Origin of the sequence: Thalassospira alkalitolerans, from assembly GCF_002115745.1 — a bacterium.
GTDB classification, from domain to species: domain Bacteria; phylum Pseudomonadota; class Alphaproteobacteria; order Rhodospirillales; family Thalassospiraceae; genus Thalassospira; species Thalassospira alkalitolerans.
Genome location: NZ_JFKB01000009.1, coordinates 57672 through 115342 on the forward strand (window position 1 = coordinate 57672; position 57671 = coordinate 115342).

The window sequence follows — 57671 nt, forward strand, 5'->3', positions numbered from 1 at the left end:
ATGCGTCTCTTCGCGTTTGTCTGCAACTGCTGCCAATTTGCTTTCAAGCTCTTCTAATGAAGCGCGATCTTTGTCATCGCTCATCGTCGTGAACTCCGCTCTGGCAGCCCTGCAAACGTTGCAAGGAAATGCGCGGGCAACATACTTAGCGCCCTATAGGCTGTCAAGCCGTAAAACCCCATTATGCCGGGGGGAACAAATCCCCATTAACTATTTGTTTTATAACAATTTTAACCCCAAAAAGTGCGTTCATTCACATTTGATGTTAGGCGATAGTAGCACCCTATTTTGCCATGCTCCCTATGGGGTTTCGGCCTGCAACCGGCGGTTTCCCTAGGTTCCTGCCCTGTTGAACCGCTAAATCGATGTTTTTACTAACAGGTGTGAATTCAATCGCTTTTTATCCATTTCCGCCCTCTGCCGCCCGGTTTGGTCGCAATATCGCACCAACCTGCGCAAACAGGATCGACAATCTACGATCTGCCATCGGACCGATTCATTACGAAGCCCCCCCGACGACTTCGACTTCGTGCTGTTGCGTGCAACTACTTTGGCGCAAGAACCGACAGGCGGCGCTCTACATCATGCTGTTGCCCACCACCTTCGAGGGATGATGCCAGCATCCAGTCAAACTTGTGGAACAGGGCCCAAACAGCCGCCAGCGTATTATCGGCAATCTGGTTCATATCAATTGGTTGTTTATGCAGGATTTCATCGCGCAACCGGATCGAAATATCACCAAAAGATGTTTTGCCATCAAACAGCGCAAGCAGCTTTGCCAAATCCGGCCCCCCGGTCAGATCAACCGCATTGCCAGTCCCATCGGCCAGAACAATCGGCTTTCCGGCATATTTCAATAGATCATCAAAGAAACTGTCAGACGGCGCCACAAAGAACCATGGACACAAATCACGATCAGGCATCACCGCAACTGACGGCACCTTATTCGGGCGGGTCAGATAAAATGCATGCAACGGCATCGCCGCACTATATCGCTCACAGAATGCCTGTTGATCACGCAGGGGCAAGGCCATCAGATCACGCAGTATTCTAGGGTCCGTGATGTGGTTTTCAATGCTGTAATGGGCCTTGCCCGTTCCGCCAAACCCAAAAAAACCGGTAAACGCAGCAACATCAAGCCCGGCAGACGCGGCAAAATCATAAACCCCATGAACGTCATAGGCACATTCAACAGGATGAAGCAGCAAATCAACGATTTCAGGATCGTTTTCAAGTAAGCCTTTGATGAACCCTGGGCCACCGCCCATTTTAAGCAGCATATTACCTTCCGGCAGGCTCGAAAGCAGACTGCGTGTCATCGCAAGTTGCTCATTCAGATCCTTGCCCGGCAGAAGTGGTGCCACCATTTTTCGCCATTCCGTAACCGCCAAACGCCCATGTTCACCATACAGCATCGCTCCGATACAACCATCATCGGCCAGAACCGATACCAGATCACGAAGACCTTCTTCCGGGTCCTCAAGATGATGCAGCACACCGGCGCAATTGATGTAATCGAATTTTTCGGGTGCCATTGCGGCAAATTCGCCAATGGTCGCGTTGACATAGGTAACATTAACAAGTCCGCGCGCCTCGGCACGCGCACGCGCCACCTGCGTGCTGGCTTGTGACGGTTCAAGATAGGTCACCTGACCACCACAATCGCGCAACTGTTCCGCCAGCCAGACCATACTATCGCCCGTACCGCCACCGGCAACGAGCGCACGGAAACCAGCATCGACGTTCTTGCGGCCAGCAAAACCATAATGATTAACCCGGGAAAGCGTATCCATCGGCGGCATCAGAAGCCGGTCCTTTTCCTCCTGCGGATCACGCAGCGGATAAGGAAACTGCTCGTAAAGCTCACGCACTTTTTTGGACATTTCCGTACTTTTCCCGTTTTGATTTTCTTGTGATGACTACTCTCTTAGCGAAAGTCCGTCACAAACGATACCCATCGAGGGAAAAATGATCAGTTCGTAAAGTCGAGCTCTTTCTGCTCTTTCTGGGAATAAACCTCTGCCTGGTGCAGATCGACCGACACCAGCGAGGAAACACCGCGTTCCGCCATGGTCACACCAAACAGGCGGTTCATACGGGCCATGGTCATACGGTGATGGGTAATCACCATGAACCGGGTATTGGCATGACGGCCAATGGCTTCAAGCAGCTTACAGAACCGGTCAACATTGGCGTCATCAAGCGGTGCATCAACTTCGTCAAGCACGCAAATCGGTGCCGGGTTGGTCATAAACACAGCAAACAGCAGGGCCATTGCCGTAAGCGCCTGTTCCCCACCTGACAGTAACGAAAGATGCTGTAATTTTTTGCCCGGTGGGGATGCCATGATTTCAAGACCGGCTTCCAATGGATCATCAGCATCGGTCAGCATTAGATGCGCGCCGCCCCCGCCAAACAGGCGGACGAATAATTGCTGGAAATGTTTATCGACTTCGTCAAATGCGGCCTTCAAGCGTGTTCGTGCTTCGCGGTTAAGCTGATTGATACCGTTGCGCAGCTTGTCTATGGCCGCGATCAAATCATCGCGCTCGGATACAAGCGTGTCTTTCTGTTCTTGCATTTCGGCCAGTTCAACTTCGGCACGCAGGTTGACCGCACCAAGGTTTTCACGTTCGCGCGATTGGCGTTGCAACCGGGCTTCGATATCGGCTTCTGACGGTAATTCGACGGTCTGATCAATTTCGGCCAATTCGGCCAATTGATCTGGCGTCGCGTTAACGCGTTCGCGGATACGTTCGATCAAATCGTGTCGATGCTGCTCGGCCTGTTCCAAAAGCGCCTCACAGCGCACACGACCTTCGCGGGCTTCTGCCAGTTTTTGTTCGGCTTCTTTCAGATTATGATCGGCTTCGCGCTGGGCATTCTCGCAACGCGCCAATTCATCAGCCGCATCCTTGCGGGCCTGATCGGCAATTTCAATCCGATCTGATAAAATCGCCCGGCGTTCTTCGATCTCGTCGGGCTTAAGTTCAAGCTCCTCGAGCTCCATCCGGGCTTCTTCCTGGCGTTCACGCAATTGGGAAACCCGTTCACCGGCCCCCGATGCGCGGTCATTCCAGGACGCAATTTCATTTTCAACAAATGCAAGGCGCTGGTGACGACCCGAAGAATCGCGTTGCATGCGTTCAAGCTGACTACGTGCTTCCATCTGATCGGCACGCGCATCCGAAAGATCGGCACGCTTCTCAATCAGCTCGGCCTTGATTTCCATCAGGCCTTCACTTGATTCCTCGGGTGTTGCCGCCAATTCTTCCTGTTCGGCAATCAGTTCGTCCAAGTCCTGCTTGGCACGTCTTTCGGCTTCTTCGGCATTTTGCAGGCGCCCTTCGATGGCACTGGCATCGCGTTTAATATTGGCAATTTCTTCGCGGGCACGTGACAAGGCCCCGTCAGCTTCACGAAGGGCGCGATGGGCTTCCTGTTCGCTGTTACGGGCGGCTTCAACGTTTTCTGCCAAATGTTCAACATTTTCGCGCGCGCTATCGGCCTTTTCCAAAGCCAGCTCGACGGCCTCGTCAACTTCTTCAAGCTCAAGGCGCAATTCTTCAAGTCTATTACGCTGCCGTAGCCGTATCGCGGCCGGAAGTTCCGCCCCAACCTTAATGCGATATCCATCCCAGCGCCAAAGCGCCCCTTCGCGTGACACCAACCGCTGCCCGGTTTTAAGCGTCTTGGCCAGCCAATTCCCGGTCGCCTCATCATCAACCACGCCGATCTGCCATAGGCGGCGGTTCAGAAGCGCCGGGCCATCAACAAATTTCACCAATGCCTGAACCCCATCGGGCAAGGCCGGATCATCCGTACCGGGATCAACCGCCGACCAATGCATCAGGGCGTCTTCGGCGTCAGATGCATCAAGGTCTTCGCCCAATGCCGCGGCCATCGCCATTTCAAGGCCACTTGTCACCGACAGTTTTTCAATCACCGCCGGGAATTGCTGATCGGCATTGCCTTTGGCCAGGCTTTCAAGTGCCTCGATCTCGGCAACCAGTCGTGCCTTGCGGCTTTCAACATCACGAAGCGCATCACGCGATGTGGTTTCCGCCGTTTTCAGACTGTCTTCGCGGTCGCGCAATTCGGCAAGCCGCATCTCGGCCTCTTCAATGGCAAGCTTGCGCTGTTCACAAAGTTCTTCGCATTCTTCAAGCGCCAGACCGGCTTCTTCAAGCACCTCGGTAAAATCGGCCTCGACCCGGATATCATCAAGACGGGCCACAGCCTCGTCATAACGATCGGTCAGGCGTGTCCGACGCGCAGAAAGTTCACTTAGGCGTTGCTGAACACTTTTAAGCCGGGCTTCTTCGGCAGCAGCCTTACCCGTCAGTTCTTCAACCTGCCCTTCAAGCGTTTCAACACGACCGGCCTTTTCGACGGCACGTTCTTTTGCTTCGTCGAGTTCATCACCTTCACCGCCTTGGGCTTCGCGCAATTCTTCGCGCTCATCCTTAAGCTTGTTCAACGCGCCTTCGGCGTCACTTGCCAATTCGGCTTCGCGCGAAAGATCAGCATCAATCTGCTGAATGCGGGCACGAAGCTGTGCCATCTGGGTTTCGATTTGCGCCTTGTCTTTGTCCAAGCCTTCGCGTTCGATGACCATGCGCTGAAGAGCAGCCGCCGCATCGCTTTCCTTTTTGCGAAGGTCGGGCATGCTGGCGGCAATATGGGCCTGAAGGGTGGTTGCCTCGGTCACCTGCGCGGTCAAATCACGCACAGCACTTTCACCCAGAACCAATAATTCACGGGCATCGGCTTTGCGTTTTTCGGCATCGGTCCACCGGATGTGGAACAACAAGGCTTCGGTCTGGCGAATACTACCGCTTAGCTTGCGATAACGCTCGGCCTGACGAGCCTGTTTTTGCAAGGACGCAATCTGGCTATCAAGGGTTACCAGAACGTCTTCAAGACGTTCCATATTCTGTTCGGCACTTTTAAGGCGAAGCTCAGCCTCATGCCTGCGCGAATGCAGACCGGTGATACCGGCCGCTTCTTCCAGAACCAATCGGCGCTGACTTGGTTTTGCCCCAATAAGCGCGCCAATTTTGCCTTGGGATACCATCGCATTTGATCGCGCACCGGTCGCCGCATCGGCAAACAGCAACTGAACATCGCGCGCACGAACATCCTTGCCATTGACCTTGTAATTCGACCCGCCACCGCGTTCGATCCGCCTTACGACCTCTAGCGTTTCAAAATCGTTGAACATGGCGGGCGCCTTGCGCTCTGCATTGTCCAAAACAACGGTCACTTCGGCAACGTTGCGCGCAGGACGGGACGATGTCCCGCCAAATATAACATCAGACATATCCGAGCCACGCATCTGCTTGGCCGAGGTTTCCCCCATGACCCAGCGCAATGCCTCGACAAGATTGGATTTGCCACAGCCATTCGGGCCGACAACACCTGTCAGCCCGTCTTCCACCAGTAATTCGGTTGAATCGACGAAGGACTTGAACCCCGTCAGCCGTAGCGATTTAAACTGGACCAATCATGCCCCCGGCCGCCCCATTCCCTGAATAATTGCCGGACACCCATCGCGCATCCGGCAACATAAATTTTATCAATCGGTCAGTTCTTCGACCTTGTCTTCGAAGAACTTCAATTCGCGTGAACCAGCAAAGGTTTCATCGCCAATAACAAAGCTCGGCGTTGAATTGACCTTGAATTCCTGTTCACCACGCATGCGCGACGCAACGATCCCGTTAATCAGGGCTTCATCCGCCATGCAGGCATCAACAGCCGCCCCGTCCATACCGGCAAAACGCACAACCTGTTTAATGCCTTCAATCGGGTCACTGGCACGTGCCCAGGTCAGCTGCGATTTGAACAACATGCCCAACACACCGAAATAACGATCATCACCAGCGCACTGCGCCACAGCGGCGGCACGCACAGCAACACCATCAAGCGGATAATCGCGGAAAATCATTTTTGCCTTCCCGGTATCAATCAACGACTTTTTGATTTCCGGAAAGGTTTCATTATGGAACGCGGCACAATGCGGGCAGGTCAGCGACGCATACTCAATGATCGTCACCGGCGCATCCGGATTGCCAAGCACATGTTCCTTGTATTCTACAGCCTTGGCTTGCTGCGCCCCGACAACACTGATCGCAAATGCGATTGCGACCGTAAAAAACTTAACTGCCTTCAGCAAGGAAACCTCCGTTAAAACAATAATTTATGATTACAAGCCTGTTGCAGCGCGGGAGTCAACACGCCCCCCAAAAGCGCTAATGAGCCAACGAGTCGCCAAGATCGTTCTGAAATGCGGCAACTCCATGATCACACATTATGTAAAAATGATTCGACCAATCCCACCCCGACATGACCAAAGGCACATATGCCATTCCGGCACACACCACCTGCTATTTCTTGCGCCCCGGTTGCCCGCGCGCATGCATATCACCGGAAATATGTCGCCCCAAACGGGTCAAAACTTCGCGCAGATGCGGGTCTTCAATTTTTTCGATATCGATGACGCTGGTTTCACGGATCGGGCCTTCGGGTACATTTTCCGGTCGTTTCACCGTGCGTTCCGGGCGGGAAATGTCCCCCTGCATCATTTTGATGCGCTCAACCGCGCGATATCCAAAATAAGTATTCACCCGATCAATGATTTGCGGCATGCGGTGTTGCAATTCAATCGCCACCGGCCCACTCACCCGAATAACAAGGGTTCCGCCCCCGGCATTTTCCCCACGCGGCGGGCTGTATTTGACGGGAATTGTATATTGTTCAAGGTCACGACCAACGATTTCTGCCCAATGCAGAATAATTTCCGCCTGAAAAAAACCGCGTTTGCGCACCAGCGGACGCGTCAGATTGCCGACCATCGCCGCGATATTACGCAGGCCCATGCGGCGTTCCGAACTCCCCATCGGGGTGATTTTCTGCTTTTTTTTGACCGAATTTTTGGCCGCAACCATATCCGCACGCTGATCTGGCGTGCTATGTGACGACGTATTGGTCATATCTTTTTGCTTGCTCACGCCGACTTCTTTCGTAGGGTCTGATCAATAATACCCGTTTTCATACCCGCAACATAACACGGGATCGCCGTGCATTTCACCACTGACGAAATTCATCATCTCGGCCGGACCATGCTGGACTGGTACGATCGCCATCATCGCACCCTGCCCTGGCGGGCGGAACCGGGCGAAACGCCCGATCCATATCGTGTCTGGCTTAGCGAAATCATGTTGCAACAAACCACCGTGATCACGGTTGGTCCCTATTTTGCAGCATTCCTGCAACGCTGGCCAACGGTAACCGCGCTTGCCAAGGCCGAACTCGACGATGTTCTGCATGCCTGGCAAGGCTTGGGATATTATGCCCGTGCGCGCAACCTGCATAAATGCGCCAAGGTCGTCGCCGCCGAATATAACGGTATTTTTCCCGACACCGAGGATGGCTTGTTAAAACTGCCCGGCATCGGCCCCTATACCGCCGCCGCCGTTGCCGCGATTGCCTTTAACCGGCATTCAAGCCCGGTCGATGGCAATATCGAACGGGTCATTTCGCGTCTGTTCGCGCTGGAAACGCCTTTGCCGGATGTAAAACCCGAAATCAAGCAAAAGTCCGCTGCCCTGACCCCGTCCGATCGGCCCGGCGATTATGCTCAGGCATTAATGGATTTGGGGGCCACCATATGCACCCCGCGCAATCCCGCCTGTGGTATTTGCCCCTGGCAAACGCCCTGTGACGGCCGCAAATCAGGACTTGCCCCGGACCTTCCGAAAAAACGCAAAAAACCCGCCAAACCGACGCGGGTTGGCTATGCCTTCTGGATCCGCCGCGATGACGGCAAGATCCTTGTGCGTCGTCGCCCGGAAAAAGGGTTACTCGGCGGATTATACGAAGTCCCCGGAAGCGACTGGCGCACGATTGATGCCCCGGATGATGTGATGCTGTCCGAGGCCCCGATCAAGGCGAAATGGACCGAACTTGACGGCACGGTCGGCCATACCTTTACGCATTTCCATCTCGATGTGACGGTACTGGCAACCGAACTTACCACCACGGAATGCGAAAAACTTGATGGCAGTTGGACAACAATTGACGGATTGTCGGATTTTGCCCTGCCGACCCTGATGAAAAAGATCGTCCGCCACGCATTGAAATATCGCTGATCTGGGATCCTGACATTTGCTCAGAAACACAAAAAAGGCCCGCTGCCAGTTTGGCGCGGGCCTTTTAAAAACTGTATTTCACCAAATCAGGCGTAGATATCAATAATCTGCCCGCGGCCTGAACCGCTCGGCGGGGATGCCGGTTGCGAGGTATCAGCACTCGCCGACTGCTCGACCCGCTGGGTCGGCGGCGATTGAAGATCGTTACCACCCGTTTCCGCGATCGGCGCAGCTGCCTGCTGGATCTGAAGCGGGTTCGGGGCATATGCGGCACTACCTGTTGCGCCTACCTGCATGGGACTCTCCATCTATCCTTATGGATAATAAACGATACATACATATAACAACAAACACGCAACAATGCAAAAGGCCGGAAGGTTTTGCAACCATCCCGGCCTTCAAAATCATGTTCACAAAAGTCCACACAGGCATATTTTACTGCGACAAATCAGGCAGGAACCTGTCCCAATTCCTTGCGCAACTGGCTGCGCAAATTGTCGATCACAACCAATCTCCCATCGCACTTGTAATGCCAATAAGTCCAGCCATTACAAGCCTGTGCGCCCTGAACATGGGCGCCGATCTGATGGATAGAACCGGCATTGTCCTTGTGACTGATCGACCCGTCGGCACGCACCATTGCGGCAACATTTCCACGGTTGTCATAAATCTTGTCACCCGGTGCCAGAAGACCACGTTCGATGACTGCCCCGAATGGAATACGCGGCAGTGAACGCTTCGACTCGGTCGTCTCAAGACTGTCACCGTCAAGCATCTGAACCTTGGAAATTCGGTCTTTGGCAGCCTTGGCGTAATCTTCTTCGCGCTCCAGCCCGATGAAGTGACGCCCCAAACGCCGCGCCGCAGCACCGGTTGTCCCTGTCCCAAAGAACGGATCAAGCACCACATCACCCTGACGGGTAGTTGCCAGCAATATCCGCTGCAAAAGGGCTTCGGGCTTCTGGGTCGGATGGACCTTTTTGCCCTTTTCATTCTTCAACCGTTCAGAACCCGAACAAATCGGCATCAACCAATCGGAACGCATCTGCAGCCCTTCGTTGAGCTGCTTCATCGCTTCGTAGTTGAAGGTTATGGCCTTTTGCTCGGAATTCTTTGAACACCACAGCAAGGTTTCATGCGCATTGCAGAAACGTTTGCCACGGAAATTCGGCATCGGGTTGGTCTTGCGCCAAACAATGTCGTTCAGGATCCAATACCCGATATCCTGCATCACCGTGCCGACACGGTAAATGTTGTGATACGATCCGATCACCCAAATCGCACCGGTATCCTTAAGGACGCGACGCGCGGCTGTCAGCCAGTCACGGGTAAAATCATCATAATGACGGAAACTGTCAAACTGGTCCCAGTGATCGTCAACTGCGTCGACCTTGGAATTATTAGGGCGCAGCAAATCACCACCCAGTTGCAGGTTATAGGGCGGATCGGCGAAAATCAGATCAACTGACTTTTCCGGCAAGCTGTTCATCAGTTCAATGCAGTCCCCGACCATAACCTGATCAAGCGGTAAGGATGTATTCTTTGTCATGATGCGTTCCAGGTTCCCCATATTTCTTGAGGAAAGCATCGCCGCAAAAGTTAATGAAAGGATTAACCGACTCCGAAATTTTCCTCGGAGTCGCAGCATTTTAAAAGTAGTTTCAGTTGTTTAGACAATCTTAACGGGTTGGCCTCAAAAACCGGAAGATTTTCGTCACCAAACCCGCCTGTCCAAAATCCTTGAACGCCCCTTTGGACTCGAGGATTTCAATCTGGTCAGACCGAGGTTTCCAAAAGGAATTTTTCAAAATCGCCACGAGACGTCGCCACCCACCTATCCGTATTCCCACGCAGTTTACGACATCCTAATGTGAATTTTATCACAACCATTTAACCGAAAACGGCAAATTGACCGTTTGGACAACTTCTGTATTTGCCCTTCTTCTGATCACGTATACAATCTGCACACCGAATACGCAGAAATTAGAAATTCAACGATTGATAATATCCTGCAGGGGGACATCATGAAGCTTGGTACTTTCCGTCTTTCCCGTCGCGCAATGCTGTCAGCAATGGCCGCAGCAGCCGCGGTGGTATCCTTTGGTCTTGGCGCACCGACGCTGGCAAAGGCAGACCCGATCAAAGTTTCGGCGATCTTTACCGTTCCGGTCGAACAGCAGTGGGTTTCGCGTATCCACAAAGCGCTGAATGCCGCCCAAGAACGTGGCGATATTGCTTATGAATTTTCCGAAAACGTCGCCAATACCGATTATGAACGCGTCATGCGTGAATATGCGGAAAATGGTTCCAACCTAATCGTCGGCGAAGTTTTCGGTGTCGAACGTGCGGCACGCAAAGTTGCCGCCCAATATCCGGAAACCGCGTTTCTGATGGGGTCAAGCTTCGGCCCGGAAAGCGACAATTTCTCGGTATTTGATAACTTCATTCATGAACCCAGCTACCTTGTCGGTATCGCTGCTGGCAAAGCCACCAAATCCAACAAGATCGGTATGGTTGGCGGTTTTGCCATCCCCGAAGTCAACCGTCTGATGAATGCCTTCATGGAAGGTGCCAAATCGGTTAATCCCGATGTGACCTTCACCGTGGCCTTCATCAACAGCTGGTATGATCCGCCCAAGGCCAAAGAATCTGCTTTTGCCATGATCGATAAGGGCGCTGATATCATGTATGCCGAACGTTTCGGCGTTTCGGATGCCGCCAAAGAACGCGGCGTTCTGGCCGTTGGCAACGTAATCGATACGGCTGCTGACTATCCGGGGACCATTCTGGGTTCGGCCCTGTGGCACATGGAACCAACCATTGATCACGCAATCGAAGCGGTCAAAGCCGGCACCTTCAAAGCCGAAGATTACGGCCAGTACAGCTATATGGCACCGGGTGGTGGTACCGTCGTTCTTGACGCCGCCCTTCTGCCAGAAGGCACCATTGCCGAGGTCGACGCAAAACAGGCTGAAATCCTTGATGGCAAATTCACCGTGACGGTGAATGACGAAGAACCGAAATCTTCTATGTAAGATTTCTTTCCAAATTAAAGGCAGTCCGGTTTAAACATCGGGCTGCCTTTCGTTTTTAGGGGGTAACCCCACCACTATCCACAGCGTGACGCATAAAAACTAACGGATTTGCCGGATGTCATCTGCTGCCACCCCATCTACGGAAACGTCCCCGCAATTGCTGCTTAAACTAGCCGCAATTACCAAAAGATTCGGCCCCCTGATTGCCAATGACGCCATCGACCTTGATGTCCACCGGGGTGAAATCGTCGCCCTGCTTGGCGAAAACGGTGCGGGCAAAACCACATTGATGAATATTCTGTTTGGCCATTATGTCGCCGACGAGGGGGCCGTGATGGTCGCGGGTGCGGATGATAACATCCTCGCCACGCTTGAACCCGGCGCGCCGCAGGCCGCCCTTGATGCCGGGATCGGCATGGTCCATCAGCATTTCACACTGGCTGAAAACCTGACCGGACTGGATAACATCGTCCTTGGCACCGAACCGATTTTCCGGCTGCGCCGCGACCGGACAAAGGCACGCGCCAAGCTTGATCATCTGATGTCGGGATCGGGGCTTAATGTCGATCTTAATCAGCCGGTTCATAAGCTGACTGTTGGCGAAAAACAGCGCGTTGAAATCCTCAAAGCCCTGTATCGTGATGCCCGTTTACTGGTTCTTGATGAACCAACGGCGGTTTTAACACCACAGGAAGCAGACAGCCTGTTTGCAATCCTTCGAAAGCTTGCCGCGACCGGTCTTGCGGTGATCATCATCGCCCACAAACTGGCTGAAGTCTTGGCCGTTTCGCATCGTATTGCCATCCTGCGCGGCGGCAAAAAAGTCGGTGAAATGACCACCGATCAAGCTGATCGACGGTCCATCGCCGAACTGATGGTTGGCCGCGACGTGCCGATTAGCAAGCGCCGTGAACGCACCCCCGGCGCAGAGGTCATTTCACTGCACAACATCACGATTGATCGCGGGGATGCACGCCGGTCACTGCATAATGTTAGCCTGCTGGCCCGTGAAGGCGAAATTCTGGGCATTGCCGGTGTATCAGGCAACGGGCAGGCTGCCTTGGCGCAATTAATCGCCGGGCTTGATCGCCCCGATAGCGGCACAGTCGAAATTTTCGGTGAACCCGTCACGAAATTCGATGCCCATCAATTCGCGCAAAACGGCATCGCCCGCATCCCCGAAGATCGCCATCACGATGGCATGATCGGATCAATGACCGTGGCGGAAAACATTGCCATCGAAGACGTCAGATCGCGCGACTATCAAAAATTTGGCTTCCTTGATTTCGACGCCATCCGCAAACGTGCCGAACATGCAATTGCCGATTACGATGTCCGTTGCCCCGGCCCAGATGCTCCGGCGCGCTTGCTGTCAGGTGGTAATATCCAGAAATTGATCCTTGCCCGTGTGCTGGAAAAATCACCCAAGCTGATCCTTGCCAATCAGCCGTCACGCGGCCTTGATGTTGGCGCACAATCCGAAGTTCACCGACGCTTGCTTGAAGCCCGCGAAGGCGGTGCGGCAGTGATCCTGATATCCGAGGATCTTGATGAATTGCTGACCCTGTCAGACCAGATCGCCGTAATCCATGCCGGTCATGTTTCACCCGTAATTGCAGCCGGTGATATTGATCGATCCGAACTGGGCCTGATGATGGCTGGTCAAAAAAAGAATGAACACAATGCGGATACCCGCGCTGCAGGAGGCCCGGCATGATCCGGTTTGAACCCCGCACCAACCCGTCTGCCTTTCTGGTCTATGGTGTCCCCGTCATGGCAGCGGCGTTTGCAATCATTCTGGCAGCCATCCCGCTGAGCCTTGCCGGGGCACCGATCCTTCCGGCCTATGGCCTTATGATCAGCGGTGCCTTTGGGTCGCTGTTTTCAATCTCGGAAATGCTGACCCGTGCCACGCCACTGATCCTGACCGGCCTGGCCGCTGCCATTGCCTTTCGGGCCAAACTTTGGAATATCGGCGCCGAGGGGCAGCTTTACATGGGGGCGATGGCCGCCGTTGCCGTTGGGTCCGGTGTGATTGACGCCCCCAGCTATATCATGATCCCGGTCATCATGCTTGCCGGGGCAGCCGCCGGGGCGATGATGCTGATCGGCCCGATAATAATGAAAACCCGGCTGGGCGTGGACGAAGTCGTCACCACCTTGTTGCTGAATTTCATCGTCCTGCTGTTTGTGCAGATGATGCTTGAAGGCGCACTTAAAGACCCGATGTCGATGGGCTGGCCACAATCCGAACCGATCATTGATAGTGCCATTTTGCCACCGCTTTTGGAACGGATGCGGGTTCATCTGGGGCTGATCATTGCCCTGATCAGCGCCTTTGCACTGGCGATTTTCGTCAAACGCACCGTCTGGGGATTTGAAATCCGTGCGGTAGGTGAAAATGCCGCCGCCGCAAAATTTTCCGGCATATCCGTAACCAAAACCATGGTTCTGGTGGCGATGTTATCAGGCGGCTTGGCCGGTCTTGCCGGTGTTTCCGAAGTGGCTGGAACACGAGGGTATCTGGCAACGGATCTGTCACCGGGATATGGGTATGCCGGGATTGTGGTTGCCATGCTGGCCCGGCTGTCACCGATTGGTGTTATTATATCAGCATTGTTCGTGGCATCGGTTTTTGTTGGCGCAGATTCCATGAGCCGCGCGATAGGCGTTTCAAACTATCTGGCCGATTTGATTGTTGCCATGTCGCTGCTGTGCGTTTTGATTGGCGGGTTCCTGACCCGGTTTAAAATTCATTTCGGCCGCCAGAAATCAGCCGGTTAAGGGAACAAACAATGGAAATTATCGATATCCTTTTAACCGCAAATTTCTGGGCCGCCGCCCTTCGCATCGCCACCCCGTTGATTTTTGGGGTGCTGGGTGCATTGATTTGTGAACGCGCCGGGGTGCTTAACCTTGGCATCGAAGGCATCTTTACCGCAGGTGCCATGGCCGGATGGATGGCAGTTTGGTTGGGTGCCGGTTTATGGGGGGGCGTTCTGGTTGCCGCCCTTGCCGGGGGATTTTTTGGCCTGATCCATGCAATCCTGACCGTGCCGCTTGGCCTGTCACAGCATGTATCGGGGATTGGCGTCACATTGCTGGCGACCAGCCTGTCCTATTTCACCTATCGCACGGCATTGCCCGATGTCACCTCGCCGCCGCGCATCATCCCGTTCCAGCCGCTGGATATTCCAATCCTGTCGGACTTGCCGTTTATTGGCCCGGCGCTGTTTTCACAAACGGCCCTGACCATGCTTGCCCTTGTCATGGTGTTTGTCACCGGCTGGGTTTTGTATCGCACGCCGCTTGGCCTTGCGATCCGGGCAGTTGGCGATAACCCATCTGCGGTCGAGGCACAGGGACTTTCAGTTTACGCCCTTCGCATTGGGGCCGTGGTTGCCGGTTCGGCTTTAATGGCAGTTGGCGGGGCGTTCCTGACCATGTCGGCTTTTGACGCATTTTTCTTTGGTATGATTAATGGCCGTGGCTGGGTTTGCATTGCGCTTACGGTGTTTGCAAGCTGGCGACCGGGCAAGGCATTGCTGGGGGCATTGCTATTTGGCGCGTTTGATGCATTTCAGGTCCGTTTGCAGACCGAAGTTGGCGCATTTCTGCCATCACAGGTCTTTTTGATGATGCCCTATTTGCTGTCGATTGCCGCCCTGATCATTGTGGCGCGCAAAGCCGATTATCCCAAGGCATTGCTGGTGCCATGGTTCAAGGGACAGCGTTGATTTTCAGGGTCATTCAAGCCGTCATTTAAATCGTCTGATGATTAGAACATAGCACTTCGAAGGATGCGACCATGCAAGCCGATCTGATCCTTAAAAATGCCAACCTTCCCGATGGCCGCACCGGTATTGATATCGCGTGCAAGCATGGCAAGATCATCGACATCGGTCCGCAACTTGCCATTTTGGCCGCCGAGGAAATTGATTGCGACGACATGCTGGTCAGCCCGCCTTTTGTCGATTGCCATTTCCATATGGATGCGACGCTGTCGCTTGGCCTGCCACGAATGAATGAATCGGGCACGCTTTTGGAAGGCATCGCGCTTTGGGGCGAACTTAAACCATCACTGACCATCGACGCGGTGATCGAACGCGCCCTTAAATATTGCGATCTGGCGGTATCCAAAGGCCTGCTGGCGATCCGAAGCCATGTTGACATTTGCGATGATCGGTTGCTGGCGGTTGATGCACTGCTAGAGGTCAAAAAACAGGTCGCACCCTATATTGACCTGCAACTGGTGGCCTTTCCGCAGGATGGTTATCTGCGCAGCCCGACTGCCAAACAAAATGTTATTCGCGCATTGGACAAGGGTGTCGATGTTGTTGGCGGCATCCCGCATTTCGAACGCACCATGGCGGATGGTGCACAAAGCATCACCGAACTTTGCGAAATGGCCGCCAATCGGGGCCTGATGGTCGACATGCATTGCGACGAAACCGATGATCCACTGTCACGTCATATTGAAATGCTGTCCTATGAGACGCAGCGCCTTGGGCTTCAGCGGCGGGTTGCCGGATCACACCTGACATCGATGCATTCGATGGATAATTATTACGTGTCAAAACTGATCGCCCTGATGGCCGAGGCCGAGGTCAGCGCGATTGCCAACCCGCTGATCAACATCACGCTTCAGGGGCGTCACGATACCTATCCCAAACGGCGCGGCATGACCCGTGTACCAGAATTGCGCAAGGCCGGATTAACCGTGGCATTTGGCCATGATTGCGTCATGGACCCGTGGTATTCGATGGGATCGGGCGATATGCTGGAAGTCGCATCGATGGGGCTTCATGTGGCGCAAATGACATCACGTGATGATATCCGCGCCTGTTTTGATGCGGTAACACATCAACCGGCCAAGATCATGGGCCTTGACGGTTACGGAATTGAAATTGGCCATAATGCCGATTTCGTTGTCTTGCAGGCCCGCGATACGATCGAGGCCATCCGTATGCGGGCCAACCGGCTTTACGTTATCCGGCGCGGCAGTATCGTTGCCGAAACACCAATGATCCAGTCCCGCCTGCATCTGTCGGACCGCCCGGAACATCTGCGCGAACATGAATACGCGCCCGCACAGGCATCCTGAACCAAAGTAACCTTGCCCTTCCTCTTTCCTGATTAAGGGTTGCGTTATACTTAAAATAACGCAACCCTAGGACGTTATTTTGACAGCGGGGGGAGGACGAATTATGTCTGCACTTGGTTTGAAAGAATATCCGAGCCTTCTGACCCAGGCGGAATGTCTGGCCGATTATATTGGACGGCACGGCTATGTGCTGAGTGCCGTACCAACCGAAGCCGCAAACCGCGCAGAAATATACAAACGATTATTGGCCCTGATCGCCGATGCCCAAACAGCGGGAAGTGTCGACCCGAAACTGGAACAAGACCTTCGCAGCACGTATCAGGAAACGACGGCTTTCATTTTTCCCGAAAAAAACCTGAACGGGCTGACCATTTGGGAAAGCGCACAGACCAGAGTAAAGGATGAGGGAAAGCAGACCCATAAAAGCAAAGCGAAACGTTGGTTTCTGCGCTTCTTTGAACCCTATAACCTGCCATTGGTCATGGGATTTATCATTCTGGTCGCTCTGTTCCTGATCATCATTTTATCGACCCATGCCGGTTGCACCGCCGATGGGACAAATGATCCAGCAGGATGGATATGGCTTTGTGCCATTGATCAATATCTGATCCCGATGGGATGGGGGGCAATCGGGACAACCGTTTACGTGCTAAAACGTACAACAGATGCCCGAAACAACGAAACCTATTCCCGGTTCCGACTATCGGGTTACAGCACACGTGTCTTTCTGGGCGCAATGTTCGGTCTGATTATCGTTGAATTAATCCCGTCACTTGGCGATGGTGCGGGCAATTTTGCCAATGCATCTGTGGCTGTCATTGCCTTTGTTGCCGGCCTTGGCATCAAACCGGTTTATGCCGCGTTTGAACAACTTGCCATCCAGATTTCCGATCGCATTACCGGCAAAAAGACAGACCCGAAATAACCAAAACAGCAAAACTCGCCGCTTGCCACGGCCCCACACCCTGCCTAGCCTTGTGACAAACATCATCACAAGGATCAGACATGTTCTATGAACCCGGTAAAACACCCCACAACCTGCCGCATGATCCGTTCAAGGCCTGTGTGGTACCACGCCCGATTGGCTGGATTTCAACGGTTGATAAACAGGGCCGGCCGAACTTGGCACCTTATTCGTTTTTCAACGCGGTTAACGGCAATCCGCCGATGGTGATGTTTTCATCCGGCGGATCAATAGATAGTCTGGCCAATGCACGCGAAACCGGCGAATTCATTGCCGCGGTTGCACCGCGTGCGATGCTGCGCGAAATCAATTTATGCTCCGCCCCATTACCGCCGCACGAGGACGAGTTTGACCATGCCGGACTTACCAAAGAACCGGCACAAACCGTGCGTGCACACCGCATCAAGGGCGTACCGATCCATATCGAATGCAAAGTATTTCAGATTGTTGACCTGCCCGGTGGCAATCCTGAACGGCCAAACGGCATGGTGATCGGAACGGTTACGGGATTACATATCGATGATGCGATCATTCGCGATGGCAAGGTCGATGTTACCCTGTTCGAACCCCTCGCCCGGCTTGGCTATCACGAATATGCCAGTGTTACCGAAACCTTTACCGTCCGCCGCGAGGATTTCTGGTAACCGCCTGCCTTGCGACCATCTGGCAGCATTGCACTCGTCTGGCCAATTACGACTTGCGCGTTGTTTCACGGAAACGCCCCCCAATCGCAAACAAACTGTCACACTAAAATTCTAATGTGAGCCTCATCATTTGCGCCTGAACCGATGCTTCGCAGGGTTCGGGCGTTTCTTCGTATGTGTTACACGATGGGGGATCACACCATGAAACGAACGATTGCAGCCGGTTTTGCCGGTATTGCGGCCATGCTTCTTGCGACAACAGCGATGGCGGGCGCGGCCAAGGTTTTTGAAACCAAAAGTGCGATTAACAATCTGTCGACTGTCATGGTGGATGGCGGCAAAGCCCGCGATTTGACCGTTGGCCTTGGTTCAGGTGCCTATCGCCGCCCGATCGATCCGGCCAACATGTTTTATGCGGTTTCCGACCGTGGGCCGAACTTCGTTTGCGGTGATGTTGAAACCGTTCTGGGTGTTTCAGCCGATGTGGTTTGCAAGGGTGAAAAAGTCCGCGTTTATCCGACCCCGGATTATTCCCCATCGATCTACACCATCTTCCTGAAAGATGACGGCAGCTTTGATATCAAGGATGTCATCACCCTTAAAGATCAGAACGGTGTGCCGCTGACCGGTTTGACCAACAAACTGACCGTTGCCAAAACCGAAAAGCCGGTTGATGCCAATGGCAATGCATTGGCGCAATCTGTTTCGGCAATTGATGCCGAAGGCATTATCCGCCTGAATGATGGTTCTTATTGGATCGGCGAAGAAAACGCACCTTCGATCCTGCATGTTTCAGCCGATGGCACAGTTAATGAACGTATTGTTCCGGCCGGCTCAGAAGATGATTTTAAAGGTGCTGCCTATAAAGTTACCGGTGGTCTTCCGGCCATTTTGGTAAAACGCCAGACAAATCGCGGCATTGAATCGATGGCGGTATCGCCCGATGAAAGTAAACTCTATTTCATGGTTCAGAACCCGTTGTCGAACCCGGATGCTGATACCTATAAAAAAGCAAAAAACACCCGTCTGTTCGTATATGACCGCGCAAACAGCAAACTGACCGGCGAATATATCTATCAGCTTGATGATCCGCAGACCTTCCGCAACGATCCATCGAAAAAACAGAACGCTCCCCGCATTTCCGAGGTTCTTGGCCTTGGCGATGACCGCCTTTTGGTGCTTGAACGCACGGACAAGACCACCAAGCTCCATGAAATCAAACTGGGTGGTGCATCAAATATTCTGGCATCGCGCTGGGACGATATGTCCACCAGCCCATCGCTGGAACAGGAAAATAACCTTGAAAAAATCGATCTGAAGGCCGTTTCCAAGACCCTTCGTTTCGATAGTGCCGATTACCCGATGGCCCCGAACAAGATCGAAGGTCTTGCCATCATGGGTGATGGCGCACTTGCCATGATCAATGACAATGACTTTGGCATCAAAGGTGATGCAACCAAGGTCCTGCTGATTGATGGTCTGGTCCAGGCTGACAAATTCTAGTCGTTCTTATCTTGAAGATTTTCGGGCAAGTAACCTTCGTTGCTTGCCCTTTTTTACGCCCAAATGACCGCTTTTTTATTGTGCGGACGCCACACCATTGGCGAATATTTATTTTTAATAAATCAACCTCAAGGGGTGTTATTTTCAAAAAGCGGAATAATATTAGCACCTGAAAGAACAATTATATTCTTTCAATACCATGGCATCGCACCCTCGTATTGGACAGGACCTCCGCATGAAAAAAACAGTTATCCCGGCCAGCTTGTTTGCCTTTTCAATTTTGCTAACAAGTTCTTACGCCGTAACCGCAGAACAATCCCATTCAAAATGGGGCTATGACGGTGCTGGTGCGCCAAGCCACTGGTCAACCTTGGATCCCGCCAATCAGATTTGCGGAACAGGCAAGAACCAAAGCCCGATCAACCTGACAAATCGCATCGAAGCGGATTTATCCCCGATTGAGTTTCATTATGACGTCACCGCAAAGGATATCGTCAATAATGGCCATACAGTTCAGATTAACCTGAACTCAGGCGCCTATATCAACTTGGATAACCATCGGTTTGATCTGATCCAGATGCATTTCCATGCACCAAGCGAGAACCATATCGACGGTAAATCCTTTGCACTTGAAGCCCATTTGGTTCACGCCGATAAAGACAAAAACCTTGCCGTTGTTGCGATCATGTATGACATCGGAACTGAAAATACGGCATTGGCATCATTTTGGACAAACATGCCGCACATGGCCGGTGATAGCAAAGCCACGCCGAACAATACCAATATCGCCAGCGTATTATCCGAAGACCGCGATTATTATCGTTTCAACGGATCGCTGACGACGCCACCCTGTAGCGAAGGTGTCACCTGGCTTGTTCAAAAACAGCCACAGACGATATCAGATGCCCAGCTAAAGGCATTTACCGGTACTCAGCACGGACCGAACAATCGCCCGGTACAAAGCGTATTTGCCCGTCCGATCCTGCAATAAATCTGAATTCAACCAGCTTGTCCTTGCATCATCAATTTGCTGCTTTTACCGGCTGACAAAGCGCGGTAAAAGCAGCCCTATGAAACAAAACACAGATCAAGATATCAATACATTCGATATCCCCTATGGCATCACCGCCGTCATCGAACCAATGGATGCTACCGGTTATCTGGCACCGGTCGGCTTTGAAGATCAGTTGCGCGCCGAACTTGGCGACGTGATCGAAAGCCATGACCGGTTGATGTTTGCGCCGGGTCCGGAACGCCGCGTCTTTTGGGCGCAGAATGTCTGGCGAAATCCGATCCGCCTTGCCATCCCGTCGATCAAGGGTGCGGCCAAAATCCTGAAATTCAATCAGCGTAACTGGGCGATGTTCAAATTTGATCATTTTTCCCGTGCCAAGCTGATCGAAGCCAATTTGCCGCATGTTTCGGCAAAACGTCAGATTTTTGGTGACCCCGCACCGACCGCGCCACTGGGATCGTGGACACTGATCGATCCCGATACCATCATCGCATCGATGGATTGTTCCAGCCCATGGAAACATGGCGAGATCGAGTTTGAAGAAGACAAAACCACCCCGCCAAACCGCGCCTATCTGAAACTGTGGGAAGCCTTCACCCGCCTGGGCGTTGGGCCACAAGTTGGCGACCGCACCATGGATTTGGGCGGAAGTCCGGGCGGCTGGACATGGGTGCTGCATGAATTTGGCACAGATGTGATCAGCATCGACAAAGCCCGTCTTGATGCCAAGATTGCCACCTTGCCGCGAGTCGATTTCCGTCAGGAAAGTGCCTTTGGCCTTAATCCTGATGAAGTTGGCTATATCGATTGGCTGTGCTCGGATGTGATCTGCTATCCGGATCGGTTGTATCAATTGGTCAATCATTGGATGGATGCCGGTATGGCGACCAATTTCATCTGCACGATCAAACTGCAAGGTGACACTGATTATGCCGCCATTACTCAGTTCGCTGATATTCCCGGATCAAAAGTCGTGCATTTGTATAACAACAAGCACGAACTGACCTGGATGAAAGTACCCGGCGTTACCGATCAGGATTAATCCGCCGCTGAAATCACATCAGCAGTCCAACACCTTGATCGCCGGATCAATCGGGTAATAATCCCCCTTGTCCGCGCAGAAAATCTGGCCCGACGTTGCAATCCCGGTTGCACCGTCAAGTGTGCCCGGTGTGATCGCGACTTCTTCGGAGCGAACCGGGCGCCAGAACAGCGACGATCCGCATTCTTTGCAAAATCCGCGATCAGTCTGATCGGAAAGCCGATACCATCGCAACCCTTCGTCACGGATCAGATGCAACGCATCCTTACCAATTCGGGCATAAGAACTGACATGGCCGTGCAGTTTGCGACAAAGATTGCAGTGACAGATAACCGCATCATGCAATTCCCCGCAAACTTCATATCGCACTTCGCCGCAGTGGCAGCCGCCAGTGTGAACATTGCCCAATGATGTCTCAGTCCGCATCATATTTTCCCCTTCGAGCCAGATTTCATTGCTCAGTATCAGAACAAAATAATACGTCGCGCAAGCAGACTTGCCACAATATCAATGAAGTTGCAGGCAAAATTACGACGAATAATGTTTGAGCTTAACCAAAAGCAGTCCTATTCTGCGGCTTCTGTTGGGGCCCCGGATGATGACGCCACCGCGCCAGATGCCATCCGCCGCCTTGCCTCACAAGCGATGGGATATCATGACCGATCTGTCCTTCCATTATGATGTACTTGTCATCGGCAGCGGTGCTGCCGGTTTGTCCACGGCACTCAAACTTGCCCCACATGTTCGTGTTGCCGTCCTGTCCAAGGGCAAAATTGATGACGGTTCAACCAACTGGGCGCAAGGCGGGATAGCCGCCGTGCTTGACGCAGCCGACAGCATTGAAAACCACGTCGAAGATACATTGGTTGCCGGTGCCGGACTTTGCAAACGTGATACTGTGGAATTTGTGGCGCGCAATGCGCCCAATGCCATCAAATGGCTGGACGAGCTTGGCATTCAACTGACCCGTGATCCCGAGGGCGGCAATGACCAGCCGTTTCATCTGACGCGTGAAGGCGGACATAGCCACCGCCGTATCGTCCATGCAGCAGATGCCACAGGGCGTGCTGTTCAGACCACCCTGCAAAGCGAGGCGGCGAAACACCCCAATATCAAAATTTTTGAAGATTACCTGGCCATCGATCTGGTAACGGATCGTAAGCTCGGCGGTGAAGGCCGCCGCTGCATCGGGGCCTATGCACTTGAACTGACAACCGGGCAGGTGCGATCCTTTAACGCCCGCACCGTGGTTCTTGCCACCGGGGGTGCCAGCAAGGTGTACCGCTTTACGTCCAACCCTGATGGATCGACCGGTGATGGCATTGCCATGGCATGGCGCGCGGGGTGCCGGGTGATGAATATGGAATTCAGCCAGTTCCACCCGACCTGTCTTTATCATCCACAGGCCAAATCATTTTTGATTACTGAGGCCGTGCGCGGCGAGGGCGGCAAACTATTGCTGGCCGATGGGACGCGTTTCATGGACCGGTTTGACGAACGCGGCGAACTGGCCCCGCGCGATATTGTTGCCCGCGCAATTGACCATGAAATGAAACGCCTTGGTGCGGATTGCGTCTATCTTGATATCACGCATAAAGGCGCGGATTTCATCCGCGAGCATTTCCCGACGGTCTATGAAACCTGCCTGACCTATGGCATCGATATGACCAAACAACCAATCCCGGTTGTTCCAGCCGCCCATTATACCTGTGGCGGGGTTCTGACCGATCTGCGTGGTCGTACCGATTTGACCGGGCTTTATGCCATTGGCGAATGTGCTGGAACCGGTTTGCACGGGGCCAACCGGCTGGCATCCAATTCGCTTTTGGAATGCTTGGTATTTGGCGAGGCCGCCGCACGCGATATTGTTGAAGCACTTCCGGTTGATGACCGGTTCAAGGACCTCCCTGACTGGGATGAAACCGGCATTACCGATTCCGACGAAGAAGTCATTGTCGCCCATAACTGGGAACAACTGCGCAATGTCATGTGGGACTTTGTCGGCATCGTCCGCACGACCAAGCGTTTGCAACGTGCCCAGCATCGCATTGATCTGCTGCTATCGGAAATCGACGAATATTATGGCAATTTCCGTGTGACCAACGATTTACTGGAACTGCGCAACCTGTCGGTCGTCGCCAAGCTGATCATTCAATCCGCCCTGTGGCGTCACGAAAGCCGCGGTCTGCATTATACCACCGACTATCCAGAACGCGATGACAGCGCCACTCCGCGCCAAACCATTCTGGTACCGGAAAACTTCGCCGGGCGCTGGGTCGTATCGGGCCAATGGAAAACCTGATGCGGAAATCGACTGAACCCTGCCAGATAATGCCCGACAGCACCAAAGTACAAATCCGATAAACCCGATGAGTTTAGCATGACAGCCACCCTGATCGGTATCGCCCGCAAGGCCCGCTCGCGTGCGCCAATGGAAATACTCGACACTGTTGATGTCAGCCTGACGCACGGTATTGATGGTGATTGTCGCGGCAAACTGCGCAAACGTCAGATTACCATAATGACCATGGAAGACTGGCAGGCGGCCTGTGCGGAAATTGATCGCGCAGATTTGCCATGGACGACGCGTCGCGCCAATATTTTGGTTCAGGGCATTGAAATTCCCCAGATGCCGGGCACCCAAATCCGGATCGGCAATCTGATTGTCGAAATCACTGGTGAAACCGATCCGTGCCGCCGTATGGAAGAAGCCGCTGCCGGCCTCGAAAAAGCCCTGCGGCCTGATTGGCGGGGCGGGGCAACTTGCAGAACCATTCAACCCGGCACCATTCGAATTAATGATCCGGTGATTTTGCTCGGACCTGACTGATAGACATCTGGAAATTCAGCCCCGGCTTCCCACCTAAAAAAGACAGAAATCACACAGACGATTTGCGATGAGGCTTGCACTGATGCCCCGTATCAGGGACGAATGTCAGGCTGATACCAAGTTTCATTAAAAATATTCATCCTGCCGTGGGAGATCAATGTTGAAAACTGCACCGATTCCAGAAAACGAAGAAGAACGGCAGGAATCGCTCGAAAGCATGGGGATTTTATCGACCCCACGCGACCCGGAATTGGACCGAATCACACGACTTTGCGAACGGATTTTTGGCACCGAGATCGTTGCGATATCATTGCTCGACAATGACCGACAGTTTTTCAAATCACGCGTTAATCTGGCAGTTCCCGAAACACCACGTGACATTTCCTTCTGCGGTCACGCCATCATGCATGATGCACCACTTGTCATCGGCAATGCACAAACAGACGACCGATTCAGCGATAATCCTCTGGTTAAGGGGGCCCCGCATATCCGCGCATATGCCGGTGTTCCTCTATCGAATTCAAAAGGCTTTAAACTCGGCACTTTGTGCATTATCGACACAAAAACACGTGAGTTCTCCGACAGCGAGATCGAGACCCTGAAAGACCTTGCGCATTGGGTCGAAACAGTTCTTGCCTTGCGTTATACGGAACGCAACCAGAAACAGTTGCTTGCCGATCTGGATGCCGCCCATCGCGATATGATGATCGATAGCCTGACCGGCGTTTGGAACCGACGTGGACTTCAGGAACTTCTTTCGCGTGAAATGACCGCCGCCCGGATCAAAAACGGATCGGCCGGTGTTTTCATGCTTGATATCGACCATTTCAAACAGGTCAACGATACCTATGGGCATCTGGTCGGCGACAAGGTCATTCAGGATATCGCCGCCATCATGTCATCCAGCCTGCGTGACCATGATATTGTCGGGCGCTTCGGGGGCGAAGAATTCGTTTGTATCTTGCCGGGTCTTCGGCTCGAACAAACCATGTATTTGGGTTACAAACTGTGTAATGCGGTGCGGGACCAATGCCACGTAACCGGTCCCGATGGAAACTCCGTGCCAATCACGGTCAGCGTCGGAGCAACATGGATTTCGAATGAGACAACCGACTTGCATGAACCGCTTGATGTGCTGCGGGTTGCCGACGAAGCCCTTTATGATGCCAAGGAAAGTGGTCGCGACACCGTTCGATACAAGGCACTTGATACATTTGGCAATCTTGACGGACTAAGCGGTTAAAAAAACCTTCCGCACCGCGGACGGCACGGTTATCTGCCGTACCGTCGGTTTATGGCAGGATCCAAAACGACAGCCCCCGCGAAAGTCGGCCTAGGTCGTTACCTCACCCGCATGGGCAAGGATTTCTTCGGCCTCGCGAATTTCCTGTTGCTGGGCCCACATTTCAGCATAAAGACCATCCTGCGTCAGCAAATCCTGATGACGGCCACGCTCTGCCACCTGACCCTCACGCAGCACAATGATTTCATCAGCATCAATGACGGTTGAAAGCCGATGCGCAATCATAAGCGTCGTATGACCGCGCGACACATCACGAAGGGCTTGCTGGATATCTTTTTCGGTTCTTGTATCAAGGGCCGAGGTCGCCTCGTCAAAGATCATCACTTTCGGGCGTTTCAGCAACATACGTGCAATCGATACGCGCTGTTTTTCGCCCCCCGAAAGCTTCAAGCCCCGTTCACCGACCATGGCTTTGGAACCTTCTGGAAGGGCCGCGATAAAACGATCAATACTGGCAAGTTTTGCCGCATTGGTAATTTCGGCATCGCTTGCCCCCGGACGGCCATAGGCAATGTTATAAGCAATCGTATCGTTAAACAGGACGGTATCCTGTGGCACGATGCCGATTGATCGGCGTAAGGATGTTTGCGAAACGTCACGGATATCTTGCCCATCGATGGTAATGCGCCCCGACGACACATCATAAAAACGGAACATCAGGCGGGTTAAGGTTGATTTCCCTGCCCCGCTGGGGCCGACCACGGCAACCGTTTTACCGGCCGGAACGTCGAAACTGACGCCCTTAAGAATTTGCCGATCCGGATTATAGGAAAATTTGACATCTTCAAACCGGATCGACGCCTGATCGCAGACAAGATCCGGAGCATCTTTTTTGTCTTCGACTTCCTTTTCAACATCAAGCAACGAAAACATACGTTCCATATCGGTTAGCGATTGCTTGATCTGACGATAGACAAAACCAAGGAAGTTTAGCGGCATGTAAAGCTGCAGCAGATAGGTATTTACCAAAACAAAATCACCGATGGTCATCGAACCATCTTTGACCCCATTGGCCGCCAGCAACATGTTCAGAACCAACCCAACAGCAATGATCGCGCCCTGCCCGATATTAAGCTTCGACAGAGATTCCTGCGATTTCACCGCCGCGACTTCATACCCGCGCAACGCATGGTCATAACGCCGGGATTCGTGCTCCTCATTATTGAAATATTTGACCGTTTCATAATTGATCAGGCTGTCGATAGCCTTGGTATTGGCCTCGTCATCGCGCTGATTCATTTCACGGCGGAACTTCATCCGCCATTCGGTCACGATCAAGGTGAACGCGATATAGATCACGATGGTGACAAAGGTGATCAGGGCGAACCAGAAATCGTACAGCACCCACAGAATGCCCGAGACCATAAAGATTTCAAGAAAAGTCGGCAGAATATTGAACAACATGAAGGACAGAAGGAATTCTATCCCCTTGACCCCGCGTTCAATGGCGCGCGTAAGTCCGCCCATCTGGCGATCAAGGTGGAACCGTAATGACAGGGCATGCAGATGTTCGAACACACCAAGGGCGGATGTGCGAATGGCACGCTGCGCAACCTTGGCAAAAACAGCATCCCGCAATTCGCCAAAGGCCGAAGACAGAACCCGGATCAGGCCATAGGCCACAATCAAACCAACAGGAACGACAATCAGGGTCGTCGTATCCGCACCACCGCCTGTCGCGCCCGTTTTTGCCCCGCCGCCCAGCGCATCAACAGCGTATTTATACAAAACCGGGACATACACATTGGCGACCTTTGCCGCGAACAGCAAAAGAAGGGCGATGACCACACGGGCCTTAAGCTCGAACTCGCCACGCGGCCAGAGATAAGGCAAAAACGTTTTAACAACACCGAATTCGGCACGGGCCGTCGGTTGATTATTCGACATATTTTTCAAATTCTTTCCCCGGGCACGTACCGTAGAGCATTGCAAACAAACGGTCCGGGCTCTCTCGAAGTCCCTTCCCCATCACAACAAATGGCCCCCTAAAGGCCTTTTGGCAAGTTGCAGAACTATTTAGCCAAAACAAAACCGCGGGCAGAAAACTGCCCGCGGCTTGAATTTCGACATAAAGTAACGCGCGCGATCAGGCCGCAGCGCGATATAAACGCCGATCAAACAGCGCGATATCGGCATAGCGATGGCCCATTTTCGCAACGGCCAGAACACCCAGATCAACAAGCGGCTCAAGCAAAATGACCATCATATAGGCCCCGCCGAAGGTGACGACCTGTTCGACATTGGCCGCGCCAAAACCCTGTCCATAGAAAGCCCAGAAGGCAACCCAGGCAACAATCCCGCCCTGATAAGCCGTCGAAAGTGCCAATGCCTGCCCATAGGTGACATCCTTATAGGCAACCTTGGCCGGAATGATTTTCGATGCCAGCATGCTCATGGCGAACAATGGAACCAGAAGCGTGGTCAAATTGATGCCGTATTGCGGCAAATCGAACGGTGCAAAAAACACGCCCTGCAACAAAAGACCAAGTGCAAGGCCAACGGCCGCCGGTGCCGCACCAAAAATCAGAAACAGGGTAGAACCCAAAATCAGATGAACTTCGGAGACCCCGACCGGATGATGCGGCAAAACCTGAAAGAAGCAGAAAACAAATGCTGTCGTCGCAAGAGAGCGCAACACCGTGGCAATGACACCGTCATTGCGCATAGTATCAAAGGTCAGCTTTGCGGTTACGCCAACAGCACCCGTCGCTGTCGCATATGACAAGCCAATTTTTGCGGCATCAACAATGCCCGGTTCGATATGCATGGTACATAATCCTTGTGTTAGCACCCACCGTGCAGGAAGGCAGCACTTCCGCCTTCCGCTTTACGAATGCCCGGGCAGGTCTCCTGACTTGTGCTTTAACGTCTTACATCCGTCTTCCCGGAAAATTTTCCAGTGACGCAATGGATGGGACTGGCACTTACAGTTGCGGGGGCAGTTCCGGAATTGCACCATTTGGCACGCACCGTATTCCCTATTATTCCCAATGAATTATCATTGCTTCAGAACCCGAGCCCTATAAAGTTAACAGACATCACCCCAAAGCAAAACGGGAAAACAGGCAGAACGGAAATCTTTGCCCTACGACTTTTGATCAACCAAGATGATTGCAGTCTGCCGGTTTGAGGACTACTTTGCCGATTTGTCGATAAATTACACTAAAGCCCGACGACACAGTTCAAAACACCGGGCCCCCATCAGAGATCGGAAACAGGACCATGACGGTACTTGCCAGCATTGAAGAACAGGACATCGCAGCACTTATGCGCGACATGGGCATTCATGCCCGCAAAGCCGCCCTGAAACTGGCACAGATCCCATCGGCCCCAAAAACCGACGCCCTAAAAGCCGCTGCACGTAAATTGCGTGAAAATGCCGAAACAATCCTTACGGCAAATGCACGTGATATGGAAGCAGCCCGAACCAAAGGCATATCCGCGGCCATGCTGGATCGGCTTGCCCTTGATCCTGCTCGGGTCGAGGCCATGGCGGCCGGTGTCGAAGCCGTTGCTGATCTGCCCGATCCTGTCGGCCGCGAACTGGCCCGGTGGTCGCCGGAACATAATGGTCTTGATATCGCGCGCGTTTCCGTACCGCTTGGCGTGATTGGCATCATCTATGAAAGCCGCCCGAATGTGACGGCCGATGCCGGTGCCATGTGCATCAAATCAGGCAATGCTGCCATTCTGCGCGGCGGGTCGGAAAGTTTTCATTCATCGCGCGCCATTTTCGATTGCATGGCCGCGGGTATTGTCGAAGCGGGCCTTCCCGAACATGCCATTCAAATGATCCCGGTCACGGACCGGGCCGCCGTGGGAGAGATGCTTAAACTGTCCGATTATATCGATGTCATTGTCCCGCGTGGGGGCAAGTCACTGATCAGTCGCATCACCGATGAAAGCCGTATTCCGCTGTTCAAACATCTGGAAGGACTTTGCCATACCTATGTTCATGCCAGCGCCAATGCGGCCAAGGCCGTCGATATTGTGGTCAATGCCAAGATGCGCCGAACCGGCATTTGCGGCGCAACCGAAACCATTCTGATTGATAGCTCGATTGCCGGTCGACTGTTGCCCCGCATTGCCGAGGCCTTGGTAAACAAGGGCTGTGAACTGCGGGGCGATGAAACCGCACAGGCCATTGATGGCCGCATCAAACCGGCCACAGATGAAGACTGGGTCACCGAATATCAGGATGCGATTGTGTCGATCAAGGTCGTGCGCGGTGTTAACGAAGCCGTTGAACATATCAACACCTATGGCTCCCACCATACCGATGCCATTCTGGCCGAAGATGCCGATGCGACGACGACCTTCCTTAATGGCGTGGATTCCGGCATCGTGATCGTCAATGCATCAACCCAGTTTGCCGATGGCGGCGAATTTGGCATGGGCGCGGAAATCGGCATTTCGACCGGCAAGCTGCATGCACGCGGTCCGGTCGGAGTCGAACAGCTTACCAGCTATAAATACATCGTGCGCGGCACCGGCCAGACCCGCCCATGAGTTTTTCGACGCCCCGAAGCCATAACGCCCCGCCCCGTGTCGGATTGCTGGGCGGGTCGTTCAATCCGGCCCATGAGGGGCATCTGCATATATCGCTCGAAGCGTTGAAAACCTTGCGCCTTGACGCGGTTTGGTGGCTGGTTTCGCCTCAGAACCCGCTTAAGCCAAAAACCGGCATGGCCGACCTTACGAAACGGTTTGATTCGGCACTGATGATGGCAAAGCATCCCCGCATTGTGGTTTCTGCAATTGAATCCGAACTGGGAACCCGTTATACGGCGGACACTCTGGCAGCTTTGCAGCGTCGTTTTACCCGAACGCGCTTCGTATGGCTGATGGGGGCGGACAACCTGGCCCAGTTTCATAAATGGAAATGGTGGGACAGGTTGATTTTGCGCGCTCCCATTGCGGTCCTTGACCGTGAAGGGTATTCTAACAAGGCATTGTCCGGGACGGCAGCCAAGCGTATGGAACGCTGGCGCATCCCATTGGACAGGGCGGGTTTACTAGCCGATCACGATGTTCCGGCCTGGGTTTACCTGCCAATAAAGCGCCATCCGGCGTCTTCGACCGCAATCCGCGCCGAAGGCAGATGGCAGGTTTGACCGACGGGACGACCCCGAATCCAAAACGGATCGGGCCCCGCGTAATGTGAAGGTGGCGACCATAGGTACCGCAAAAAAGACTCTGACCCCGGGCGAGCTTCTTGCCCTTATCCAGAGCATACTCGAAGACGACAAGGCCGAAGACCTTGTTACGATTGATCTGATCGATAAGACCTCTATTGCTGATCATATGATTATTGCAACCGGCTCATCCTCTCGTAAGGTTGCGTCGATGGCAGAACATATTGTCGAACGCCTCAAAGCTGACGGTCAAGGCCGCGCTCTGGCAGAAGGCAAACAACAGGGTGACTGGGTTCTGGTCGATGCAGGCGACGTTATTGTCCATCTGTTCCGCCCGGAAGTTCGTGCGTTCTATAACATCGAACAGATGTGGGGCGTTGAAAACCCGGCTCTTAAAGAACAGGCGACGCGACTGTATTAATACAGTCCGTCCCGATTTGCTTCGACCACCGCGGGAATTTGCCATCGGTGGTCACAGGCGTGATCGGCAAGATGCAAATTACCCTTGCGGCAGTGGGCCGGATGAAAACCGGCCCCGAAAAAGATCTTTTTGACCATTACACAGCCCGCCTGCGCTGGCCCTTTGCGGTGCGCGAAGTCGAAGAAAAGAAAAAACTCCCGCCCAATCAGCTTAAAGATCGCGAGGCCGAGCTTTTGCTGGGCGTTATTCCCGACAATGCCTTTCTGATCGCGCTGGACGAACACGGCAAGGAATATGGATCTGTTGATTTTGCCGGAAAGCTTGAAGGCTGGATGGATCAATATGCCGGAAACATCGCCTTTGCCATTGGCGGGGCAGATGGCCATGGCACAGCCTTAAAATCACGCGCCAATACACTTTGGTCACTGGGCAAAGCGACCTGGCCCCATATGCTGGTCCGCGCCCTGATCGCGGAACAATTGTTCCGCGCCCACGCCATCCAGACCAATCATCCCTATCATCGGGAATGACTATTCAAACAACCTACTCATAAGCACAGGTTTAAAGTCCCCCGTTAAATCATTAATCTGAACCATCTAGTCGGCTCATACTTTGGGGGAAGGTTTTAATGGCCTCAACACTTACCAATAAAATATTAATCCTAGGATTTGCCTCAATATTGACCGCTTGCGCAAGTAGTAAGGTAGATTATCTTGAGCCCGATCAACAAAAAAACATTACAACAGAGACAGTAATACCCAATGATTTTAATCATGTATGGGATCAATACGTAGCCTCTCTATCTAAAAGTATCTTTGTGATCAACAATATATCTAAAGATAGTAGACTTATAAATGTATCTTTCTCTGCAAATCCCCCACAAGATTATATTAATTGCGGAAGAACAAAAATCACATCCAAGCACCCATCCAGAGGAACTGAAACTTTTAACTACGAAGTTGCCTCTGACTCCAACATTTGGCGTGGAATAGATGGAACAAACATCACTGTTGAACAGAAGATAAGAACAAGCTTGAATGGCGAGGCAAACATATACATTGCCCCACAAAACGGCGAGACTACGCTAGTTCGTACAAATGCACGATATTTATTTAATATATCTGTTGTCGAGACTGGGTTAACCATCTATCGCGAATCATCAAGTAATCACACCATATCCTTTGCCAGCAAGGAGACAGGCACCTCAAGCGATGGCATCAAGTGTTACAGCAAGGGAAAACTTGAACAAGACTTGCTCGAAATAGCCCGTCGCCTTCCGTAAGGTAGATTTAGACCTCAGCGCAAATCATACTGCATGCGCACGACGCCGGATTTGTAACTTTGCGATGCAACCAGTTTCGGCGTCGTGCCTGCCGCGTCACAGCCAAACAGCCTGATACCGTCGCCCAGAATTTCCGGAATGACAAAAACATCCAGTTGATCGGCAATGCCGCCAAACAGGAATTGCGTCACCACACTGGCCCCGCCAACGACCCAAATATCGCCCGTATCGGATTTATCTTCGCGAAGCTGCTGGGCAAGTTCCATCAGGCTGCCACCGTAGGCCGCCGTATTTGGCGGGCAATCTTTTGGCAGGTCGCGCGATGTCAAAACAATCGTGCGACGGTCCTTATAGGGCCAATCACCAAACTCCATCACCTGATCAAAGGTTTTTCGCCCAATGATCAGCGTGCCCACGGTATCCAGAAAGCCATCAAAATCAAACTCGGCCGGATCATAATCATCCAGCCAGTCGACCGCACCATTTACACGCGCGATATAGCCATCCAGACTGACCGCGATATAGATGCGGAACAGTTTCTTTCTCATATCTTTGCCCAACCTGTTGGGGACTTTGCCCCGTTTTGTTTTTTGTTTGCTCTTTGTAAGAATAACAGATTGGCAGCTTATGGTGGCAAGAATCAGGCTAAATGCCAAACGCCCCCAAAACTGCGGTTCCGGGGGCGTCTGATCATCAATAATCAAGCTCAACGTTCAGGGTTTAGCATTCAACCACGTTAACGTTGACCGCAAGCCCGCCCTGACTGGTTTCCTTGTACTTGCTTTGCATATCGGCACCGGTCTGACGCATGGTTTCAATCACCTTGTCGAGCGACACGGTATGTTGACCATCGCCGCGCATGGCAAGGCGGGCGGCATTGATCGCCTTAACCGCCCCCATGGTGTTGCGTTCGATACACGGCACCTGCACCAAACCGCCAATCGGATCACAGGTCAGACCAAGGTTATGTTCCATCCCGATCTCGGCGGCATTTTCAACCTGCTCTGGCGTCCCGCCCATCACCGCACAAAGCGCGCCTGCCGCCATGGAGCATGCCACACCGACCTCGCCCTGACAGCCGACCTCGGCCGCCGAGATTGAGGCGCGTTTTTTGTAAATCGAACCTATTGCCGCCGCCGTTAACAGAAATTCACGAATTTTCGTCTGCGTGACATTAGCGCCGAACCGTTCGTAATAACGTAAGACCGCCGGGATAACCCCAGCCGCCCCGTTGGTTGGCGCAGTCACCACGCGCGCACCGGCGGCGTTTTCCTCGTTCACAGCAAGGGCATAAAGATTGACCCAGTCAATCACCGTCAACGGGTCCTTAAGCCCCGCTTCGGGGCGTTCGGTCAGTTCAAGATAAAGTTTGCGCGCGCGCCGTTTGACATTAAGCCCGCCGGGCAGGATGCCGTCGGCCTTATAGCCACGTTCGATGCAATCCATCATCGCCCGATGAACCCGATCAACGAATTCTTCGGTTTCTGACGGTTCCCGCCAGCTTTTTTCGTTCTCGGCCATGATTTCGGCAATCGACAGTTTTGCCTTTTTGCAAATCGCCATCAATTCATCCGCCGATGAAAAAGGATAAGGCAGCGTAATATTATCGCCCGAATATTCCGCACCGCGATCATCGCCCGAAACGATAAAGCCCCCACCGACCGAAAAATATTCCTGTTTATGCAGGACCACACCATCACCATCAAAGGCCGTGATGCGCATACCATTAGGGTGTTCAGGCAGGCTTTCCGTCATATGAAAGACAAGGTTGGTTGCCCGATTAAACGATACCGGATGGGCACCATAAAGCCGCAATTGATGATCGGCATCGATGGCGGCGATGGTTGGCGCAATCAGATCCGGGTCGACAGATCGCGGACGTTCCCCCGAAAGCCCCATCAGAACGGCAGTATCGGTCGCATGTCCCTTGCCGGTCAGCGCCAGTGATCCATAAAGATCAACAATCACGGATCGGATTTTTGCCAGTAGATTGCGTGCGTCAAGTTCCAGACAAAACCGGTAACCGGCGCGCATTGGCCCAACGGTATGCGAACTCGATGGTCCGATCCCGATGGTATAAAGGTCCACAACAGAAAGGTTCACGTCCTGTGGACGTTGGTTTTGTTTTTCGGTCAAAAGGGCCTCCCACGGCTCTTTGCCGCACGGAAAAATCCGTCCGACGTTATCGAACCGGTGTCTTGCCCCCTCTGTCCCTTGACCTGAGATTGTGCGCCTTATGATCAAAAACAACGGGGTTTGATCACAGGGCTTCATCCTTCGGTGGAAATAAAATGCCGGGATATTTCCCTGACACCGTTTTCTCTCTCCAGAGCCTCAATCCGCAACGGTCCATGTGCCTGAGAGTTTTCGGGGCAATTGCTCCTTCGGCGCCATTCTGATCACAAGATCAAAACGGGCTCTCCCATCGCGGTTATTCGAGGTATCACCGTTGCGACGGAGATTACAGTCAGGTGGTGATCCTTGTCAAAAAGCAGCTTTGCACCTGCACAAAAAATACCCGGCCAGATGGCTGTTCAATGCCCCCATTCGTGATAGATTGCGCGGTGAAATTTCTTTAATCAACAACGCTCGCGGGCGGACCCACCGTGCCCGGCGTCTTTGTAATGATGGCGAAGTTACCCGCAAAGAACCATCTTTACCTGTAATTCAGCCTTTTACCTTATTTCGTGGGGTTATGATTGTGACTGTATCAAATACCGTAAAGCGCCAACGCCCTGTGGTGCTGTGCATTCTGGACGGCTGGGGTTATCGCGAAGAAAGCAAGGACAATGCCGTTGCATTGGCCAATACCCCTGTTTGGGACGCGCTTTATGCCAATAATCCAACTGGATTTTTAAAAGCATGTGGTCTGGATGTTGGCCTGCCCGAGGGTCAGATGGGCAACTCGGAAGTTGGCCACATGAATTTGGGCGCCGGTCGGGTTGTGATGCAGGAACTTCCCAAAATTGATGAAGCGGTCAAAACCGGCAGCATCGCCAATACCGATACCGTCAAAAAAATCATTGCGAAACTTAAAGAAAGCGGCGGCGTCTGCCATATCGCGGGCCTGCTTTCCGAAGGCGGTGTACATTCGCATCAGGTCCATATGGCCGCCCTTGCCAAAATCATTGCCAATGCTGGAATTGCGGTCAAAATCCACGCCTATCTTGACGGTCGCGATACCGCGCCGAAAAGTGCCGCCAAGTTTCTTGAAAAATTCCGCGCCCTGATCGGGGATGCGAATATCGAGATTGTGACAGTTACCGGCCGTTATTACGCGATGGATCGCGACAATCGCTGGGAACGTGTCAGCCAAGCCTATTTCACGATGGTGCAGGGCAAAAATTATGCCGATGGCCGCAGCGCCGAAAGTGCCGAAGCCGCAATCAAGGCCGCCTATGATGCAGATACCAGTGATGAATTCGTCCTGCCGACTGTGATTGGGGATTTTGATGGCATCAAGGATGGTGATGGTCTTTTGATGACCAATTACCGTGCCGACCGCGCACGCGAAATTCTGGCGGCAATCTGCGCACCCGATTTTGACGGGTTTGATCGTGGCACACCGGTTAAATTTGCAGTACAGGCCGGGATGGTCGAATATTCATCGGCGCACGCAAAATATATGGATGCAATTTATCCCCCGCAAACCTTGGTCAATATTTTTGGTGAAGTGGTTTCAAAAGCCGGCATGAAGCAACTTCGCATCGCGGAAACCGAAAAATACCCGCATGTCTCGTTCTTCTTTAACGGTGGCGAAGAGAAGGTTTTTGAAGGCGAAGACCGCATTCTTGTCCCGTCTCCCAAGGTCGCGACCTATGACTTACAGCCGGAAATGTCGGCACCGGAACTTACTGAAAAACTGGTCGCCGCAATCAAGACAGAAACCTATGACACGATCATCTTGAACTTTGCCAACCCGGACATGGTCGGGCATAGCGGCATTCTTTCTGCGGCGATGAAAGCCGCCGAAGCGGTTGACACTTGCCTTGGTAAAGTTGTCGATGCGGTCAAATCGGTCGGGGGCGTGATATTCGTCACCGCCGATCACGGTAACTGTGAAATGATGGTCGATCCTAAAACCGGCGAACCCCACACGGCACATACGCTTAACCTTGTGCCGACCATTCTGGTCAATGGGCCGGAAGGGGTGACGCTTGAAAACGGCCGCCTTGCCGATGTCGCACCGACTTTGCTGCAACTTTTGGGACTTCCGCAGCCTGCGGAAATGACCGGCACGCCACTGGTCAAAGGTTTGAAAGGGAATGATGCGCTTCTTGCGAACTGATTTGCGTTCGAAGACAACCCTGCCTGCGCTGGCGGTGATTACCGCCATGATCGCAGGCGGGGCTATGCCTTCGTTTGCCCAATCTGTCAGCAAGGTCGACAGCCAGCTTGATAAACTTGAAAGCCAGTTGTCCGAACAACAGAAACAAGAAGAGTTTCTGGCGCGCAAATCCCGCGAACTCTGGACCGAGGAACAGGCCCTCCAATCCGAAGCGATTTCAGTTGCCAGACGGACCCAGCGCCTTGAAACAACGCTGACCGATCTGGAAGATCAACTGGACGACCTTGAAGTTCGCGAAAAACACGCATCCACAAGTCTTGAAGACAAGGCCGGACAATACGCCCGTATCCTGATGGCCTTGCAGCGCCTTTCAACCACGCCGCCCGAAGCTGTCATTGCACTACCGACCAGCCCACAGGATACGTTACGATCGGCCATACTTTTGAAAGCGGCCCTGCCCGGTGTCGAACAGCATGCGCGTGACCTGCGTGCCGAATTGACCGAAATCGCAACCCTTCGGGAAGACATTCGCACCCGGCGCAGCGAAATGGCATCTGCCACAGACGAATTGCAGCAAGAACGCCAGTCTTTGGCCGCCTTGCTGGGCGAAAAGCGCAAGTTACGCTCGGAAACCGAGGCCGAGGCGAAAATGGCGTCACGCGCCGTTAATGAGCTGGCCGACAAGGCAAGGTCATTGGGGGATTTGCTGACAAGCCTGAAAAAGCGGGCTGACGGTGTTCCGATACCGCGTATACGCCCGGAACGCCAGATCGCCAAAAACGTCGAACAACCAGCGAAACCTTCACCTTCGACGACGATTGCCAAAAACGAACCGCCGACACCACCACCTGAAAAAACCGCACCGGCCCAAAAGCCGACACCGGCGGATGACGAAGAATTTGCGGTCGGCAGTTCGATCACATTGGCACACGGACAATTGCGTATGCCCGCAAGCGGCAAGGTCGTTACACTGTTCGGTGAACGGTCAAAAGGACCGGACGGACTGGCAGTTACACATTCCAAAGGGATCGAGATCGATACCCGCGCTCGCGCGCAAGTCGTTTCGCCCTTTGACGGGAAAGTTGTGTTTGCCGGACCGTTTCGTGGTTATGGTCGCCTCTTGATTATCGAACACGGCGAAGGATACCATAGCTTGATCGCTGGTTTTGATCGGCTCGACAGTGTGGTAGGACAATATTTGTTGGCGGGTGAACCTGTTGGAATAATGGGTGAAATATCGCCTAAACTCTATCTGGAGATGCGCCATGATGGTGAAGCGGTCAATCCGCTTCCCTGGTTGGCCTCGAAAAACGGCAAGGTAAGTGGATGAAAACCTCTCGATTGGCAGTATTTGCACTCGCTACCGGCATGACTTTGGGCCTTGCTTTGCCCGCGCTGGCGCAATCTTCAACAACAACATCGGCTGAAACCTATCGGTTGTTGAATCTGTTCGGCGACGTATTTGAACAGGTAAAGGCAAAATATGTCGAAGAAGTCGATGACAAACAGCTGATCGAAGCTGCAATCAACGGCATGCTGACATCGCTTGATCCGCATTCCTCATATCTTAATATGGATAACTTCGAGGAAATGCAGGTTGATACTCGCGGTGAATTTGGCGGGCTTGGTATCGAAGTCACGATGGAAGAGGGCTTTGTCAAAGTCATCTCGCCGATTTATGACACGCCAGCCGAAAAAGCCGGTCTGCAGCCGGGCGATTTCATCACCCATATCGACGGTAAACCGATCCGGGGGCTTGGCCTGAACGAAGCGGTCGAGATGATGCGCGGCAAGGTCAATACCGACATCCGTCTGACCATCATCCGCAAGGGCGAACAGGCCCCGTTCGATGTTACCCTGACCCGGGCCGTGATCAAGATCCAGTCGGTTCGCGCCGAAACCAAAGACGATATCGGCTATATCCGCATCACCAAATTCAACGAACAAACCTTTAGCGGCCTGCAACGTGCCATTACCGACATGCGCGATCAGATCGGGCCGGAAATGAAAGGCCTTGTACTCGATTTGCGCAACAATCCAGGCGGTTTGCTTGACCAAGCAATTTCGGTTTCCGATGCCTTCTTGGATAAAGGTGAAATCGTTTCAACCCGTCCGCGTGATACGGAAAACACCGAACGCTATAACGCCCGCCCCGGCGATCTGGCCGAAGGCCTACCCATCATCGTATTGGTCAATGACGGTTCGGCATCGGCGTCTGAAATTGTCGCCGGTGCGCTTCAAGATCACCGCCGGGCTGTCATCATGGGTACCCGAAGCTTTGGCAAAGGATCGGTTCAAACCATCCTGCCAATGCCAGGCAATGTTGCCTTGCGCCTGACGACGGCACGTTATTACACGCCATCAGGGAAATCGATCCAGGAAGTTGGCATCGTGCCCGACATTATTGTCCCGCAGGCCCACGTGGAAAGCATCGAGACCGCCCAGCGTCGCTCGGAAGCGGATCTGAATGGCGCGCTGCGCAACGAGGATCAAACAATCGACGATGCGGCAAACAAGGCCAATGATCGCCGAAGCGCTGCCGAGGAAATTGCGCAGAAGGATTATCAACTGTCACGTGCACTCGATATGATCCGGGGCATTGCCCTATTCGCACCTCGCCCGCAAGGGTGAGGGCGATCTTGCACATCGAAAGAGACTGACCTTTCGTGATCAGGAAACTTACACAGTTCTTGCGGTTTCGCCGAAAGAAGGATCAGGACCCTCTTGATGACATGGCTGAGGATGAAACAGATGTTTCAGAGGAAGCCGTGTCATACGAGGATCTTCCTTTTAACGAGCTGCCGATTGAAATGCAGTGGGATCGTCTGCCAAAGCACCCACCTTCGCGGCGCTGGTGGCTGTCCAAAGTCCTGATCATCACCCTGTTTCTTGCTCCATTTGGCGTGATTGGCGTCAGCTTGATTCCGATCCTGGATCCGGAAACCGGCTGGCGTCTGTTCCATATGGGCGGCCCAAAGACCTTGTCCGCCGTGCCCGGTTCCGAACGTGAATTACAAGAAGAAATCGCCCGAGGCGTCCGCGATGTAGAAGAACGCACCCGTGCCGAACAGGAAGCCGCCAATGCAGGCAAGACTGGTGATCCGCAAAGTGCCGAAGACATCACCAATCAGCTTGGTGGTGCTTCCAATCTGGCCGGCGCTCCGGGTCAGGACGGTGTATCATCGGACGGCACCACCACACCAAACCTCGAAGAACTTGCCTATGAAGAAGCACTGGACAAGCCGATTGAACCCGACGCTTTGCGCCCGGCACCGATCCCCGGGCTAGACGAAGAAGGCAGTTTTGGTCGCATTCCGCGTATTGCCGATGATGGAACAACGCCATTTGACGCCTATAAACGACCCTTTGAAATCGTCGAAGGCCAGCCCTATGTCGGGATCATCGTGACCGGTATTGGCCTTAACGACAGACGGACACAGGCCGCAATCACAGATTTGCCACTTAATATCTCTCTTGCGCTATCACCCTATTCGCGCGATCTGCCAAAAGTTGCTGCAAGTGCTCGCGAAATGGGGCATGAAATCTTTCTGCAATTGCCGATGGAACCAATTGACTTCCCGCTTTCCGATCCCGGACCTCGCGCACTTTTGACCAGCCTTCCCGAAGGCGAAAACCTTGTCAGGTTTGAATGGCTTCTTGGGCGTTTCCCCGGCTATGCCGGCGTTGTCAGTTATCTTGGCACCAAATTTGGCAGCCTCGACAGTGCTATCCGCCCGATCATCGAATTCATTGACCGTACGGGCCTTATGTATGTCGAAGGGACCAGTTCCGGATCTATAAGCCTTGGTGCGCAACTTTCAGCCAATATCGAAACCCCCAATGCCATTGCCAATATCATGATCGACGATGTGCCAAGCCGGCGCCAGATAGATGCCCGTTTGGCTGATCTGGTGGCACAGGCCAAAAGTAACGGCGTTGCGATTGGCATTGCCCAATCCTATCCCGTGACGATCCAGCGTTTGCGAAATTGGGCGGTCCGCCTTGAACGCCAGGGCGTTAAACTTGCGCCGGTTTCGGCCCTTGCAAAACGCCAGGTCACAGCGCAATCTGCGGTCGAAGCCGAAGCCGCCCGACGTGAAGCCGCACTGGCGGAAGAACGCGCGCTCAAAAATGGTGATGCAGCCCCATCCTCTGATGGCGGCAACGGCGGAGATAACGCCGAAAGTGGAACAATCGAAAATTGACCTAAGAGCCTCCCGGAACAGGGTGGCAGGGAGTATTGCATGGCCAAGAAAACCGGCGGCAAACCAAAGAAAGCCGTCAAAGACCAGCCCAATGATACCGGTAAAATTGCAGGTATAACGGCAGATGACCTGCCCTATCGTCCATGCGTTGGCATTGCCCTGTTCAATGAAACTGGACAAGTCTGGATCGGCAATAGGATCGGATTTGAAGGGGCATGGCAATTGCCCCAAGGGGGCATAGACCCCGGCGAAACGGCCGAACAAGCCGCAAGACGCGAGTTAGGCGAAGAAATCGGGACCGACAAGGCCGAAATCATTGCCGAAACACCGGACTGGTTGACTTATGACCTGCCGGACCATCTGATCGGCAAAGCATTTGGGGGCAAATATCGCGGTCAAAAACAGAAATGGTTCGCCATGCGTTTTACCGGCAAGGAAAAACACATCAAAATTGACGTCCCCCATCCAGAATTCGATAGCTGGCGCTGGACCGATTTTGGCACATTACCCGACCTGATCGTCCCTTTTAAGCGGCCGGTCTATTTACAGCTTGTCGAAATCTTTCGTGATGTACCTCAAAGAATTCGACAAATGGGCGATGCATAAGGCGCGACGTTATCGCTTGATCGATACGCGGAATTCGCTAGATTGCAAAAAACAGATATACACCAGAAGTTTAGAGGAGTTCTAATATGAGTGCCGATCGCTTGATCTTCGGTGTGCTGACGATCGTGGTAGGTCTTTTTGGCCTGTTCTATGCTTCGGGATCACATGATGGTTATTCGTATTTTGTTGGCCTGGCGCTGTTTTTCGGGGCTGTCCTGTTCATGTTCCAACTGATCAAAGGTCACTATGATCAGCAGGAACAAGACGCCCATAAATAAGCCAACCACGCAGAAAAACCGCCTTAAAGGTTTTCTTTCGGGCCGCTGCGCGGTATGGATCGAAGTATGAGCAATACACACTGGGATCCCGTTCGCTATGGCCTGTTTGGCGATGAACGTCGCCGTCCGGCCATTGATCTGATTTCCCGTCTGCCCAAACCGGCAGACGGATTTAAGCCACGCCAAATTGTTGATCTTGGCTGTGGGCCGGGTTCGATAACTGCCTTGCTTGATCAGGCCTATCGCACACAAGACAATGCCGATACCCAGATTATCGGAGTCGATTCGTCTGACGAGATGTTGCAAACCGCACGCAAGCGCGCGGAAAACATCGACTGGCAACAGGCTGATATTGCAACCTGGGAACCAAATTCCCCCGTCGATATCATCTTTTCCAACGCGGCCCTTCACTGGGTTCCGGAGCATGTCAAACTGTTCCCCCGCCTGACCGGCTTTTTACGGCCCGGTGGCTTGTTGGCGATACAGGTCCCCAACAACTTCCTCGCCCCCAGCCACCAATTAATTGGCGAAGCCGGAAATGAATGGCGTGATGCTGTTGCTGAAGCCATCGGGCAAATACGCATCATGCGCCCGGGCGATTATTTCGATGTCTTGTCGACAGATTGCGATGCCATCGATTTGTGGCAAACCCAGTATTGTCATGTCCTGCGCGGTGAAGACCCGGTCTTTACCTGGACATCGTCAACGGTCCTGCGCCCGGTCTTGACAGCTTTGCCTGATGATGCGGCACGTGCCACCTTTTGCCAGAAATACAAAACCCGCTTGAAACAGGTCTATCCACCGCGTGATGATGGGATCACCCTGTTCCCATTCAATCGGCTATTCATGATTGCCCGCAAACGCAACGCATAAATCGGATGGCGGGTTGTGCATCTATATTGGAGTAATCCATGCCCGCCTTTCGCGACCACTTCATTTCCTGCTGCGGCTACGAACTTCACGTACGAACCTGGGGTTCATCGGAAAAACCCGCCCTTGTCATGAGCCACGGATTGGCACGGCTGGCAGATGATTTCGATCACGTCGCCCCGCAATTTTCCGACGACTACTTCGTGCTGTGCCCTTCCATGATCGGACGCGGGCTTTCGGGATGGGCCAAAGACCCCGATCAGGAATATACCGTGCCATTTTACGTTGCCCAGACCTTTGAGATGCTGGACCATTTCAAAATTTCCAATTGCAAATGGATCGGTACATCAATGGGCGGCCTGATTGGCCTTGCCGTAACTGCCGAAGCGGCTGGCTGGATTGAAAAACTTGTCCTGAACGATATCGGTCCGGAACTTGATCCCGCGGCCGTCGCACGGATCAAATCCTATGTTGGTGCATCACCCGAGTTCGAGACAATCAGCGATGTCGAACAGATCGTCAAACTGATCTATGCCCCATTCGGAATTGTCGACGAGGCCAGTTGGGCTTTTATTTCGGCACGATCCGTCCGCCGTTTGCCAAATGGCAATTTCATGATGCACTACGATCCCGAAGTCATGCGCGTTTTTGCCGAACATATTGATAAATTTGATGCTTGGGATCAATTCAACGCGCTTGCATGCCCGGTCATGCTGATCAGCGGAGCCAAATCCGATCTGATCCCACCCTCTATAGTTGAAAAAATGAAGGTACAAAAACCGGAAATGCCGGTTTTGACCGTAGCAAACTGCGGACACGCCCCCCATTTGAATGATAGGGAACAGATAAAAGCCATCAAGGCGTTCCTTTCCGACTGACGCATCTGGACCGGAAACATCCAGTAATTATTTGCACAAAGGATGTGCACCCGTTGGGATCAGGTTATCGGGACACGAGACATGCATGTATCACGTCCAAATACATGGCTGATTGCAGGTTCTGCCGTTGCGTTTCTACTCGGTGGGTTTTCACATTCAGCCAATGCCCAGTCTAATCAGACTGCCACGCCTGCGGAAACCGGCGTGGCAATTGGTATGCCCGAAATTGACCTCCTGCATTCCAATCTGGTTCCGGGTATTCTGCCCCCACTCGGTCAAAGCGGACTAAGTCAGTATTTTTCCCAAAGCGGCAATCGCAGCATCATCCTTGGCAGCCCATCCGGGGGTGAAAACGAGGATGTATCCTTGTTCTGGCTTGAAATGAACAGCCGCCCCCAACCGGGCAAAGGTGTTTCGGCTCAGATTGGCCTTGGCTTTGCACCGCGCCCTGACCTTGGTATTGCCTTTGGCCCGGTCTTCGAACTGAACGGGCCGATTGGCAAGAGTATCGGCAATGATACCAGCCACGATTACGATGTGACTCCAACCCATCGCCCGGGCGACTATTACAATCAGGAGTTTTCATCCCGCCGCAGCAACAATTCAGGTACCGATGACGCCGGGATTGCCGCAAGCCTTTCCTATATGCCATTTAAAGATATCTGGATCGGCCTGCATGGTCGCCTGACCAGTGATCTAACATCGGCCCCAAATACCGGCGGTACGGATAGTTTTGATGCGATGCTTGGTCTAACGGCTGGATATCGCCTGGAATTCTAGGGTCAGGCCCCCTTAATTTGGCGCAATTTCCACCATCATTCAGGCAACGATGTTCAATTACCCTTTTGTCGATCTAATCGAGGCTGTATGACTCGTAGAAGGATCATCAGGGAAAGACGATACGCAGCATGACGACCACGCCAGTACCAAACGACGGGCCGAATGCCGATCCGTTTTCCGCCTGCAATACTCTTGCCGCGGCGAAAAACGCCAATCTGTATCGTGCGGCCATGCGGCTTGGTCCAGAACGACAGCAGTTCTTTTTGGCTGCTTATGCGTCGATGCGGGTCATTGATGACATCGTCGACGATGGTTTTCTTGAACTGACCGATCACGAACGCGACTATGCACGCGAAGATACATTGATTGCCATTGATCATTGGCAGCAACAGATCCAAGCGGCCAAAGCGGATGCGGATAATCCCCATCCTGAAAACGGCCCGCTCAGCCAACAGGTTTTTGATGCGCTGCGCCTAACGCTGGGCCGAAGCGATCTGAATGTTGATCCATGGATTGATCTGGCGGATGCCCTGCGCCGCGACGTTGCCGAAGAGCCTATGGATGAATGGGACGACTTCATTACCTATTGCGAAGGGGCAACGGCAGCACCAGCATCGATTTTCGTCTACCTGCTTTCCGCGCGATTTGATCCTGAAATCGGCTATACCTCGCCTCTGACCAACCCGCCGCTGTATCATGCGCGCGATATGGCCATTTTCTGTTATATCGTCCATATCCTGCGCGATTTGCCCGATGATATCAAAGGCCCCGACCGGCTGGTGACCATCCCGGCGGATATCTTGATCGCGGCTGATATTACATTGGGTGAAATCCGCAATGCCATCGGGCAAAAGAAGTTCGAGGAACTCGACCGCCTGGGCACGATCCTGCTGGAACACGCTTGGGAACATTTTGAAACCGGTCAGGCGCGATCCGCCGAACTGCTTGCCATTCTGGACCCGGAAGAAACCGATACCCTGTCACGTCTATTTGCCGTCTATATCGAATTGGCCAGTGCAATGATGGATAATGGTTATGCCGCCTTCCTGATGGACCGTGAAACGATCATCGCGCAAACGGCCGGAAACAGCCTTCCCGGATAGCAAAAACCCCGCCAAATGGCGGGGTTTTACATTTGATATCAAACAAATCTGATCAGTCGTGCAGTGCCGCAACGCCGGGAAGTTCCTTGCCTTCAAGCCATTCAAGAAACGCACCACCCGCCGTCGATACATAGGAAAAATCCTGATCGGCATCAGCGTGGCGAAGAGCAGCAACCGTGTCACCACCACCCGCAACCGAAAGCAGTTTCCCCGCCTTGGTCAGTTTGGCTGCCTGTTGGGCAACCGAAACCGTTGCGGTATCAAACGGCGCAATTTCAAAGGCACCCAACGGGCCATTCCAAACCAGCGTTTCGCAGGATTCCAGACGTTTGTTCAAATCGATAATTGTCTTTGGACCGGCATCCAAAATCATACCGTTCGTATCAACATCATTGATGTCAGAAACCGTATAATCGGCATGCGCCTTGAATTCCTTGGCGACCAGGCCATCAACTGGCAGGACGATTTCGCAATTGGCGGCTTTCGCCTTGGCAAAGATTTCGCGCGCGGTTTCCAAAAGGTCATGCTCACAAAGTGACTTGCCAACATTAACACCCTTTGCGGCGAGGAACGTATTTGCCATGCCGCCCCCAATCACCAACTGATCAACCCTGGCAACCAAATTGCCAAGCAAGTCCAGCTTGGTCGAAATTTTAGCCCCGCCAACAATCGCCATAACCGGATGTTTCGGTGCTTCAAGCGCATTGCCAAGAGCTTCGAGTTCCGCCTGCATCAAACGGCCAGCATAGGCCGGAAGTTTGCGCGCCAAGCCTTCGGTCGAAGCATGTGCGCGGTGCGCACAGGAAAAGGCATCATTCACAAATATATCGCCAAGCTTGGCGAGTTCGGCCGCAAAGGCCGGGTCGTTTTTTTCTTCTTCACTGTGATAGCGAAGGTTTTCCAAAAGGGCGATTTCGCCATCTTTTAAACCATCGACAACGGCTGCCGCTGCTGCACCGATGCAATCATCGGCAAATTTCACCGGACGGCCCAGCTGTTTGGCAAGGGCATCCGCAACCGGTTTCAGCGACATTTCCGCGACACGTTCGCCTTTCGGGCGACCGAAATGGGTAATCACAATAAGTTTCGCACCGGCATCTGCCAGTTCGATCAACCCCGGCACCGTCCGTTCGATACGTGTAGTATCGCCAACAACACCATCTTTCATCGGAACGTTAAGATCAGCGCGCAACAAAACGCGCTTGCCAGCGACATTGACACCGTCAAGCGTATTAAAATTAGCCATTATCTGAACCTGCTTTTGAGTTTCACAAAAGACGGGAGGGGGCGTCCCGACATGGATTAAACCGGCACCCGGTTGCGCCTTGTTTTGCCCGACAGACAGACATTTCGCAAGCGCGGAGCCAATTCAAAACAATACCGGCCCATTTCAAAGAAGCAGACCGGCATCAAAATTCAATCAGTGCTGACCCAAAAGGGATCCGTCCAAAAAACCCGAAAAACTGGTTGCAACCGGCCCGGTCATCAAGACGTGATCATCCAGCAGCCATTCAATACCCAGCACGCCGCCATCCAAAACGATTTCGGTTTTACGCCCGGTAAGCCCACGGCGTACAGCCGCAACGCCAACAGCACAGGCACCGGTACCGCACGCCCGCGTCACCCCAACGCCGCGTTCCCAGACCCGCATGCGAATCCGGTTTTCACCGATGATGCTGCAAACTTCGATATTGGCGCGTTCAGGGAACATTTCATGATGTTCAAGAACCGGACCAAGCTTTTCAATATCAATCAATTCGGCATCGTCGACAAAGAAAACTGCATGCGGATTGCCAACATTCACACCAACCGCATCCGATAAACCACCAAGTGACAACGGGATATGATTGGTATCAACGGCCTGACCAAGCGGAATATCACGCCAGTCCAGTTTGACCTGTCCCATATCGACCGTCACACGGCCATCCGCCAGACCATTGGCATCAAGCAACCCGACGACGGTTTCAATAATAACTTCCTTGCGGCCCAATTCGCCCATAACGACCTTCGCGACACACCGCGTAGCATTGCCGCAAGCCTCGACCTCGCCACCGTCATTATTGCGAATGCGCATAAAGGCATCGGCAAGACCGTCACGTGCGGGTTCAATGACAATCAACTGGTCACAGCCAACGCCGGTCTTGCGATCGGCAATACGGGCCGCGGTTGCGTTATCAAGATCAAGCACAGCGGGATCACGTCGTCCATCAAAGACAACGAAATCATTCCCAAGCCCATGCATTTTGACAAATGGAATACCGTTCATATCCGCCTTATAACGGTGTCCTGACATGCCGTCCACCAAACTCAAATCGGACGGCGCATAAAATCAGGCAGAAGTCATCGGGGTTGCAGGGGCGCAATAGCGGATTTTACGCGGAACAAACCCGGCACCACTGAAATAATCACGAAGCCGTTCGTCCATTTCCCCCAATGAAACATGGACCGCCGCACAGCGATGATCATGGACAAGGCGGTTCATCGCATCACGCATCGTATCAAGCACATAGGGCCGGGAAACAATTTCAACAGCCATGACATTGTCAACATGAAGGACCAGTCCTTCGGCAATATCGTCCCGCACCTGATAAGAAAACAGACCGTGGATATAGCCGCGTTCGTTGGAAATCACCATAATCCCGCGTGGACGCTGCCACAGGATATCATCACATCCAGCCCCGGGGGCCACATTCTGACAATCAACGCAGAACTCGGCAACGAATTCACGCCAGCGATCAAACGAAAGACCGGTCTGCATCATCTGCACGAGCGGAAAGGTCATATCCGCCGTGTGATGTGTAAGGGGTCGTGCCTGATAGGTTACTGACATAAATTGTACTCTTCCCACGATTTCTATCAATCATGCAGCAAAGAATTCGCAACCACCTTGACTTGTATCAACACTTTTAAAGACCCGGGCGCGCATAAACACAATCAGCAATCAATTGTCCCGCAATGCGGACGAGTTTTGCCTGTGATTTAAAAGGGGACGAAGCTTTCTGGTGCCAACATTGACGTGGATCAATGGCAGGGATGGCTTTAATCCGCATAATCATTGGACAATCGAAAACCTCGCTCGTTTTGCATATGATGCCGCCGAAATCGGTAGTACCATGTCATCGGCGGGGCTTTTGGTGCAGGTGGCAAGGAGACGACATCCGTCTGCCAGGTCACCGCCGGGACTGATGGAGCTGCCCGATTGGATCGGACAGTTCACCCGAACACCTTGAACGGGAGTCAAGCATGAGCCAGGGGAGCATGGCACAAACAGCACCAACGCCTGTTGCTGTTAGTTATAATATGGACGTTGTGCGCTGGGGCGCACTGGCGACTATATTTTGGGGCGTCGTCGGATTTCTGGCGGGCGATCTTATCGCCTGGCAACTCGCATTTCCGGCGCTTAATTTCGACATCGAATATCTGAATTTCGGGCGTTTGCGCCCGCTGCACACGTCTGCGGTGATTTTTGCCTTTGGTGGCAACGCTCTTATCGCGACGTCATTCTATGTTGTGCAACGGACATGTCGCGCATCTCTTTATGGCGGCAAGGCCCTTCCAGCATTCGTATTCTGGGGTTATCAGCTATTCATTGTCATGGCCGCACTCGGCTATGTATTGGGTATTACCCAAGGCCGTGAATACGCAGAACCAGAATGGTTTGTTGATATATGGCTGACCGTGGTTTGGGTTGCGTATCTTGCCATTTTTGTTGGCACGCTGCTGAAACGACAAGAACCACATATCTATGTCGCAAACTGGTTTTACCTGGCCTTCATCGTAACAATCGCGATGCTTCATCTGGGCAACAACCTGGCGATTCCGGTCTCCTTCATGGGGGCCAAATCCTACTCGATGTTCTCAGGCGTGCAGGATGCTCTGACGCAGTGGTGGTACGGTCATAATGCCGTTGGGTTCTTCCTGACAGCCGGCTTCCTTGGGATGATGTACTATTTCATTCCGAAACGTGCTGAACGTCCGGTTTATTCCTATCGTCTGTCGATCATTCACTTCTGGGCGCTGATCTTCCTGTATATCTGGGCTGGTCCGCACCATCTGCATTACACAGCCCTTCCTGATTGGGCGCAGACCCTTGGTATGACATTCTCGATCATGTTGTGGATGCCGTCCTGGGGCGGAATGATCAACGGTCTGATGACGCTTTCGGGTGCATGGGACAAATTGCGAACCGATCCGGTCCTGCGCTTCATGGTCGCCGCTGTCGGTTTCTATGGCATGTCGACCTTCGAAGGCCCGGTCATGTCGATCAAGGCTGTCAATGGCCTGTCACATTACACCGACTGGACCATTGGCCACGTTCATTCCGGCGCATTGGGCTGGGTTGCTTTCGTTACCTTTGGGGCGATTTACTTCCTGATACCGGTTCTGTGGCACCGTGAACGCCTGTATTCGATGCGGTTGGTTTCGCATCATTTCTGGCTCGCAACCATCGGGATTGTTCTTTACATCACCTCGATGTGGGTATCGGGGATCATGCAGGGCCTGATGTGGCGTGCGTATGACGATCTGGGCTTCCTGCAATATTCCTTCATCGAAACCGTTGAAGCAATGCATCCCTATTACATCATTCGTGCAACGGGCGGCCTGCTGTTCCTGCTGGGTTCGTTGATCATGGTCTGGAACGTCTACAAGACGATCAAAGGTGATCTGCGACGCGAAGCACCGATCGGCACACCGGCCACCGTGGCAGCCGAATAAGGGGGGATGCGAAAATGCTTCTGAAAAAACACCATATTGTCGAGAAGAACGTCTTTCTTCTCGTCCTTGGGATTTTCCTGACCATCATCATCGGCGGTATTGTCGAAATCGTGCCCTTGTTCACGATGGAACAGACCATCGAGAAGGTGGAAGGGGTTCGTCCCTACTCGCCACTCGAACAGGCGGGCCGCAACATCTATCTCCGTGAAGGGTGCTATAACTGCCATTCTCAGCAGATCCGTCCGTTCCGTGACGAGGTCGAACGTTATGGCCATTATAGCCTTGCCGCGGAATCGATGTATGACCATCCGTTCCAGTGGGGATCAAAACGTACAGGACCAGATCTTGCCCGTGTCGGCGGAAAATATTCCAATGATTGGCATGTCGCCCACTTGGTTGACCCGCGCGCTGTTGTGCCGGAATCGATCATGCCGGGTTATCCGTTCCTGGCCGAGCACGAGTTGAAGTTTGATGACGCCCAGGCGCATCTTGAGACGCTTAAGATGGTTGGGGTTCCCTATACCGACGAGCAACTCGAGAACGCCAAAGCCGACCTGTATCTGCAGGCGATGGCGGACGAGGACTACGACGATTTCCTTGCCCGGTACCCGAATGCTGCAACCGGCGACTTCGACGGCAATCCGGAAAAGCTGACCGAAATGGATGCGCTGATTGCGTATCTGCAGGTCCTTGGCCGAATGGTCGATTTCACCAGTTACAACCCGCAGCTGAACCTGCGCTAAGGCAAAGGGGTAGTCATGGAATTCTTTACGCAACTCGCTGACTTTTTCCGGCCCCTGTGGGGTCTGTGGCTGATGCTGCTTTTCGGGGCAATCATTGCTTGGGTCATGTGGCCCAGCAAGAACCGCCGGAAAGAAATGGACGAGCATGCCCAGATCCCGTTTCGGGACCAGGATTAGGGGGAGAACCGAGCTATGTCGACACATGTCGAAAAAGACCAGGTTTCGGGTCGCGAAACCACCGGCCATGAATGGGATGGCATCAAGGAACTGAATACGCCGCTGCCATCCTGGTGGGTCTACGTCTTCTGGGCCTGCTGTGTTTGGTCCGTTGGGTATTGGGTGGTTTATCCATCCTGGCCGAGCGCATCTGGTTATTTGCACGGGATGTTTGAAACCACAAACCGTACGCAACTTCACGAAACCATGGCCAATGTTGCTGCCGAACGCGCCCCTTATATGGAACGTCTGGCAGCACTTGACCTTGACGGAATCGTCGATGACGGCGAACTGCTGAACTTCTCGATGGCTGGCGGCAAAGCAATTTTTGCCGAGAACTGTGCACCTTGTCATGGTACAGGTGGATCGGGTAACCCCGGTTTCCCGTCCCTTCAGGATGATGACTGGCTTTGGGGGGGCGCGCTTGACGCCATCAACGAAACCATTCATGTCGGTGTCCGTTGGGATGCCAATGAGGATACCCGGTTTAACGATATGCCAGCTTTTGGTCGTGACGAAATTCTTGAACGTCAGGACATCAGCGATGTCGTTCAATATGTCATGGCCTTTACCGGCCGCGAGACCGACAAAGCCGCGGCCAGTCGTGGTACGGAAATATTTGCTGATAACTGTTCATCTTGTCACGGCGAAGACGCCAAGGGTGTTCATGAACTTGGCGCTCCGAACCTGACCGATGCGATCTGGCTATATGGTGGCGACCTTTCAACCATCACCGAAACCGTAACCAATTCACGCCGTGGCGTGATGCCGGCATGGGGTGATCGACTGGATGAAGAAACCATCAAAATGCTGGCGGTTTATGTCCATTCGTTGGGTGGCGGCCAGTAACCGTTAAAAATCGTTGGCCCGTCGCGCTTTTTACACTGTGACCTTATCAAAAATTGATTTGTGTCATGGTTTGGCGCGGCGGGTTTTTCGTATGTTAGCGTTATGATTTGAATAATCCTAATCGGAACCCTAACCGACTGAGCATGCCGCATGCTCAAGATCGCGATACACACAGTTGGCTGGCGGGGTTTTTCCTCGCATGAGAGCAGCCACCTGTAATGCGGCACAACAGCCAGGTAGCGATAATGGCCATGCCCCAAAGCCAACAGCCCAATCCCGCTCATCCCGCCCCGCACAATGATAGCCTGTCCGAAGATGATCGTGACCAGCCCCTGTTTAAGGCCCGAGACAAGGTTTATCCGAAACGGGTGTCAGGCTATTTCCGTAATCTGAAATGGTACGCACTGATTGCACTTTTGGGCATTTACTGGGTGGTTCCGTGGTTGCGCTGGGATCGCGGGCCAAGTGCCCCCGATCAGGCGGTCCTTATCGATATGGACCTTGGCCGTGCTTATTTTTTCTTTATCGAGATCTGGCCACAGGAAGTCTATTACATCACCGGCTTGCTGATTTTGGCCGCCATCGGCCTGTTTCTGGCGACGTCACTGTTCGGACGCATCTGGTGCGGCTATGGCTGTCCACAAACGGTCTGGACCGATCTTTTCATGCTGGTCGAACGCTATATTCAGGGTGATCGAAATGCCCGCGCCCGCCTTGACAAAGCGCGCTGGACCTTTGAAAAAATCTGGAAAATCGGGGCAACCCATTTATCCTGGCTGGTCATATCCGCCGCGACCGGTGGGGCCTTTGTGCTTTATTTTAACGATGCCCCGACTGTTTTGGTTGATATTTTCACCGGCAACGCATCACTTAGTGTTTATGTTACCATCGCATCCCTGACATTTTCGACCTATCTGCTGGCGGGCTGGGCCCGGGAACAGGTTTGTACCTATATGTGCCCATGGCCGCGCTTTCAGTCGGCAATGCTTGATGATGAATCAATGATTGTGACCTATGAAGGCTGGCGCGGTGAACCACGTGGTCCGATCAAACGTCGTAACCTTGTCCGTGGCGAAGTTCCCGAAGTTGGCCACTGTATCGATTGTCACGCCTGCTTTAACGTCTGTCCGACCGGCATTGATATCCGTGACGGCCTGCAGTTGGAATGCATCGGGTGTGGCCTGTGCATTGATGCGTGTAACGAGATGATGGACAAGGTCGGCTTCCCGCGCGATTTGGTCCGATTTGATTCAGTTCAGAACACCCAATTGCGCGCCCAGGGTAAAGCAACCAAAATCAGCATTATTCGTCCGCGGACAATTTTTTATTCGTTCCTTCTGATACTGGTCGCGTCGGTCATGGCATTTGGCCTGATGAACCGCTCGACCTTGGAAGTTAGTGTTCTGCGCGACCGTAACCCGCTGTTTGTACGCCTTTCGGATGGCGATGTTCGCAATGGCTATACCCTTAAGGTTTTGAACAAAGAACAGGCGCTTAAGACCTATACCCTGCAGATCAGCGGGCTTAACGCCACCGACTTCCAGGTGATCGGCCAGACACCGAACCAAGACGGGACATTTGCCCTAAATGTTGCACCAGACCGTGTCGGCAGCTTCCGTGTGTTTATTGCAGCCAATCCGGCGAAACTTGACGGGGATACAACACCGTTCGAATTCAGCGTGACCGATACCGACGACAATGTTCGTGAAACTTATGATACCGTGTTTGCCGGTCCAAAATAGGCGAACCGGAAACAATCGAACCGGACAGACATTCGGCTTCGATACCAACGACGATCCCGGCTGCGATACTGCTCCGGACAGGAGATGACACCATGCCAAGCCAGACCACGACTCCGCAACATCCGCAAAGCGGCCCGCGAAAATCGGACCGTTTTATACCGTGGTATTTCGTCGGCGGTTTCGCAATCATGTTGATTGCCAATGTGTCGTTGATCACCTTTTCAATGACAAGCTGGAACGGCTTGGTCACCAATCACGCCTTTGAAGAAGGCAATAATTACAATGCCGCCATGTCCGGGGCACAGCGTCAGGCCGAATTGGGGTGGCGCAGCAAGCTTTCAGTTGAAGGTTTGATTAACCAGTCGGCAACGGTCACTGTTTTGTTCCGTGATCGCGATTCCAAACCGATTACCGGCGCAAAAATGGAAATCGTTTTAACGCGCGCAAACCGTGATGACCTTGACCAGACCCTAAATCTGGCAGAAATCGCGCCGGGTGAATACCGTGCCAGTGCATCCTTCCCGGTTTATGGCCGCTGGCAAATTCGCACCGTTGCCCGTGCATTTGACGAAAATTACCAAACAGTCGAGACCGTCCTCGTAAAACCATGACCAGCCAGACCACCTGCCGCCATTGTGGAGACCCGGTGACCGTGATGTCACCGGCGGGGCCTGATTTCTGTTGTCTGGGATGTGCTGGTGCATTTGAACTACTTGGCGAAATGGGGCTGAAATCCTATTACAATCGCCGCAGCATTGATCCCAAAGCCCGACCATTGCGCCCTGACAGCGATGAAATCGCGGCCGTCATTTTCACCGACCTTGCCAATACCGATGACGACGGCATCCATCATTTAAACCTGATGGTCGACGGCATTCATTGTGCCGCATGTGTATGGCTGATTGAAACGCTGCTTCAGCGCAATCAAAACGTCATCCGCGCCCGCGTCAACATGACGACACGACGGTTACATCTGGCATGGCGCGGGGCGATTTCCGATGTCGATGATTTGGTCAAACCGGTCCTGCAGATGGGATATCGTTTGATCCCGTTTGATCCCAAGGCCCTTGAACAGGCAACACAGGCACGCAACAAAGAATTGCTACGCTGCCTTGCCGTTGCCGGGTTTGCCGCTGGCAATGTGATGTTGTTATCTGTTTCAGTCTGGGCCGGATATTTTCAGGGCATGGGCGGGGCAACACGTGATTTCTTTCACTGGATTTCCGCGCTGATTGCATTGCCGGCTGCGACCTATGCCGGAATGCCGTTTTACCGATCCGCGATCGGCGCCATCCGCAATGGCCGGGTCAATATGGATGTCCCGATCAGCCTTGGCGTCATTCTGGCACTTACCATGAGCTTGGTCGAAACTGCACGCGGCGGACCGCATGCCTATTTTGATTCCGCGATCACATTGTTGTTTTTCTTACTCGTCGGACGATATCTGGACAGTCGCGCCCGTGGTCAGGCACGCTCGGCGGCCGAACATCTTCTGTCATTAAACGCACGATCCGTCACTGTTCTTGAAGATGACGGAACCCGCCGCCTGATTGCACCCGACAAGGCAAAGCCGGGCATGATCATTATGGTTGCCGCGGGCGAGCGCATTGGCATTGATGGTGAAATTCTTGATGGCCAATCCGACGTCGATACCAGTCTGATTACCGGCGAAAGCATCCCCGCCAGCACCAAACCAGGCATGACCGTTTTTGCCGGAACCACCAATATTTCAGCGCCGCTTCGCATTCGCGTCACGGCCACCGGCCAGACAACACTTTTGGCGGAAATTGTCCGGTTGATGGAAAACGCCGAGCAGGGACGGGCAAAATATGTCGCCCTTGCCGACCGGGTCGCAAAATCCTATGCACCGGTAGTACATATTCTGTCAGCCAGCACATTTCTGGGCTGGTGGCTTATTGGCGGAATTGGCTGGCAAGAAGCATTGATGAATGCCATCGCCGTTTTGATCATTACCTGCCCCTGCGCCATTGCCCTTGCCGTGCCCGTGGTTCAAGTAATCGCAACCGGGCGGTTGTTGCGTGCCGGTATCCTTGTCAAATCGGCAACCGCGCTGGAACGACTGACCAAAGTTCGCGGGGTTCTGTTTGACAAAACAGGTACGCTGACCACTGGCAAACCCGAACTGGTCGGCAATCCGCCCCCACAAACATTGGAACTGGCTGCCGCGATTGCGGCCAACAGCACCCACCCCCTGTCACGTGCGCTGGTGCGTGCCGCCGGGAACGTCAATCCGATAGCCAACGTTCAGGAACATCCAGGGCTTGGCCTGTCAGTGGACATGTCGGCAAAAATGGCCGGTAAAATGCCGGGGGAAAAGACGGATAGTACCGTCCGCCTGGGAAGTCGGGCGTTCTGTGGCATTGCCGAAAATGCCGATCTGCCTGTTGATATCACTGGCCCCGAAATCTGGTTACAAGAACCCGGGCGTGCGGCCACGCGATTTGTGTTTCGGGATACCCCGCGCAATGATGCGGCACAGGTGATTGACGCCTTGCGCCAGCGTGATTTCGACGTGGCTTTGCTATCGGGGGATCGTGCTGCCACCGTATCCCAGCTTGCCGATACGCTTGGCATTCGTGAATGGAAGGCACAGCTTTCCCCCGCCGACAAGGCCACAGAAGTCACGCGACGTGCCGGAGAAGGAAAGCTGGACCTTATGGTTGGTGACGGGATCAATGATGCCCCGGCACTGGCCGCGGCCCATGCATCCATGTCCCCCGCCAGTGCCGCGGAAATAAGCCAGAATGTCGCCGATATCGTTTTTCAGGGTGATCGCCTTTCAGCTGTCATCGAAGCCATTGACGTTGCCAGAAAATCCGACCGTCTGGTTCGGCAGAATTTCGCCCTGTCCTTTGCCTATAATCTGATTACCATTCCGCTGGCCGTTTCGGGCATGGTCACACCACTGGTCGCTGCGGTTGCCATGTCATCCTCGTCATTAATCGTAATTGCCAATGCACTTCGACTTCGTGCCGGAGTCGAAAAACCAGCCGTTACAGACCGCTCAAGCGCATCCTTGCGCCCCCAACAGGCAGGAGCCCCATCCGCATGAGCAACCTTTTACTTTTGATTCCCATTGCATTATTTTTGGGGCTTTTAGGGCTAGGAGCGTTCCTTTGGTCGCTAAAATCGGGCCAATTTGACGATATGGAAGGTGCTGCCAACCGCATCCTTTTTGACGATGACGATCAACCGCCGCAGGACAGCCATACCAAAAACAACTGAACTGACTGATAGTATTGCTTGAACTGCCCCCAACTGTTCGCATAGATTAATTCCAATTAAAGACCTTGAAAATTGTAGCTTCGGAGTTTGCCATGTCTGTGCGTTCCCAGCTTTGTGAGGCATGCGGAATCAAAGACTTGACCTTCTGCTCATCTTTGCAGGGGACGGAGCATGATCATCTGCGTCAGATGCTGACCCATGTTCAGTTTGATCCGCACAGCACGATTTTCCACGAAGCCGAAGACGCTGATTACGTATTCAACGTCACGTCGGGCTCGGTGAAACTTTACAAGCTTCTGGGCGATGGCCGCCGCCAGATCACCGGTTTTCTGTTTCCGGGTGATTTTCTGGGGCTGGCATTGAACGCGACCTATAGCTACACCGCCGAAGCAATCGAACCGGTGACAGCATGTCGTTTTCCGCGTGAAAAGCTTGAAAAGCTGTTTGATGAATATCCGCGCCTTGAAAAACGCATGTTGGGCATGGCGGTCGACGAACTGGCCGCAGCACAGGATCAAATGCTTCTTCTTGGCCGTAAAACGGCAAAGGAAAAGGTTGCATCCTTCCTGCTGATGCTGGCCCGCCGTCAGGAACACCGCGGCGAAGAAAGCGGCATGATCCATATCCCCATGAGCCGCTCAGACATTGCCGACTATCTTGGCCTGACAATCGAAACCGTGTCGCGCACCCTGACACAACTGCGCAAAGAAGCGACAATTTCGC

At 53.1% G+C, this 57671-nt stretch carries 53 protein-coding genes and 3 riboswitches (2 of these 56 cut by a window edge); of the genes, 38 read left to right on the forward strand and 15 right to left on the reverse strand.

Annotated elements, in window-relative coordinates:
• The 5 genes from TALK_RS22275 to TALK_RS13775 all read right to left on the reverse strand — a co-directional run.
• Positions 1-84, reverse strand: the beginning of a protein-coding gene (locus tag TALK_RS22275) for an AtpZ/AtpI family protein (protein ID WP_245829905.1). 270 nt of this gene lie to the left of the window's left edge; the window shows 84 of its 354 coding nt (coding positions 1-84); the start codon lies at positions 82-84; its stop codon lies beyond the left edge, outside the window.
• 461 nt (positions 85-545) lie between these two features.
• Positions 546-1883 carry a class I SAM-dependent methyltransferase gene (locus TALK_RS13760; protein ID WP_085619713.1) on the reverse strand — a complete coding sequence of 446 codons (1338 nt, stop codon included), beginning with the start codon at positions 1881-1883 and terminating at the stop codon, positions 546-548.
• Positions 1884-1972: 89 nt separating this feature from the next.
• Entirely contained in the window at positions 1973-5506 is a 3534-nt protein-coding gene (gene smc / locus TALK_RS13765; RefSeq protein WP_085619714.1) for a chromosome segregation protein SMC, read from the reverse strand.
• A gap of 72 nt (positions 5507-5578) precedes the next feature.
• Positions 5579-6175, reverse strand: coding sequence for a thioredoxin domain-containing protein (locus tag TALK_RS13770; protein WP_085619715.1), 597 nt, complete (start codon positions 6173-6175; stop codon positions 5579-5581).
• A gap of 211 nt (positions 6176-6386) precedes the next feature.
• On the reverse strand, positions 6387-7010 hold the full coding sequence (locus TALK_RS13775) for a DUF721 domain-containing protein (RefSeq protein WP_085619716.1): 624 nt from the start codon (positions 7008-7010) through the stop codon (positions 6387-6389).
• 69 nt (positions 7011-7079) lie between these two features.
• Here TALK_RS13775 and mutY point away from each other — a divergent pair, with 69 nt between their 5' ends.
• Complete coding sequence (gene mutY, locus TALK_RS13780; protein WP_139833834.1) at positions 7080-8150, forward strand: A/G-specific adenine glycosylase; 1071 nt, start codon at positions 7080-7082, stop codon at positions 8148-8150.
• A gap of 86 nt (positions 8151-8236) precedes the next feature.
• On the opposite strand, the gene TALK_RS13785 is transcribed toward mutY, so the two are convergent.
• Positions 8237-8446 carry a hypothetical protein gene (locus TALK_RS13785; protein WP_085619717.1) on the reverse strand — a complete coding sequence of 70 codons (210 nt, stop codon included), beginning with the start codon at positions 8444-8446 and terminating at the stop codon, positions 8237-8239.
• Positions 8447-8598: 152 nt separating this feature from the next.
• Complete coding sequence (locus TALK_RS13790; RefSeq protein WP_139833835.1) at positions 8599-9699, reverse strand: site-specific DNA-methyltransferase; 1101 nt, start codon at positions 9697-9699, stop codon at positions 8599-8601.
• A gap of 475 nt (positions 9700-10174) precedes the next feature.
• Here TALK_RS13790 and TALK_RS13795 point away from each other — a divergent pair, with 475 nt between their 5' ends.
• The 10 genes from TALK_RS13795 to TALK_RS13840 all read left to right on the forward strand — a co-directional run bounded on the left by TALK_RS13795 (position 10175) and on the right by TALK_RS13840 (position 21457).
• Positions 10175-11185 (forward strand): BMP family protein, encoded by a 1011-nt coding sequence (locus TALK_RS13795; RefSeq protein WP_085619719.1) that lies wholly within the window; start codon positions 10175-10177, stop codon positions 11183-11185.
• 115 nt (positions 11186-11300) lie between these two features.
• On the forward strand, positions 11301-12902 hold the full coding sequence (locus TALK_RS13800) for an ABC transporter ATP-binding protein (protein ID WP_085619720.1): 1602 nt from the start codon (positions 11301-11303) through the stop codon (positions 12900-12902).
• The gene (locus TALK_RS13805) at positions 12899-13969 is read left to right on the forward strand and encodes an ABC transporter permease (RefSeq protein ID WP_085619721.1); all 1071 of its coding nucleotides are present in this window, start codon (positions 12899-12901) and stop codon (positions 13967-13969) included. The genes TALK_RS13800 and TALK_RS13805 overlap by 4 nt, the downstream gene beginning before the upstream one ends.
• Before the next feature lie 11 nt (positions 13970-13980).
• Positions 13981-14922, forward strand: a complete 942-nt coding sequence (locus TALK_RS13810; RefSeq protein WP_085619722.1) for an ABC transporter permease — start codon at positions 13981-13983, stop codon at positions 14920-14922.
• A 71-nt stretch (positions 14923-14993) separates the two neighbouring features.
• Complete coding sequence (locus TALK_RS13815; RefSeq protein WP_085619723.1) at positions 14994-16289, forward strand: amidohydrolase family protein; 1296 nt, start codon at positions 14994-14996, stop codon at positions 16287-16289.
• 103 nt (positions 16290-16392) lie between these two features.
• Positions 16393-17214, forward strand: coding sequence for a hypothetical protein (locus TALK_RS13820; RefSeq protein ID WP_085619724.1), 822 nt, complete (start codon positions 16393-16395; stop codon positions 17212-17214).
• Positions 17215-17294: 80 nt separating this feature from the next.
• Complete coding sequence (locus tag TALK_RS13825) at positions 17295-17897, forward strand: flavin reductase family protein (protein ID WP_085619725.1); 603 nt, start codon at positions 17295-17297, stop codon at positions 17895-17897.
• Positions 17898-18098: 201 nt separating this feature from the next.
• Positions 18099-19400, forward strand: coding sequence for an esterase-like activity of phytase family protein (locus tag TALK_RS13830; RefSeq protein WP_085619874.1), 1302 nt, complete (start codon positions 18099-18101; stop codon positions 19398-19400).
• 235 nt (positions 19401-19635) lie between these two features.
• A complete protein-coding gene (locus TALK_RS13835; protein WP_085619726.1) occupies positions 19636-20391 on the forward strand; it encodes a carbonic anhydrase in 756 nt (251 codons plus the stop codon).
• A gap of 79 nt (positions 20392-20470) precedes the next feature.
• Complete coding sequence (locus TALK_RS13840; RefSeq protein ID WP_085619727.1) at positions 20471-21457, forward strand: SAM-dependent methyltransferase; 987 nt, start codon at positions 20471-20473, stop codon at positions 21455-21457.
• 18 nt (positions 21458-21475) lie between these two features.
• On the opposite strand, the gene TALK_RS13845 is transcribed toward TALK_RS13840, so the two are convergent.
• Entirely contained in the window at positions 21476-21886 is a 411-nt protein-coding gene (locus TALK_RS13845; RefSeq protein ID WP_245829907.1) for a GFA family protein, read from the reverse strand.
• A gap of 166 nt (positions 21887-22052) precedes the next feature.
• Between TALK_RS13845 and nadB the strand changes: the two genes are divergently transcribed.
• The 3 genes from nadB (at position 22053) to TALK_RS13860 (ending at position 25530) form a co-directional block, all read left to right on the forward strand.
• Entirely contained in the window at positions 22053-23759 is a 1707-nt protein-coding gene (gene nadB, locus TALK_RS13850) for an L-aspartate oxidase (RefSeq protein ID WP_245829909.1), read from the forward strand.
• A 78-nt stretch (positions 23760-23837) separates the two neighbouring features.
• Entirely contained in the window at positions 23838-24287 is a 450-nt protein-coding gene (locus tag TALK_RS13855; protein ID WP_085619728.1) for an MOSC domain-containing protein, read from the forward strand.
• A gap of 157 nt (positions 24288-24444) precedes the next feature.
• On the forward strand, positions 24445-25530 hold the full coding sequence (locus tag TALK_RS13860) for a sensor domain-containing diguanylate cyclase (protein ID WP_085619729.1): 1086 nt from the start codon (positions 24445-24447) through the stop codon (positions 25528-25530).
• Positions 25531-25620: 90 nt separating this feature from the next.
• Here the strand turns inward: TALK_RS13860 and TALK_RS13865 are convergent, their stop codons facing one another.
• Positions 25621-27477 carry an ABCB family ABC transporter ATP-binding protein/permease gene (locus tag TALK_RS13865; RefSeq protein WP_085619730.1) on the reverse strand — a complete coding sequence of 619 codons (1857 nt, stop codon included), beginning with the start codon at positions 27475-27477 and terminating at the stop codon, positions 25621-25623.
• 199 nt (positions 27478-27676) lie between these two features.
• The gene (locus tag TALK_RS13870; RefSeq protein WP_085619731.1) at positions 27677-28357 is read right to left on the reverse strand and encodes an energy-coupling factor ABC transporter permease; all 681 of its coding nucleotides are present in this window, start codon (positions 28355-28357) and stop codon (positions 27677-27679) included.
• A gap of 56 nt (positions 28358-28413) precedes the next feature.
• A riboswitch (cobalamin riboswitch) is annotated at positions 28414-28622 on the reverse strand.
• Positions 28623-28812: 190 nt separating this feature from the next.
• Here TALK_RS13870 and TALK_RS13875 point away from each other — a divergent pair.
• The 5 genes from TALK_RS13875 (at position 28813) to TALK_RS13895 (ending at position 32428) form a co-directional block, all read left to right on the forward strand.
• Positions 28813-30099: a glutamate-5-semialdehyde dehydrogenase gene (locus TALK_RS13875; protein WP_085619732.1), complete on the forward strand. Its 1287-nt coding sequence runs from the start codon at positions 28813-28815 to the stop codon at positions 30097-30099.
• Positions 30096-30704 carry a nicotinate-nucleotide adenylyltransferase gene (locus TALK_RS13880; RefSeq protein WP_085619733.1) on the forward strand — a complete coding sequence of 203 codons (609 nt, stop codon included), beginning with the start codon at positions 30096-30098 and terminating at the stop codon, positions 30702-30704. Before TALK_RS13875 ends, TALK_RS13880 begins: the two co-directional genes overlap by 4 nt.
• A gap of 52 nt (positions 30705-30756) precedes the next feature.
• Positions 30757-31146: a ribosome silencing factor gene (gene rsfS / locus TALK_RS13885; RefSeq protein ID WP_085619877.1), complete on the forward strand. Its 390-nt coding sequence runs from the start codon at positions 30757-30759 to the stop codon at positions 31144-31146.
• 71 nt (positions 31147-31217) lie between these two features.
• A complete protein-coding gene (gene rlmH, locus TALK_RS13890; RefSeq protein WP_085619878.1) occupies positions 31218-31676 on the forward strand; it encodes a 23S rRNA (pseudouridine(1915)-N(3))-methyltransferase RlmH in 459 nt (152 codons plus the stop codon).
• 98 nt (positions 31677-31774) lie between these two features.
• Positions 31775-32428, forward strand: a complete 654-nt coding sequence (locus tag TALK_RS13895; RefSeq protein ID WP_085619734.1) for a hypothetical protein — start codon at positions 31775-31777, stop codon at positions 32426-32428.
• Positions 32429-32442: 14 nt separating this feature from the next.
• On the opposite strand, the gene TALK_RS13900 is transcribed toward TALK_RS13895, so the two are convergent.
• Both TALK_RS13900 and TALK_RS13905 read right to left on the reverse strand, forming a co-directional pair.
• Positions 32443-32976, reverse strand: a complete 534-nt coding sequence (locus TALK_RS13900) for a dihydrofolate reductase family protein (protein WP_085619879.1) — start codon at positions 32974-32976, stop codon at positions 32443-32445.
• A 172-nt stretch (positions 32977-33148) separates the two neighbouring features.
• Complete coding sequence (locus TALK_RS13905; protein ID WP_139833836.1) at positions 33149-34564, reverse strand: L-serine ammonia-lyase; 1416 nt, start codon at positions 34562-34564, stop codon at positions 33149-33151.
• 69 nt (positions 34565-34633) lie between these two features.
• A riboswitch (glycine riboswitch) is annotated at positions 34634-34760 on the reverse strand.
• Positions 34761-34763: 3 nt separating this feature from the next.
• A riboswitch (glycine riboswitch) is annotated at positions 34764-34863 on the reverse strand.
• 260 nt (positions 34864-35123) lie between these two features.
• On the opposite strand from TALK_RS13905, the gene gpmI reads away from it, so the two are divergent.
• The 10 genes from gpmI (at position 35124) to TALK_RS13955 (ending at position 45436) form a co-directional block, all read left to right on the forward strand.
• Positions 35124-36716, forward strand: coding sequence for a 2,3-bisphosphoglycerate-independent phosphoglycerate mutase (gpmI, locus tag TALK_RS13910; RefSeq protein ID WP_085619881.1), 1593 nt, complete (start codon positions 35124-35126; stop codon positions 36714-36716).
• Position 36717: 1 nt separating this feature from the next.
• A complete protein-coding gene (locus TALK_RS13915; RefSeq protein ID WP_245829910.1) occupies positions 36718-38046 on the forward strand; it encodes a murein hydrolase activator EnvC family protein in 1329 nt (442 codons plus the stop codon).
• On the forward strand, positions 38043-39347 hold the full coding sequence (locus TALK_RS13920; protein WP_139833837.1) for a S41 family peptidase: 1305 nt from the start codon (positions 38043-38045) through the stop codon (positions 39345-39347). The genes TALK_RS13915 and TALK_RS13920 overlap by 4 nt, the downstream gene beginning before the upstream one ends.
• Positions 39348-39448: 101 nt before the next feature.
• Positions 39449-40921: a divergent polysaccharide deacetylase family protein gene (locus TALK_RS13925; RefSeq protein WP_085619736.1), complete on the forward strand. Its 1473-nt coding sequence runs from the start codon at positions 39449-39451 to the stop codon at positions 40919-40921.
• 39 nt (positions 40922-40960) lie between these two features.
• Complete coding sequence (locus TALK_RS13930) at positions 40961-41527, forward strand: RNA pyrophosphohydrolase (protein ID WP_085619737.1); 567 nt, start codon at positions 40961-40963, stop codon at positions 41525-41527.
• Between the two features lie 86 nt (positions 41528-41613).
• Complete coding sequence (locus tag TALK_RS13935; protein WP_085619738.1) at positions 41614-41805, forward strand: hypothetical protein; 192 nt, start codon at positions 41614-41616, stop codon at positions 41803-41805.
• A 66-nt stretch (positions 41806-41871) separates the two neighbouring features.
• Positions 41872-42678: a methyltransferase domain-containing protein gene (locus TALK_RS13940; RefSeq protein ID WP_085619739.1), complete on the forward strand. Its 807-nt coding sequence runs from the start codon at positions 41872-41874 to the stop codon at positions 42676-42678.
• Positions 42679-42716: 38 nt separating this feature from the next.
• Entirely contained in the window at positions 42717-43553 is an 837-nt protein-coding gene (locus tag TALK_RS13945) for an alpha/beta fold hydrolase (RefSeq protein WP_085619740.1), read from the forward strand.
• Between the two features lie 81 nt (positions 43554-43634).
• Positions 43635-44333: a hypothetical protein gene (locus tag TALK_RS13950; RefSeq protein WP_139833838.1), complete on the forward strand. Its 699-nt coding sequence runs from the start codon at positions 43635-43637 to the stop codon at positions 44331-44333.
• A 128-nt stretch (positions 44334-44461) separates the two neighbouring features.
• Positions 44462-45436 carry a phytoene/squalene synthase family protein gene (locus TALK_RS13955; protein WP_085619742.1) on the forward strand — a complete coding sequence of 325 codons (975 nt, stop codon included), beginning with the start codon at positions 44462-44464 and terminating at the stop codon, positions 45434-45436.
• Between the two features lie 52 nt (positions 45437-45488).
• Here TALK_RS13955 and TALK_RS13960 read toward each other — a convergent pair whose 3' ends face one another.
• The 3 genes from TALK_RS13960 to TALK_RS13970 form a co-directional block, all read right to left on the reverse strand.
• Positions 45489-46682, reverse strand: coding sequence for a phosphoglycerate kinase (locus tag TALK_RS13960; RefSeq protein WP_085619743.1), 1194 nt, complete (start codon positions 46680-46682; stop codon positions 45489-45491).
• Between the two features lie 174 nt (positions 46683-46856).
• Positions 46857-47729: a diaminopimelate epimerase gene (gene dapF, locus TALK_RS13965; RefSeq protein ID WP_245829913.1), complete on the reverse strand. Its 873-nt coding sequence runs from the start codon at positions 47727-47729 to the stop codon at positions 46857-46859.
• Positions 47730-47765: 36 nt separating this feature from the next.
• The gene (locus tag TALK_RS13970; protein ID WP_245829915.1) at positions 47766-48218 is read right to left on the reverse strand and encodes a hypothetical protein; all 453 of its coding nucleotides are present in this window, start codon (positions 48216-48218) and stop codon (positions 47766-47768) included.
• Between the two features lie 476 nt (positions 48219-48694).
• Here TALK_RS13970 and ccoN point away from each other — a divergent pair, with 476 nt between their 5' ends.
• The 9 genes from ccoN to TALK_RS14015 form a co-directional block, all read left to right on the forward strand.
• Entirely contained in the window at positions 48695-50152 is a 1458-nt protein-coding gene (gene ccoN / locus TALK_RS13975; protein ID WP_085619745.1) for a cytochrome-c oxidase, cbb3-type subunit I, read from the forward strand.
• A gap of 14 nt (positions 50153-50166) precedes the next feature.
• The gene (gene ccoO / locus TALK_RS13980) at positions 50167-50895 is read left to right on the forward strand and encodes a cytochrome-c oxidase, cbb3-type subunit II (protein WP_085619746.1); all 729 of its coding nucleotides are present in this window, start codon (positions 50167-50169) and stop codon (positions 50893-50895) included.
• Positions 50896-50910: 15 nt separating this feature from the next.
• Positions 50911-51072 carry a cbb3-type cytochrome oxidase subunit 3 gene (locus TALK_RS13985; RefSeq protein WP_085619747.1) on the forward strand — a complete coding sequence of 54 codons (162 nt, stop codon included), beginning with the start codon at positions 50911-50913 and terminating at the stop codon, positions 51070-51072.
• Between the two features lie 15 nt (positions 51073-51087).
• Positions 51088-51960 carry a cytochrome-c oxidase, cbb3-type subunit III gene (ccoP, locus tag TALK_RS13990; protein WP_085619748.1) on the forward strand — a complete coding sequence of 291 codons (873 nt, stop codon included), beginning with the start codon at positions 51088-51090 and terminating at the stop codon, positions 51958-51960.
• Positions 51961-52205: 245 nt separating this feature from the next.
• Positions 52206-53702, forward strand: coding sequence for a cytochrome c oxidase accessory protein CcoG (gene ccoG, locus TALK_RS13995; RefSeq protein WP_085619749.1), 1497 nt, complete (start codon positions 52206-52208; stop codon positions 53700-53702).
• Positions 53703-53794: 92 nt separating this feature from the next.
• The gene (locus TALK_RS14000) at positions 53795-54313 is read left to right on the forward strand and encodes a FixH family protein (protein ID WP_085619750.1); all 519 of its coding nucleotides are present in this window, start codon (positions 53795-53797) and stop codon (positions 54311-54313) included.
• Positions 54310-56775, forward strand: a complete 2466-nt coding sequence (locus TALK_RS14005) for a heavy metal translocating P-type ATPase metal-binding domain-containing protein (protein ID WP_085619751.1) — start codon at positions 54310-54312, stop codon at positions 56773-56775. Before TALK_RS14000 ends, TALK_RS14005 begins: the two co-directional genes overlap by 4 nt.
• On the forward strand, positions 56772-56948 hold the full coding sequence (ccoS, locus tag TALK_RS14010) for a cbb3-type cytochrome oxidase assembly protein CcoS (RefSeq protein WP_085619752.1): 177 nt from the start codon (positions 56772-56774) through the stop codon (positions 56946-56948). Before TALK_RS14005 ends, ccoS begins: the two co-directional genes overlap by 4 nt.
• Before the next feature lie 92 nt (positions 56949-57040).
• Positions 57041-57671: the 5' portion of a cyclic nucleotide-binding domain-containing protein gene (locus TALK_RS14015; RefSeq protein WP_085619753.1), read on the forward strand. 68 nt of this gene lie beyond the right edge of the window; only the first 631 of its 699 coding nucleotides appear in the window; it begins with the start codon at positions 57041-57043; its stop codon lies off the right edge, out of view.

What these genes read in the sequence shown, in the direction of transcription:
- TALK_RS13810 (WP_085619722.1), top strand. Translation starts at nt 13,981, where the DNA reads ATGGAAATTATCGATATCCTTTTAACCGCAAATTTCTGGGCCGCCGCC.
- TALK_RS13840 (WP_085619727.1), top strand. Translation starts at nt 20,471, where the DNA reads ATGAAACAAAACACAGATCAAGATATCAATACATTCGATATCCCCTAT.
- ccoN (WP_085619745.1), top strand. Translation starts at nt 48,695, where the DNA reads ATGGCACAAACAGCACCAACGCCTGTTGCTGTTAGTTATAATATGGAC.
- TALK_RS13960 (WP_085619743.1), bottom strand. Translation starts at nt 46,682, where the DNA reads ATGGCTAATTTTAATACGCTTGACGGTGTCAATGTCGCTGGCAAGCGC.
- TALK_RS13865 (WP_085619730.1), bottom strand. Translation starts at nt 27,477, where the DNA reads ATGTCGAATAATCAACCGACGGCCCGTGCCGAATTCGGTGTTGTTAAA.
- TALK_RS13880 (WP_085619733.1), top strand. Translation starts at nt 30,096, where the DNA reads ATGAGTTTTTCGACGCCCCGAAGCCATAACGCCCCGCCCCGTGTCGGA.
- TALK_RS13925 (WP_085619736.1), top strand. Translation starts at nt 39,449, where the DNA reads ATGGCTGAGGATGAAACAGATGTTTCAGAGGAAGCCGTGTCATACGAG.
- TALK_RS13815 (WP_085619723.1), top strand. Translation starts at nt 14,994, where the DNA reads ATGCAAGCCGATCTGATCCTTAAAAATGCCAACCTTCCCGATGGCCGC.
- TALK_RS13985 (WP_085619747.1), top strand. Translation starts at nt 50,911, where the DNA reads ATGGAATTCTTTACGCAACTCGCTGACTTTTTCCGGCCCCTGTGGGGT.
- nadB (WP_245829909.1), top strand. Translation starts at nt 22,053, where the DNA reads ATGATGACGCCACCGCGCCAGATGCCATCCGCCGCCTTGCCTCACAAG.
- TALK_RS13825 (WP_085619725.1), top strand. Translation starts at nt 17,295, where the DNA reads ATGTTCTATGAACCCGGTAAAACACCCCACAACCTGCCGCATGATCCG.
- TALK_RS13895 (WP_085619734.1), top strand. Translation starts at nt 31,775, where the DNA reads ATGGCCTCAACACTTACCAATAAAATATTAATCCTAGGATTTGCCTCA.
- TALK_RS13870 (WP_085619731.1), bottom strand. Translation starts at nt 28,357, where the DNA reads ATGCATATCGAACCGGGCATTGTTGATGCCGCAAAAATTGGCTTGTCA.
- TALK_RS13935 (WP_085619738.1), top strand. Translation starts at nt 41,614, where the DNA reads ATGAGTGCCGATCGCTTGATCTTCGGTGTGCTGACGATCGTGGTAGGT.
- TALK_RS13820 (WP_085619724.1), top strand. Translation starts at nt 16,393, where the DNA reads ATGTCTGCACTTGGTTTGAAAGAATATCCGAGCCTTCTGACCCAGGCG.
- TALK_RS13945 (WP_085619740.1), top strand. Translation starts at nt 42,717, where the DNA reads ATGCCCGCCTTTCGCGACCACTTCATTTCCTGCTGCGGCTACGAACTT.
- TALK_RS13800 (WP_085619720.1), top strand. Translation starts at nt 11,301, where the DNA reads ATGTCATCTGCTGCCACCCCATCTACGGAAACGTCCCCGCAATTGCTG.
- TALK_RS13950 (WP_139833838.1), top strand. Translation starts at nt 43,635, where the DNA reads ATGCATGTATCACGTCCAAATACATGGCTGATTGCAGGTTCTGCCGTT.
- TALK_RS13760 (WP_085619713.1), bottom strand. Translation starts at nt 1,883, where the DNA reads ATGTCCAAAAAAGTGCGTGAGCTTTACGAGCAGTTTCCTTATCCGCTG.
- TALK_RS13920 (WP_139833837.1), top strand. Translation starts at nt 38,043, where the DNA reads ATGAAAACCTCTCGATTGGCAGTATTTGCACTCGCTACCGGCATGACT.
- ccoG (WP_085619749.1), top strand. Translation starts at nt 52,206, where the DNA reads ATGGCCATGCCCCAAAGCCAACAGCCCAATCCCGCTCATCCCGCCCCG.
- TALK_RS13835 (WP_085619726.1), top strand. Translation starts at nt 19,636, where the DNA reads ATGAAAAAAACAGTTATCCCGGCCAGCTTGTTTGCCTTTTCAATTTTG.
- TALK_RS13860 (WP_085619729.1), top strand. Translation starts at nt 24,445, where the DNA reads ATGTTGAAAACTGCACCGATTCCAGAAAACGAAGAAGAACGGCAGGAA.
- TALK_RS13795 (WP_085619719.1), top strand. Translation starts at nt 10,175, where the DNA reads ATGAAGCTTGGTACTTTCCGTCTTTCCCGTCGCGCAATGCTGTCAGCA.
- gpmI (WP_085619881.1), top strand. Translation starts at nt 35,124, where the DNA reads ATGATTGTGACTGTATCAAATACCGTAAAGCGCCAACGCCCTGTGGTG.
- TALK_RS13855 (WP_085619728.1), top strand. Translation starts at nt 23,838, where the DNA reads ATGACAGCCACCCTGATCGGTATCGCCCGCAAGGCCCGCTCGCGTGCG.
- TALK_RS13790 (WP_139833835.1), bottom strand. Translation starts at nt 9,699, where the DNA reads ATGACAAAGAATACATCCTTACCGCTTGATCAGGTTATGGTCGGGGAC.
- TALK_RS13955 (WP_085619742.1), top strand. Translation starts at nt 44,462, where the DNA reads ATGACGACCACGCCAGTACCAAACGACGGGCCGAATGCCGATCCGTTT.
- TALK_RS13970 (WP_245829915.1), bottom strand. Translation starts at nt 48,218, where the DNA reads ATGACCTTTCCGCTCGTGCAGATGATGCAGACCGGTCTTTCGTTTGAT.
- TALK_RS13785 (WP_085619717.1), bottom strand. Translation starts at nt 8,446, where the DNA reads ATGCAGGTAGGCGCAACAGGTAGTGCCGCATATGCCCCGAACCCGCTT.
- TALK_RS13930 (WP_085619737.1), top strand. Translation starts at nt 40,961, where the DNA reads ATGGCCAAGAAAACCGGCGGCAAACCAAAGAAAGCCGTCAAAGACCAG.
- TALK_RS13845 (WP_245829907.1), bottom strand. Translation starts at nt 21,886, where the DNA reads ATGATGCGGACTGAGACATCATTGGGCAATGTTCACACTGGCGGCTGC.
- TALK_RS13875 (WP_085619732.1), top strand. Translation starts at nt 28,813, where the DNA reads ATGACGGTACTTGCCAGCATTGAAGAACAGGACATCGCAGCACTTATG.
- TALK_RS13940 (WP_085619739.1), top strand. Translation starts at nt 41,872, where the DNA reads ATGAGCAATACACACTGGGATCCCGTTCGCTATGGCCTGTTTGGCGAT.
- TALK_RS13900 (WP_085619879.1), bottom strand. Translation starts at nt 32,976, where the DNA reads ATGAGAAAGAAACTGTTCCGCATCTATATCGCGGTCAGTCTGGATGGC.
- rlmH (WP_085619878.1), top strand. Translation starts at nt 31,218, where the DNA reads ATGCAAATTACCCTTGCGGCAGTGGGCCGGATGAAAACCGGCCCCGAA.
- TALK_RS13805 (WP_085619721.1), top strand. Translation starts at nt 12,899, where the DNA reads ATGATCCGGTTTGAACCCCGCACCAACCCGTCTGCCTTTCTGGTCTAT.
- ccoP (WP_085619748.1), top strand. Translation starts at nt 51,088, where the DNA reads ATGTCGACACATGTCGAAAAAGACCAGGTTTCGGGTCGCGAAACCACC.
- dapF (WP_245829913.1), bottom strand. Translation starts at nt 47,729, where the DNA reads ATGTCAGGACACCGTTATAAGGCGGATATGAACGGTATTCCATTTGTC.
- ccoO (WP_085619746.1), top strand. Translation starts at nt 50,167, where the DNA reads ATGCTTCTGAAAAAACACCATATTGTCGAGAAGAACGTCTTTCTTCTC.
- TALK_RS14005 (WP_085619751.1), top strand. Translation starts at nt 54,310, where the DNA reads ATGACCAGCCAGACCACCTGCCGCCATTGTGGAGACCCGGTGACCGTG.
- TALK_RS13830 (WP_085619874.1), top strand. Translation starts at nt 18,099, where the DNA reads ATGAAACGAACGATTGCAGCCGGTTTTGCCGGTATTGCGGCCATGCTT.
- TALK_RS14000 (WP_085619750.1), top strand. Translation starts at nt 53,795, where the DNA reads ATGCCAAGCCAGACCACGACTCCGCAACATCCGCAAAGCGGCCCGCGA.
- ccoS (WP_085619752.1), top strand. Translation starts at nt 56,772, where the DNA reads ATGAGCAACCTTTTACTTTTGATTCCCATTGCATTATTTTTGGGGCTT.